At 59.9% G+C, this 44,696-nt stretch carries 32 protein-coding genes and 1 pseudogene; 14 read left to right on the forward strand and 19 right to left on the reverse strand.

Features of this window, described 5'->3' with window-relative positions:
• The first annotated feature begins 685 nt into the window (after positions 1–685).
• The 4 genes from O7A60_RS28010 to O7A60_RS28025 are packed head-to-tail and all read left to right on the forward strand — an operon-like array spanning position 686 to position 5,997.
• Positions 686–1,351, forward strand: a complete 666-nt coding sequence (locus O7A60_RS28010) for a DUF3450 domain-containing protein (RefSeq protein WP_337108958.1) — start codon at positions 686–688, stop codon at positions 1,349–1,351.
• 7 nt (positions 1,352–1,358) lie between these two features.
• Positions 1,359–4,418: an OmpA family protein gene (locus tag O7A60_RS28015; protein ID WP_337108959.1), complete on the forward strand. Its 3,060-nt coding sequence runs from the start codon at positions 1,359–1,361 to the stop codon at positions 4,416–4,418.
• Positions 4,419–4,428: 10 nt separating this feature from the next.
• Complete coding sequence (locus O7A60_RS28020) at positions 4,429–4,923, forward strand: Rab family GTPase (protein WP_337108960.1); 495 nt, start codon at positions 4,429–4,431, stop codon at positions 4,921–4,923.
• 3 nt (positions 4,924–4,926) lie between these two features.
• Positions 4,927–5,997 carry an adenylate/guanylate cyclase domain-containing protein gene (locus O7A60_RS28025; protein WP_337108961.1) on the forward strand — a complete coding sequence of 357 codons (1,071 nt, stop codon included), beginning with the start codon at positions 4,927–4,929 and terminating at the stop codon, positions 5,995–5,997.
• A gap of 118 nt (positions 5,998–6,115) precedes the next feature.
• On the opposite strand, the gene O7A60_RS28030 is transcribed toward O7A60_RS28025, so the two are convergent.
• Both O7A60_RS28030 and O7A60_RS28035 read right to left on the reverse strand, forming a co-directional pair.
• Positions 6,116–6,796, reverse strand: a complete 681-nt coding sequence (locus O7A60_RS28030) for a redoxin domain-containing protein (protein ID WP_337108962.1) — start codon at positions 6,794–6,796, stop codon at positions 6,116–6,118.
• A 19-nt stretch (positions 6,797–6,815) separates the two neighbouring features.
• Entirely contained in the window at positions 6,816–10,115 is a 3,300-nt protein-coding gene (locus O7A60_RS28035) for an ATP-binding protein (RefSeq protein ID WP_337108963.1), read from the reverse strand.
• 239 nt (positions 10,116–10,354) lie between these two features.
• On the opposite strand from O7A60_RS28035, the gene O7A60_RS28040 reads away from it, so the two are divergent.
• A complete protein-coding gene (locus O7A60_RS28040) occupies positions 10,355–12,127 on the forward strand; it encodes an adenylate/guanylate cyclase domain-containing protein (protein ID WP_337108964.1) in 1,773 nt (590 codons plus the stop codon).
• Positions 12,128–12,149: 22 nt separating this feature from the next.
• Here the strand turns inward: O7A60_RS28040 and O7A60_RS28045 are convergent, their stop codons facing one another.
• The 3 genes from O7A60_RS28045 to O7A60_RS28055 form a co-directional block, all read right to left on the reverse strand.
• Positions 12,150–13,529: a hypothetical protein gene (locus O7A60_RS28045; protein ID WP_337108965.1), complete on the reverse strand. Its 1,380-nt coding sequence runs from the start codon at positions 13,527–13,529 to the stop codon at positions 12,150–12,152.
• Complete coding sequence (locus O7A60_RS28050) at positions 13,529–14,050, reverse strand: GNAT family N-acetyltransferase (protein ID WP_337108966.1); 522 nt, start codon at positions 14,048–14,050, stop codon at positions 13,529–13,531. Before O7A60_RS28050 ends, O7A60_RS28045 begins: the two co-directional genes overlap by 1 nt.
• Before the next feature lie 74 nt (positions 14,051–14,124).
• Positions 14,125–14,949, reverse strand: coding sequence for a hypothetical protein (locus O7A60_RS28055; RefSeq protein ID WP_337108967.1), 825 nt, complete (start codon positions 14,947–14,949; stop codon positions 14,125–14,127).
• A 199-nt stretch (positions 14,950–15,148) separates the two neighbouring features.
• On the opposite strand from O7A60_RS28055, the gene O7A60_RS28060 reads away from it, so the two are divergent.
• Complete coding sequence (locus tag O7A60_RS28060) at positions 15,149–16,564, forward strand: adenylate/guanylate cyclase domain-containing protein (protein ID WP_337108968.1); 1,416 nt, start codon at positions 15,149–15,151, stop codon at positions 16,562–16,564.
• A gap of 142 nt (positions 16,565–16,706) precedes the next feature.
• On the opposite strand, the gene O7A60_RS28065 is transcribed toward O7A60_RS28060, so the two are convergent.
• The 8 genes from O7A60_RS28065 to O7A60_RS28100 all read right to left on the reverse strand — a co-directional run bounded on the left by O7A60_RS28065 (position 16,707) and on the right by O7A60_RS28100 (position 27,731).
• Positions 16,707–17,186 carry a class I SAM-dependent methyltransferase gene (locus O7A60_RS28065; protein ID WP_337108969.1) on the reverse strand — a complete coding sequence of 160 codons (480 nt, stop codon included), beginning with the start codon at positions 17,184–17,186 and terminating at the stop codon, positions 16,707–16,709.
• 210 nt (positions 17,187–17,396) lie between these two features.
• On the reverse strand, positions 17,397–18,578 hold the full coding sequence (locus O7A60_RS28070; RefSeq protein WP_337108970.1) for an ABC transporter permease: 1,182 nt from the start codon (positions 18,576–18,578) through the stop codon (positions 17,397–17,399).
• Entirely contained in the window at positions 18,575–19,573 is a 999-nt protein-coding gene (locus tag O7A60_RS28075; protein ID WP_337108971.1) for an ABC transporter permease, read from the reverse strand. The genes O7A60_RS28070 and O7A60_RS28075 overlap by 4 nt, the downstream gene beginning before the upstream one ends.
• 2 nt (positions 19,574–19,575) lie before the next feature.
• Entirely contained in the window at positions 19,576–21,444 is a 1,869-nt protein-coding gene (locus O7A60_RS28080) for an ABC transporter substrate-binding protein (protein ID WP_415926865.1), read from the reverse strand.
• A 26-nt stretch (positions 21,445–21,470) separates the two neighbouring features.
• Positions 21,471–23,366 (reverse strand): ABC transporter ATP-binding protein, encoded by a 1,896-nt coding sequence (locus O7A60_RS28085; RefSeq protein ID WP_337108973.1) that lies wholly within the window; start codon positions 23,364–23,366, stop codon positions 21,471–21,473.
• A 148-nt stretch (positions 23,367–23,514) separates the two neighbouring features.
• On the reverse strand, positions 23,515–24,855 hold the full coding sequence (locus O7A60_RS28090) for an adenylate/guanylate cyclase domain-containing protein (protein WP_337108974.1): 1,341 nt from the start codon (positions 24,853–24,855) through the stop codon (positions 23,515–23,517).
• 257 nt (positions 24,856–25,112) lie between these two features.
• Positions 25,113–26,456 (reverse strand): nucleotide sugar dehydrogenase, encoded by a 1,344-nt coding sequence (locus O7A60_RS28095; RefSeq protein ID WP_337108975.1) that lies wholly within the window; start codon positions 26,454–26,456, stop codon positions 25,113–25,115.
• A 114-nt stretch (positions 26,457–26,570) separates the two neighbouring features.
• A complete protein-coding gene (locus O7A60_RS28100; protein ID WP_337108987.1) occupies positions 26,571–27,731 on the reverse strand; it encodes a DUF3095 domain-containing protein in 1,161 nt (386 codons plus the stop codon).
• 92 nt (positions 27,732–27,823) lie between these two features.
• Between O7A60_RS28100 and O7A60_RS28105 the strand changes: the two genes are divergently transcribed.
• Both O7A60_RS28105 and O7A60_RS28110 read left to right on the forward strand, forming a co-directional pair.
• The gene (locus O7A60_RS28105) at positions 27,824–28,912 is read left to right on the forward strand and encodes a glycosyltransferase family 4 protein (protein ID WP_337108976.1); all 1,089 of its coding nucleotides are present in this window, start codon (positions 27,824–27,826) and stop codon (positions 28,910–28,912) included.
• The gene (locus O7A60_RS28110) at positions 28,909–29,673 is read left to right on the forward strand and encodes a polysaccharide deacetylase family protein (protein ID WP_337108977.1); all 765 of its coding nucleotides are present in this window, start codon (positions 28,909–28,911) and stop codon (positions 29,671–29,673) included. Before O7A60_RS28105 ends, O7A60_RS28110 begins: the two co-directional genes overlap by 4 nt.
• A 1-nt stretch (position 29,674) precedes the next feature.
• Here O7A60_RS28110 and O7A60_RS28115 read toward each other — a convergent pair whose 3' ends face one another.
• From O7A60_RS28115 to O7A60_RS28125, 3 genes are read right to left on the reverse strand one after another with little or no spacing between them, the layout of a single operon-like run.
• Positions 29,675–30,529: an MBL fold metallo-hydrolase gene (locus O7A60_RS28115; RefSeq protein WP_337108978.1), complete on the reverse strand. Its 855-nt coding sequence runs from the start codon at positions 30,527–30,529 to the stop codon at positions 29,675–29,677.
• 19 nt (positions 30,530–30,548) lie between these two features.
• A complete protein-coding gene (locus O7A60_RS28120; RefSeq protein ID WP_337108979.1) occupies positions 30,549–30,995 on the reverse strand; it encodes a cyclic nucleotide-binding domain-containing protein in 447 nt (148 codons plus the stop codon).
• A gap of 34 nt (positions 30,996–31,029) precedes the next feature.
• A complete protein-coding gene (locus tag O7A60_RS28125; RefSeq protein WP_337108980.1) occupies positions 31,030–33,744 on the reverse strand; it encodes an ABC transporter ATP-binding protein in 2,715 nt (904 codons plus the stop codon).
• A 179-nt stretch (positions 33,745–33,923) separates the two neighbouring features.
• Between O7A60_RS28125 and O7A60_RS28130 the strand changes: the two genes are divergently transcribed.
• The gene (locus O7A60_RS28130; protein WP_337108988.1) at positions 33,924–34,595 is read left to right on the forward strand and encodes a class I SAM-dependent methyltransferase; all 672 of its coding nucleotides are present in this window, start codon (positions 33,924–33,926) and stop codon (positions 34,593–34,595) included.
• Positions 34,596–34,735: 140 nt separating this feature from the next.
• On the opposite strand, the gene O7A60_RS28135 is transcribed toward O7A60_RS28130, so the two are convergent.
• From O7A60_RS28135 to O7A60_RS28145, 3 genes are read right to left on the reverse strand one after another with little or no spacing between them, the layout of a single operon-like run.
• Complete coding sequence (locus O7A60_RS28135; RefSeq protein ID WP_337108981.1) at positions 34,736–35,932, reverse strand: glycosyltransferase family protein; 1,197 nt, start codon at positions 35,930–35,932, stop codon at positions 34,736–34,738.
• Positions 35,929–37,173 (reverse strand): glycosyltransferase, encoded by a 1,245-nt coding sequence (locus O7A60_RS28140; protein WP_337108982.1) that lies wholly within the window; start codon positions 37,171–37,173, stop codon positions 35,929–35,931. The genes O7A60_RS28135 and O7A60_RS28140 overlap by 4 nt, the downstream gene beginning before the upstream one ends.
• Before the next feature lies 1 nt (position 37,174).
• Complete coding sequence (locus O7A60_RS28145; protein ID WP_337108983.1) at positions 37,175–38,389, reverse strand: glycosyltransferase family protein; 1,215 nt, start codon at positions 38,387–38,389, stop codon at positions 37,175–37,177.
• Between the two features lie 970 nt (positions 38,390–39,359).
• Between O7A60_RS28145 and O7A60_RS28150 the strand changes: the two are divergent.
• From O7A60_RS28150 to O7A60_RS28170, 5 genes and pseudogenes are all read left to right on the forward strand, one after another.
• Positions 39,360–39,725, forward strand: a pseudogene (locus tag O7A60_RS28150) (transposase); the annotation flags it as partial.
• Positions 39,726–40,134: 409 nt separating this feature from the next.
• Positions 40,135–40,533, forward strand: a complete 399-nt coding sequence (locus O7A60_RS28155) for an autotransporter outer membrane beta-barrel domain-containing protein (protein ID WP_337108989.1) — start codon at positions 40,135–40,137, stop codon at positions 40,531–40,533.
• A gap of 876 nt (positions 40,534–41,409) precedes the next feature.
• On the forward strand, positions 41,410–42,429 hold the full coding sequence (locus O7A60_RS28160) for a sugar ABC transporter substrate-binding protein (protein WP_337108984.1): 1,020 nt from the start codon (positions 41,410–41,412) through the stop codon (positions 42,427–42,429).
• A 72-nt stretch (positions 42,430–42,501) separates the two neighbouring features.
• Positions 42,502–44,022 carry a sugar ABC transporter ATP-binding protein gene (locus O7A60_RS28165; protein WP_337108985.1) on the forward strand — a complete coding sequence of 507 codons (1,521 nt, stop codon included), beginning with the start codon at positions 42,502–42,504 and terminating at the stop codon, positions 44,020–44,022.
• A gap of 12 nt (positions 44,023–44,034) precedes the next feature.
• On the forward strand, positions 44,035–44,696 hold a 662-nt coding region (locus tag O7A60_RS28170), incomplete at its 3' end, for an ABC transporter permease (RefSeq protein WP_337108986.1).

The following is a 44,696-nucleotide window of genomic DNA, read 5'->3' on the forward strand; positions in this document are numbered from 1 at the left end:
GCGCTTGTGTCAGCGTGAGCCCCGCGTTCCGCGCCGGCACCACGATTGAAACCAAGGGATTATCCGCCACGTTGTCTTACCCGCGCCTGGTTCGTAAGAGATAGAACAAGTTGCGTCGATCTTTGTCGGCGCAGGCCGTCACCATTCGACCCATCGTCCAGCACGACTATATCCGATATCTGGTAGGTCTGCCGGCGGATGCCGGCATTGCGCCGATGTTTTGCTCGACATTGAACATCGGTACCACACCGCCTTGCGGTAGCATTATGGATCATCGAGCTTTCGTTTTCTTCGGCAAGAGTCGGCGAATGTCAGAACCGGACAACGGCATCGGATGGCAGCTCTGCCCTGTCAAGATCGGGGCGAATTAGGGGCAAGAAAAAAGACTTGAAGACAGGCTTGAATGGCAAGCGCTCATGCCCGACGCCTTAGAGCTGCGACCATCGGCAAAAAAGATGATCGCGGCGAAGACGAGAGCGCAAGCAGATCCGGCTCGACCCCACTTGGAACCGCGGCCGAATGACGAGCGCTGCAGTTGCTTGATGATGGATCCAAGGCGCTCGAAATTTACGCGCGAACCGGCTTAAGCCGAAAAGATTCCGGCTTGCGAGCCGGGTATTTTGCTGACATCTTTATAAGTTGCTAAATTAGTACGGCGGCTGCTGTTCAAATGAAGGGTATAGGGATGGCCAAGGAATCTTCGAGTACCGCTTCTCCGGCAAATAAAGCGGACGGAAATCTGACAAGTAACGCAGAGGGAAACGGGCTGGCCTTCATGGCGGGCCAGGCTCGCGAGAGCGGGACCCCCGGCGACGCTGTAGGTGTCGACAAGATACGTGATCTGCTGTTCGGCAACCAGATGCAGGACTATGACCGCCGTTTTTCCAAGCTTGAAGAACGGGTCTTGCAGCGCTTCAAGGATGTCGAATCCGAGGCCAAGCGCAATCTTGAAATGTACGAGTCAAATGCGAAAAAGCAGGTCGACTCGCTTGCGGCGCAATTGCGGAACGAAAAAGACGCGCGAGCCGACGCCGACAAGGAGATTGACCGGAATCTTCGCGAGCAAAATCAAGCGCTTGAAAAGCAGGTGCGCGCGTTGTCGGATCAATTGAACGAGCTTGAGCGCGAAATTGCGGACCGGATAAATCGAAACGATCATTTGCTGCGTGAGGAAATCAAGCAAAAGAATGAAGGCATTCAGATGCTGATGGAGAAAATGTTTTCCGATCTCGGCAACGTCAAGACCGACCGAAATCTTTTGGCTGGCCTGTTTGTCGAGGTTGCAAAATGTCTGAATCAGGATCCCGTCGGCAGCAAGAACAACTCGGAGCGTAGCTGGAAAGTGAGTTGATCGGAACTTGACGTCGACCGTCGACCCAATCAGCCTTCCACAAAAAACAGCCTCGAACGATACAGAGATTGATCGCGAGGCTCTGGCCAGTCTTTTGATCGAAATTGCCCGGAACGTTGATCCGGACTACCGTGCGCGTCTCGACGGAGTTCCAACCGCCGATCCTCGCATGGAAACGCTGCGCCAGTTGCTGGTCAGCCGCGAAATTTCGGAGCTTTCACGAGTTACGCATCTGCTCGACGAACCGGAGCAGCTTGCGGCAGCAGTGGGCGACGTGCTTCCCAGTGCGGCCGCACGAGCGCCTCATGCGCAACTCGGCGAGGCCCTTGCGCCAGCTGTCGAAAGGGCTGTGCAACGGTCGATCCAGAAGAGCCCGCGTACGCTGACGGATATATTATACCCGGTGTTTCTGCCAGCAATTCGCAAGTCGATCGGGGAAAAGATCGACCAGACCTTTCAGTCGCTGAATGAAACTTTAAGACACATATTTACCTGGCATGGTCTCAAGTGGAGACTAGAATCTTGGAGGACCGGTGCTAGCTTCTCTGAAGTTGTACTGAAGCATTCTCTTATCTATCGTGTAGAGCACGTCTTTCTCATTAATCGCAATTCAGGTCTTTTGATAGCGCATGTAACTGCGGACAATGCGACGAGCGAAGATCCTCAACTCATTTCTTCGATGCTCAGTGCAATTCAAGATTTTGTGAAAGATTCCTTCAACGAGAAAGAACAGAGCGGCCTGGACACAATTCGTTTTGGCGACCTTCGTCTCTGGTCGGAAGTTGGACCGTCTGCGACCTTGGTTTCGGTGATCCGAGGAAATCCGCCAGAGGAATTGCATGAAATAGTTCGCGATGTATTGCTTCGTATCCATGAGGAATGCTCGCAGGCTTTAGTGGAGTTTGACGGTGACAGTTCGCAGTTGGCCGGCATAGAGGCGCAGTTGCAGACCTGCGTCGAGCTGAGGCAGGAGGAGACAAACGAGGGTTTTCCGTGGCTGGTGGCGGCTCTGGCTCTGCTGCTTTTGAGTCTGGCAGGCGGTTGGTTCTTTCTTTCCTGGCAATCCGGGCAGCGATGGCAGGCCTACGTATCGCGACTGGAGACCCAGCCGGGCATCATCGTTGCCGAACAAGAGATACGCGGCGGCCAATTTTATGTTGCCGGCCTGAGAGACCCGCTTGCCGCCGACCCGCAGTCGCTGTTGTCTGGAACGCAGGTCGATCCCGCCCGCGTTCATTCGCAGTGGCAATTCTATCAGAGCCTTGAACCGGAGTTCGTGTTGAAGCGGCTGACGGCGTCGCTGGCTCCGCCGGATTCAGTACGACTTTCAATCGTCGATAGTCGCATCGTTGCCGAGGGTGAGGCTCCCGACACCTGGATAGATCGGGCGCGCGCCGCGGCCCGACAGCTTTCGGCAGGCGGGCCGGAATTCGACATCTCCAAGGTCCGCGATGTGAGCCCCGAAGCACGCGCGGCAGAGCACTGGCAGGCCTATGTGTCGCGACTGGGGAGCCAGCCGGGCATCATCGTTGCCGAACAAAAGATACGCGATGGCCAATTCTATATTGCCGGCCTGCGAGACCCGCTTGCCGCCGACCCGCAGTCGCTATTGTCCGGAACGCAGGTCGATCCCGTCCGCATTCATTCGCAGTGGCAATTCTATCAGAGCCTTGAGCCGGAGTTCGTGTTGAAGCGACTGACGGCGTCGCTGGCTCCGCCGAATTCAGTGCGGCTTTCAATCGTCAATGATCACATCGTTGCCGAAGGTGAGGCTGCTGCCACGTGGATCGACCGGGCGCAGGCCGCCGCCCGGCAACTCTCAGCAGGCGGGCCGGTATTCGATATCTCCAGGGTCCGTGACCCGGAAGAACGCGAGGCGAAGCGCTGGCAGGCCTATGTGTCGCAACTGGGGACCCAGCCGGGCATCATCGTTGCTGAACAAAAGATACGCGACGGCCAATTCTACATTTCCGGCATGAGAGACCCGCTTGGCGCCGACCCGCAGTCGTTGTTGTCCGGAACGCAGATCGATCCCGCCCGCGTTCATTCGCAGTGGCAATTCTATCAGAGCCTTGAGCCGGAGTTCGTGTTGAAGCGGCTGACGGCGTCGCTGTATCCGCTGAAATCGGTTCGGCTTTCGATCGTCGATAATCGCATCGTTGCCGAGGGTGAGGCTCCCGACACCTGGATAGATCGGGCGCGCGTAGCGGCCCGACAGCTTTCGGCAGGCGGACCGGAATTCGACATCTCCAAGGTTCGTGATGTGAGCCCCGAAGCACGCGAGGCGGAGCACTGGCAGTATTATGTGTCGCGACTTGAGGCCCAATCGGGAATCGTAGTCGCCCAACAAACTGTGAGGGGCGGCCAATTCTACATTTCCGGCCTCAGAGACCCGCTTGCCGCCGACCCGCAAGCTCTGCTGTCCGGAACGCAGGTTGATCCTGCCCGCGTTCATTCGCAGTGGCAATTCTATCAGAGCCTGGATCCGAAGTTCGTGGTGAAGCGGCTGACGGCGTCGCTGTCCCCGCCGAAATCGGTTCAGCTTTCGATCGTCCAGGGTCGCATCCTTGTCGTGGGTGAGGCTCCTGCCGGCTGGATCAACCGGGCGCAGGCCGCCGCCGAACAACTTTCGGCGGACGGAGTGGTTCTGGATGTCTCGCAGCTGCGTGAGCTGGACCTTGCAGACCTTAATTATTTGAGAGAAGCCATCCAGGCGACCGATATTTTCTTCTCTTCCGGCAAAGTTGTGCCGGGACCGGAGCAGTTGCCGGTTCTCGACAGGTTAGCGGATCAAATAAAGGAATTTGCCCAAGATGCCCGCAAGTCAGGCGTAACAGCACGGTTCATGTTGACCGGGCATTCGGACACCACGGGCCGTGAGACGGCCAACGCGTCGATCAGTGCAGCCCGCGCCGAGACAGTTCGTGCGCTTCTCAACAAACGCGGTGTCGCTCCGGAACTGCTGCTGGTTCGGGGCGCGGGCACTTTTGAGCCGCTGGTGCCAGAAAGTAGTCAAACTGGGAGCTCCACCAATCGCCGGGTTTCGATTACGGTAAACCTGGACTAGTGAGCCAAAGATGTTGCAAAAAAAGATCTGCATGCTGGGCGGGTTCTCTGTCGGGAAGACGAGTCTGGTTCGCCGGTATGTGCAGAGTATCTTTTCAGAAACTTACTTGACTACGGTGGGAGTGAAAATCGACAAGAAGAGTGTCGCGCTCCCGGACAAAACCGTCGATCTGATTTTGTGGGATTTAGCCGGTGAAGACGACATCGGCTCATTCCGCGTCAGCTATGTGCGAGGTGCAACCGGGCTTGTGCTTGTCGTCGATGGAACGCGCGCCGCCACTCTTGCCGTGGCGCTCACGCTACGCGAACGGGTCGAGGCCGAATTCGGCGCCATGCCGTTTGTATTGCTGTTCAACAAATACGATCTGACCGATCGGTGGACAATATCGGATAGTGAGATTAACGAACTGAGGCAGCGTGGATGGCAAATCTATCTAACGAGTGCGCTCTCGGGTGAGAATGTTGATGATGCGTTTCGTCAACTTGCTTTAATGGTAACCAAGTAGACCATGCATGGATTGCCAAAAGAAGTTGGGAGTTGGATTTTCAATTTCTTCTACAACGGGCATTCTGTCGCATATCTGAAAATCGACAGTCGGCTTTGCGTAGCTGCGAAGGGCGGTAATGTTGAGCATTACGGGCTCTCATCGCTTCGCATTGGCGAGCCTGTTGCCGAGCAGCTTGAATTCATGGAAGGTTTGCTGCCTTGCCCGGAGCTTCCGTTTCACATTGCCATGGTCGAGCTGCCCAGCGGGCGTGTCGCGGACCTTCATTTTTTTTCTGACAATGCCTGCGTGTGGCTGCTCTTTCTTGATGCCACTGCCGAACGCGACAATAGGCAGCGGCTTCAACAAAAGGCTTATGAAATGACACTCCTGCAAGAGAGGGAGCGTCAACTCAACGAGAAATTACAATCGACGAACGAGGCGTTGAGGAAGAGCCAGGAGGGATTGGCGCGTGAATACCAGCGCGCCGAAACGCTGCTCCTCAACATTCTTCCGGCGTCGATCGCGGAGCGGTTAAAAGCGCACAAAAAAATTGCTGACAACCACGCAGAAGTGAGTGTGCTTTTTGCCGACATAGTCGGTTTTACGGAGCGAGCGCGGAGCGTCGGAGCCGTGACGACGCTCGCTATTTTAAATTACTTCTTCAAGGCGGCGGATCGGCTCTCGGAACGATACGGCTGCGAAAAGATCAAGACAATCGGCGATTGTGTGATGGTGGTCGCTGGCCTGCCCACCGCGCGATCCGATCATGCAAAGGCCCTCGCGCGCTATGCACTTGAGCTGCGCAAGGCGGTCAAGCGCGAACGCTTCGCAGGAGAACCGCTGAGACTCAGAATTGGAATTCACTCAGGCCCAATCGTCGCGGGCGTCATAGGCAAGAGGCGGTTCGCCTATGACCTGTGGGGCGAGACGGTTAATCTCGCCTCGCGCATTCAAACGTCCGCGGAGCCCGATGAAATCCGTATTTCGGATGCAACTCGCCAAATGCTTGGACCAAATTTTGCTTGCGACCCACTCGAGGAAACGGAATTGCGTGGTACAGGTCGTGTGCGAATGTGGCGGCTCCCGGCCTGATTTGCCGCACGGCAGTGCCGACCCTGGAGCCCACGCATCTCAAGCCATAAGCTGTAACGCGAAGTTTTGACCTTCGTTGTCCGCATTGCAAATGGCAGCAATGCAGTCTTCCGACGCTCTATTGGGCGACTTGGGACACGGCTGACATCAGTTCCTGCGGGTTTGGCGCCCCAAACATGTATCGCCCACCTTCTGGAACCTCCGTGAAGCTCCAGCGAACGATCCCCTGCCGGTCCAACAGGAACTGACCGATCAGTTGTCCGTGTCCCGTCGCCATCATCTGCTCGTCGGCTTCGGTCACTTCGTAATTGTCCTTCTTGTCGAGGAATTCGCTGGCCGCAAAAGGATCCATGGGACCGGGCAACTCGCTCGGCATGACGACCCGCATATCCTTTGCCGCTGCGATCGAGACCTTGTACGGCCAGTTCGTCTCGTTTTGGGTGAATTCGAGATTGGGCAGTCCAAAAGCACGATGTGAAGCGCGTTCAGGGTCTGAGGCCGCAAGCAGATTTGGCATCGGGTGGTAGCGGAAATAGAGACGCGCCCGTTCGATCGGCGTGTTGACCACCGTCAGGCTCTCCACGCCCTTTTCGCGCAGCTCCGGATCAAGCCGGGCCTGAGCGGCGATATGGCGCCGGCAAAACGCACAATGCAGACCTCGAAACAGACCAACCAGCACCGGTTTTTGTCCGCGAAAGTCGTCAAGCGCGATCTTGCCTTCCTGGGTAATTGCATCGAGTACCAAGTTCGGCGCACGATCGCCCGGTTGAAGCGGTACCAAGTCACTACGCGCGGACATTTCGGACCTCCAATCCCGGCTAATCGAGAAAGGGCAGCACCACAAGCGCTTCCGGGTCGAGCCCGTGCTGGGCGCATATACCCTGCGCCAGGGAAAAGTAACGTTCGGCCTCGGCAAGATTGTCGAGGTCGAGATTAAGCGTTGCGAGGCCATCATAGCACGGAAACAGCAGTTGGGGTTCGCCCGTTTCGCGGGCTACGTCCAGTGCTTCCTGGAACAAGCCAACGGCCAGTTCCGGACGGCCGTTGCACTGGTGGATCTGCCCAAGCACAATCAACGGCACCGGCAGGTGCTCTCGCTGGTCGAGTGCCCGGTCGATCTCGATGGCTTTCTCGGCAGCAGGTACGCCCTCTGTTGGACAGCGATCCGTGAAAGTACAACAAGCGACCGCCAGATTGGCGAGAAGGCGCGCCTGGAAGCCCAAATCACCAATATGGCGCGCGACTTCAAGACCGCGCCGACAGACCTCCATCGCCCGTGCTGGATCGATGGTCGTGTAAAGCACGCCGAGATTGGTGTAGCCGCGGCAGGCCGCGCCCAGCAGACCGGCGGCTTCGGCCAATTCAATGCTGTGCTCGACTTGACCCACGGCTTCACGGTTTCGCCCAAGGCGAGCCAGCGCGACAGCCTTGGTATTGAGTGCCTCGGCGGTCACAAGAGTGGCATCACGCCCTACCTCGGAGACATGCTCCGTTGTCAGGGTGCGTACGCAATCCAACGCCGCGTCTGCCCATTTTGCCGCGAGAGCGTGATCTCCGCTACGGAACGCCTGTCGGCCGCGTTCTTCCCAGAGATGCGCCTGCTCGATCGGAGCATCCGCTCCATCGAGGAGCGCTGCCGCTTCAGCGTAGCGGGATTCTGCTTTGTCCCGCTTGCCGACGTCCCAGAGCAGCCGACCGATCTTACGCAAAACTCGCGCCGACGCTACGCGATCGGCCGACTCGCGGTATGCCTGCAACACCGCCTCGTAGTGGCGGTGCGCGATCTCGCGGCGGCCCGCCGGGCCGCTCAAATCGGCGATGCGCTCGGCAATTGTCAGTTTGAGCGGTGTTTGCCCGGTCGCCTCCAACGCAGTCAGTGCTCGCTCGTAGAAACGAAGGGCGTCGTCGTTGGCGTATATCATGCGAGCGCGATCGCCGGCCGCCTGCAGGTAATGCGCGCCCTTCTCCCGCTCGGCGCTCTGTGCGAACTGATGACCGAGCACGGTCAAATCCTCGAGCCGTTCCGGATTATCGCCGCACAGTTGCTCCAAGGCAGCACCTATCCGCCCGTGGATTTCGGTCCGGCGTTGCAGGAGCAGATTCTGGTAGATCACGTCCTGCAGCAATGTTTGCGTAAAGCGGTAGCTTTGCGACGAGACAGAGCCTGATCCGGCAACTTCCTCGATGATTTCCGCATCGCAAAGCAGTTCGCAGCCGGCTTCTAGCCGGGCGGGGTCGGCTGTCACGGTCTTCAGAAGCGTGGCATCGAAGCGCGGGCCGATTACCGCGGCTTCCTGGGCCAATCGGCGCACCTCTTGCGGCAGCCGGTCGACGCGAGCAAGCAACATTGCCTGGATAGTGGCGGGAATGTCGGTTGCGACTTCGCCTGCCACAGTCCGCCATCGCTGGCCCTCGCGCATCAGTACACCGCGATCGATAAGGCCGCGAACGATCTCCTCTACAAAAAGAGGGTTACCGCCCGCTCGCTCGAGGATCTGATCGACGAGCCGTCCTGCGGAGCTTACCCAGCTCTCGCCGAAAAGCGCCGCCAGCAGGCTGCGTCCTTCATCGCTGTTGAGCGGCGAAAGCCTGAGCGCCGTGTGACTGACCCGACTTGAATCGAGCTGGCCGCTGTCCGGCGCCGAGCGATGCGTGACCAGCACCATCAATCGCGTGCGATCCAACCTGTCCATCACGAAACGCAGTGCCTCGAGCGAAACGGCGTCGGCCCAGTGCAGGTCTTCGACGACGATCAACAGCGGCGACAACGCAAGCCGCCGTTCGATGATGGTGCGGACCGCGTAGAGAATTTGCCGCCGTAGCTGCTCGGGTTCGACATGCTGCAAGGTGGCATCGGGGTCGCCAAGGCCAAGCACATGGTAGAGCAAAGGCATCAGCCGCTTCGGTTCCTCGCCCTGCAGGCCGAGATCGGCAAGCAAGCCTGCGAGCTTCCCCCGCATTTCGTCCCCATTGTCGTTTTGCATCATCCCGGCAGCGCTGCGCACCACTGCACCCAAGGCGCCAAATGATTGTTCGCCCAGGGGTGAGCATGTGGCCTGTCGCACGGCGACGTTGCGAAAACGGTCCTCGTCGCCGACACGGGCGACGAACTCCTTCACCAGCCGCGATTTCCCGATACCGGCTTCTCCGACGAGGCGGACAAGTTGGGCCGAGCCGCCGCACGCCTGGTCAAGGCTCGCCAGCATTCTATTGAGCTCCGCAGCACGACCTATCATCGGCGCGCTGAGGCCGAGCGCCTCGAGCCCACGCGCTGCACGCGGCGCCGCAAGGGGTGCATCCAGCCGATGGACGAGCACACTGCCAGCCTTGCCGCGAAGCACGACATCACCCATCGACTCGTAAGAGAAGGCATGCCGGGTCAGCCTGTGAGTGAGTTCGCCTACCAGCACTTCACCCGGTGCGGCCAGCGATTGCAGGCGTTGCGCTGTATTCACCGTGTCGCCGGTCACCGAATAGGATTTGGCGGTGCCGATGCCTAATCGTCCAGCAACGACCGGACCAGTGTTTATGCCGATATGGAGTAATAGAGGCGAGCCGGAGTGGGGAGCGCTTTCGCCGAGCCGCGCCGTCCGGGCGATCATGTCGAGAGCGGCGCGAAGCGCACGTTCCGGATCGTCCTCATGCGCGACCGGCGCACCGAACAAAGCGAGCAATGCATCGCCGATGAATTTGTCGACGAAACCACCAAAGTTTCGCACGGCCGCCGTCAATTCCTTGAACAGTTCGTTCTGCAGCGTTTGCATGACCTCGGGGTCGAGCTGCTCGCTGAGTGTCGTGAAACCGCAAAGGTCGGCAAAGAGGACGGTTACCGTTCGGCGATCGGCGTCAGAGATGGGATGCAGCCCTTCGTCGCTATCGATGTTCGGAAGCAGCGACGGAGTTCGAGAAGGCTGCACAATGGTTCGGCTTGGTGTCGGAGCAGGCCGTTCGACGGCTTTTGCGGGCGCACCGACGCTTGCCCCACATTTCGGACAGAACTCGAAATCAGGTGCGCAGGGATAGCCGCAACTGGCGCATGGCACGGGCTGGCGCTTGCCACACTTCGGACAGAAAGCGTAACCGCCCTCAACCTTGAAACCGCAGCCTGCGCAGTCCATCGAACCAGACCTCACTAGGGGCCGTGACGGCGTGATCTCCTTACGCACTTCACGGCCAGGGTATTCACAAGCATGAACCGATAGCCGTCGACCGGCAAGCGGCAGCGCAAATGGGCATCGGGCGATCGGGTGGGGCCTGTGGCAGCGCGCAGCCAATTCGGGTTTCTGCGTGGCTGTCGGTACGAAAGTTTCCTCTTGGTTCGGTCTTCCTGCTATCGTGGAGATGAGGAGGCGGACCCTTGAGCGAGAATCGTAAGCTAGCCGCAATCCTAGCTGCGGATGTGGTCGGATATAGCCGGCTCGCGAGCGCGGACGAAGATCGTACTTTGGCGAGGTTGCGGGCACTGCGCAGCGACCTGATCGATCCGATCATCGCAGTGCACCACGGCCGGGTGATCAAGCGCACCGGCGATGGGGCGCTGGTTGAGTTCCGCAGTGTGGTGGATGCCGTGCGCTGCGCCATAGAAGTTCAGAATGGTATGGTTGAGCGCAATGCCGGCGTGCCGCAGGACCGCCGTATCGAATTCAGGATCGGCATCCATCTGGGAGATGTGGTCGAAGAAAGCGACGGCGACCTGATGGGCGACGGCGTCAACATCGCCTCGCGTTTGGAGGGACTCTCGGCGCCCGGCGCCATCTGCCTGTCCGAGGATGCCTATCGCCAGGTCAAGGCGAGGCTCGACCTCTCGGTCAGCGATCTCGGCAGCACACAGCTCAAGAACATCGCCGAGCCTATCCGGGTCTATTCGCTGCAAGTAGGCAGCGCCGGGACCAAGGCGGCCGCGACCTCGGAAACCGCGACGAGCCGGCCGGCCACGGCAGTGCCGCCGAAGCTGTCGATCGCCGTGCTGCCGTTCGCCAACATGAGCGGTGACGCCGAACAGGACTACTTCGCCGACGGCATCTCCGAAGACATCATCACGGCCCTGTCCAAACTGTCGCAGCTCTTCGTCATCGCACGCAATTCGTCGTTCACCTTCAAGGGCCAGAACGTTCATGTGCAGGAGGTGGGCACGAAGCTCGGCGTGCGGCATGTCCTTGAGGGCAGCGTACGCAAGTCGGGGAACAGGGTGCGCATCACCGCGCAGCTCATCGACGCAACTTCGGGCGGCCATCTTTGGGCGGAGCGGTTCGATCGCGACCTGACCGACATATTCGCCGTGCAGGACGACGTGACGCAACAGATCGTTGGCGCGCTGGCGCTCAATCTGACTGAGGATGACCGTCAGCGGCTGGCGCCCGAGTACCCGCGCAACACGGAGGCGTATGACTATTTCCTGCGGGGTAGGGAGTTGTGGCACCGGCTGACGAGGGAGACGAACGTCGCGGCCCGCGACCTCTTGCAACGTGCCATCGAACTGGACCCGAAGTTTGCCTCTGCCCACGCATTCCTGGCCCTCACGCACGGACTCGATTACCTGAACCGGTGGAGTGCGTCGCCGCCGGAATCGATGGCGCAAGCGGAAGAAGCCGCAACGCGAGCGGTAACGCTGGATGGCAGCGATCCCTGGGCGCACTGGGCGCTTGCTATTGCCAAGCTGTACACACGACGGCACGATGGGGCCATCGACGAGGCCGAGCGCGCGCTAGTCCTCAATCCGAACTTCGCCGAAGCGCACGTCGCCCTCGGCGAGGCGCTGTATTATTCGGGCAGATCCGAGGAGGCCCTCGAGAGTTTCGCCCGAGGAAAGACCTTGAATCCATATTTTCCGGATGTGCTTCTGCACTTCCAGGCTTTGGCCTTGTTTCAACTGGGAAGGTACGAAGAGGCCGTTGACCTCTTGATGCAACGGCTGGCTCGCAATGCTGTCACCGACGTCTCGCGGGCGCTTCTGGCCGCCAGCTACGGCCATCTGGGCCGTTTCGCCGAGGCCCGGGCGGCATGGCAGGAGGTGCTTCGCGTCAATCCCGACTACTCGCTGGAATACCGTCGCAAAGTCCTGCCCTACAAGAACCCTGCCGATTTCGAACTCGTGGTGGAGGGGCTCCGCAAGGCCGGTATAGTGCAATGACTGGTGAGGCCATGCGGCCGGATCAGACGCTGTAGGCTTGGCCGATCTTGCGCCATCGCGCGTTTTCGCTAACCAGTTTCAGGTTGTCGGTGGTCTCGGCAAATGTCCGCGACCGGTATTGCCGGAGCAGGTCCGCGAAGAGCGCCCCTTCCGGCAGGCCGGCAAGCTGCTCGCGGACCGAGATTTTTTCATCGATGACACGCATGCCCCAGGCATTTTCCCGAACCTGCAGCTCCGCAGCCAAATCACGCTCTTCCGGCGCGCTTTCATCCAGCGCAGCCAGCACGATCGAGTGGAAAAGCGCTACATAGCCAATCTGTCTCAGGCCGCCCACAACCCGCACGCGCGGCAATATGGCAAGGACGAGAAACGTCAGGAACAAGTCCGGCAGCAGCACGCCCTCCAGCAACGCCTGCTGGAGATGCGGCCGCTCGAACGGGATGGAAAGGCCATGCGGCCTGTCAGGCTCAATCAGGTGTCCGTTCTCGAGGACGAGTTTGCGCACGCGCTGCTCGCGGATGCCCCAGAAATAGGCGGTGGCATTGGGCAGGAATCTGCCAAATGGACCCGACGCGGCCTCTTGCAAGGCATGGTCGAGACGCTGGCGCCTTGCGAGGTCAAGAAGCAGCCTGGAAAGAAGATTGCCGTCATATTGTAGATGTCGCGCCATGGCAGCCGCGGCGAGCCGATCATCGATGAAAACCGGCAGGGCCATGCCGGAACGATCCCAATTGGCGACCAGATCCTCGTTGAGGGCTGTCATGGCATCGGCGGCGGTTCCAAAGACCTTATTCTGACTGGCAAGCAGTGTACCTAGCCAGCGGCTGGCATCCGTTTCATCGCCCACCGCTTCGAGCGCGCGCTTGTTGAGGGAGACGGGACCGGCCACGCAGGCGCTTTTGCGGCACAGTTTGTGGCGCCCCATGCCAAACAGGTTGACCTTGTCGTCTCCGACATTGAGCCATCCGGGCCCCTCCCGGCCAATTGTCTCCATCGTCATCGTCGTTCCCATGAAGCCGACGAAGGCTGACAGCTCGTTTTCGACCGCGCCGAGCCAGGCAAACAGGAGGGCATCGAAGGTGATCCGGTCCATCAGAAGCAGGCAGTGCAGACCGGACTGAATCACCGGTCTGTGCTCGAACTCTTCGAGGGCCTTGCCGATCTCCTCAGGCTGCATAATTACACCGAGGCGCTGATGCAGGACTTCGCGCAGGATCGAGCGGGCAGCGATCGCCGGGCCCGATGCAGGCCTTGCCACCGGCCGCCACAGATGGCGGGCGTAGTCGGAAACCGGAGCATTCCAGTTCTGCTCGATGTCACGCACGACTTCCGGGCAGAGCAGCGACAGCACAGCCAGAATTTCCACAGGGGGGGCAGGGGCTGGGGCGAAGACGGCGGTCATCAGAACCGCAACCGGGCCATGCTTAGGAGGTCGTGATACTGCCCGTTGGTAAAACCGGCCTTCACATGCCGGCCTTCAACCTCGAAGCCGTGGCTGGTGTAGAGACGGATGGCCGGTTCGTTGTCGGCATAGACGCTCAATTCGACCCGCTTCAGGGCGCGCCAGTTGTCGGCCACGTCAAGCAGCGCGCCAAGGATGGCAGAGCCGATACCTTTGCCGACAAAGCCATCGTCTAGGCCGATATTGATCTCGCCGATATGGGAACGGCGCGGCGAGCTTTGCACGACCAGGCTGCCATGGCCGACGACCTTGCCGTCCAATTCGGCGACGATCCAGGTGGTTTCCTGGCCGGACTTGGCGATGCGCCGCTCCACCTGATCCACCGTCTCGAAGGGCATCCTGAGCGTGCCCCAGCGGAAGCCCGGCATGTTGAACATAGCGCAAAGCGCCTCCGCATCGTTTGGCCGGACGGCCCGGAGCTGCGGCTGGATTTTCTCGGATGGCGAGGTCGTGCTGGTCATGGCTTTCCCGGCGAAGGCAATCGGCCCGGCACGATGCACCGGACGTCACCTGAAAATCCAGCCGTCTCTGCAGCCTATGCTGCCGATTGCGAACCAAAATACCGGTAGGCGGTGTAGAGTTTGAAGGCGCCGCTGATGCCGATCCAGCCGAAAAGGGCGAGCCACCCCAATGTAGCGGCCGCCGTCCAGTCGATCCGGTGCACCGCCGCGTCGGTGATAACGAGGCCAAGGATGGAAAGCAGGCCGACCAGAAACTGCGCCAGGGCTAGCACCAGCAATTCTTCGCGCGGCGCGCTTTTCCAGACGAGATAGGTGCCGCCAGCGCCGGCGAGGAAGATGGCGCTGTAGACCTGGGCGTGGAAGGGATCGACCGGCCATGGCCAGGTGCTGCTGACCATCAGGGGAAACAGCAACATGCCGAAGCCATAGAGCCCAAGGATCACCGCTTCCGCCAACATGTAGCCGCGCCATGCGGGGCTTGAGGTCACGCCTTTTGCTGACGGACGGGCCCTTGCCCGCCACAGGAACAACCCGGATACCGCGACCGAACCAAAATAGACCAGAAACCAGAGCCAGGTCGCTTTGCGCCCAAAGTTGAAATAGCCGAGATTGATCAACGAAACCGCCGACACGATGACGGTGAAGATGAAGGCCATGACCAGCACGAGCCTGCCCGGCGACCAGCGATTCCAGAAAAAGAGCGCCGCCATCACTGCCATTTCGGCGGTGTAGAAGCCGCCGAGAAAGCGGGCACTGAATGGCGTGACGGGCCAGGGCCAGCGCGGCTTGACCAACGCAGGCGCGAAAAACAGACCGGCGCCGACGATCAGGACGATAATGACTCCTGCCGAGAAAAGCCGCAGCGCCGAGGGAAATGGCGGGTTGTCGGATGTCGGCACGAGAAAAAGCCCCAAAGATGAATGCAACCATCATAGTGCCGCTTGCGGCCGGTGAAAATCCGCCGAATGCAAATTGAGCTGTCATCAGATCTATCCATTCGAATGGCCGTTCGATCCCTTTCGACGTAAGATGGAGTGCGTGGACCGAAGACCGGTCCGGCCAACACGCCTGGGAGGCGCATTTTCCGGAGCCTGCACGATGACCGAAGCTCAGGATCTGTTCTCGCTTCTGCGGCAATCGACCGATGTCGATCCGCAGGCAATCGACGCGATCCGGCGAACCATCGCCGAGGGCAAGGACCACGAACTTTGCCGCATCAATGCGCTGGCCTTCGCCAGCAAGAATGGCCTCGACGAGGAACGCACCATCAGCGCCTTTCTCCATGCGGCGCGGGTGGGCATCTTCGACATCTCCTGGAATGTTCTGTGCCCCGGTTGCGGCGGCGTGCTCGACACCAACGCCACGCTGAAAACCATGCAGAAGGACGAATATACCTGCGCGCTGTGCTCCCAGGGCTATTCGCCGACCCTCGACGAGATGGTCGAGGTGACATTCACCGTCAGTCCCCGCATACGCAGGATTGCCGCCCACAATCCGCACGAACTGCCGTTGATAGAATACTTCCGCCAGATCTACTGGGCGTCCGGCGCCGATCTGCCGGAAGAGGATTTCGCGGAGAAGGTCGAAGCGTTCTCGCTGGAGGATATCGAGCTTGCGCCCGGTGAAAAGGCGGTTCTGCCCATACAGCTTCCGTCCGAATTCGTGATCGTCTTCGAGCCGGTCACGCATTCAGCGCAGTTCATCGACGCCAAGGGCGAACCAACAAAGGAGCGTCGAAGCCTCTCCTTGGTTTTCGACCGCGACCATGTCCAGAACCAGACGTTGGAGATGCAACCAGGCCCTTTGCGCATTTCGCTGGAAAACAGGACCGACACCCGCGTGCTGCCGACTGTCTTCATCGCCGGCCACGCATTGCATGATTTCCTGGGCAAGCGCCGGCCCTTCGTGACCGCCAAGCGCCTGCTAACCAACCAGACGTTCCGCGATCTCTATCGCACGGATACGCTCGACATCAACCAGCGGCTGAAGATCACCAGCCTGACCTTCCTGTTCACCGACCTGCGCGGATCGACCGAGCTTTACGAGCGGGTTGGCGATCTTTCAGCCTTCGATCTCGTGCGCGAGCATTTCCAAGTGCTGCACGAGATCGTCGCGGCGGAGGCGGGCGCGGTGGTGAAGACGATCGGTGATGCGGTGATGGCGACCTTCGCGACGCCTGATCGTGCGATTGCCGCGGCCCTCAGGATGCGCGATGCCATGCGTGCGCTCAATGAAAAAAGCGGGCGCGCGGATCTGCTGCTCAAGATCGGAGTCCATGCCGGCCCTTGCATCGCCGTGTCCATGAACGAGCGGCAGGACTATTTTGGCCAGACGGTCAACATTGCTTCACGGGTTCAGAACCTGGCCAACGCACAGGCGATCTTCGCCACCCGTTCGGTGGTCGACGACAATCTCACCGCCGATCTGTTGCGCAGGAACGCGCTGACGCCCGTGCCTCACGAAGTCTCGCTGCGCGGCATTGAGCGGGAGATCGCGGTGTATACAATCCCCTGAGGAATTCCCGGAAGAGCGTGAAACGGCTTTCCCGGGAAAAGTGTGAAACGGTTTTCCCGGGAGAAGCGCGTAACGCTTTCTCTTGGCAATTGCGTTAAAACAAAGAGCTGGGGCAGCGTTTCCGTGAAGCGCTCTCGGCCGCTCACACGCGCTTGCAGAGGAAATAACGATCGGCGGGCTCCGACGTCGGCGCCGGGAGGCGTTTAAGCAGCGGGTGATCGAGCGGCGTGCCACTGACCGCGAAGCCGCCGACGCGAAGCAGGCTCGCAATCAGATCGGGAAGCCAGGTAGCGGTCACTGCATCGCGATCATCATAGCCTGTGCCGATGTCGGCATGAACAAGGGCGGCTTCGATGCCAATGAACTTGCGGGCCGTCTCGCGTATTTCGCCGAGCACGAGGTTTTCAGCTTCGGGAATTGAGCTGGTGTGTGCGCCGACTTCGCGGTCGAACACCACGATCCGACGCCCGGGCAGGCGCTCGCGCAGATGGTGGAACGTCCGGCCATTGCCGAGGCCGAGCTCGAGCACAAGCCCCTCCATCTTGGCCACCTCGGCGCAGACGTGATCGAGAATGTCACGCTGTGCGGTCATTCTGCTGATGAAATTCTCGAGACGACTCATATGCTTTTGTGTGTCCTGAACCAGATCAAGAGATCGGCAATGCCCGCGACAAGAACTGTTCACGAGTGCATCCCGAAGGCGGCGCGCTAAGCTCGATTGCGTGTCGGCACGTATAGGGGCGGATGATGAACACTGCAACAACCGAACTGGCTGCCGGCAGGGATCATACCGGGTGGAACAGGCGGCCCGGCGTGCCGCGGAATAGCGATCTCACTTGTAGGGGTCTGCGGCGTCCCGCAAGCCGTCGCCGAGGAAGTTGAATGCCAAGATGACGAGAACGACGGGGAGCATCGGCAAAAGCAGCCATGGATAGAACGCGATCACGCTGACGCTGCGCGCCTCGGTTAGCAGGATGCCCCAGCTGGTTGTCGGTGGTCTCAGGCCCAGCCCAAGGAAGCTCAGCGCCGTCTCGCCCAGGATCATGCCGGGTATGGAGATCGTCGCCGTCGCGATCAGATGCGACATGAAACCGGGGATGAGGTGCCGCCGAATAATGCGGCTACTGGTGGCGCCCATCAATTGCGCGGCCAGAACGTAATCCTCCTCGCGCAAGGCCAGAAGCTTTGAACGCACGGCCCGCGCCAGTCCGGTCCAGTGGAGCAGCCCGAGGATGACGGTGATGCCGAAATAGATCAGGATTGGACTCCAGGTTATCGGCATGATTGCCGCCAGAGCCAGCCATAGCGGAATGCTGGGGATCGATTGCAGAACTTCGATTATCCGTTGAACGATCAGGTCGAAGATACCTCCGTGATAGCCAGCCAGTCCGCCTATGACAATGCCGAGCAGGAAGCTGAAACTGATGCCGACAAGGCCGATTGTCAGTGAAATGCGTGCGCCATAGATGATACGCGAGAGCACATCGCGCCCCAGCCTGTCGGTGCCGGCCAGAAAGAGCTGGCCGTTTTTGGCAGGACAGACAAAATGTCTGTCACCTTCGACCAGGCCCCAGAACCGGTAACTGTCGCCCTTGCAGAAGAAACGAATCCGCTGAACATCATCCTGTTTGTCAATGTAGTTCCGCTTGAGTGTGTCCATGTCCAGCGTCATCTGGCGACCATAGACGAACGGCCCGACAAGCTGGCCGTTGTGGAACAGGTGTACCCGCTGCGGCGGCGAATAGATGTAGTCCATGTTGCGCGTGTGCAGATTGTAGGGCGCCAGGAACTCGCAGATCAGTATCCCTAAATAGAGCGCTGCCAGAAATATGCCGGATACAAGGGCAAGCCGGTGCCGTCGGAATTTCCACCACATCAGCCGCAACTGCGACGCCTGAAAGACCTTCGACTGCTCCGCCGTCATCGCCTCGACTGATTGCAGGTCAAAGGGCGCGATGGAAACGTAGTGTTGCAGTGGGGCACCCGGAGCGGGCAGGGGTGATTGCTTGTTCATTTGGTGCTGCCGCCCTGCAAACGAATTCGTGGATCAAGCAGCGCCAGCGCCAGGTCGGAAATCAGCACGCCGATAACCGTCAGGAAGGCGAGAAACATCAGGAACGAACCCGCCAGATACATATCCTGGCTCTGCAGCGCCTTGATCAGCATCGGTCCGGTCGTTTCCAAGGATAACACGATCGCCGTGATTTCGGCACCGGAGATGATGGCCGGCAGGATCGAGCCGATATCGGAAATGAAGAAATTGAGCGCCATGCGCAGCGGATATTTGACCAATGCCTTGAACGGATGAAGGCCTTTGGCGCGTGCTGTCACGACGTATTGCTTGTGCAACTCATCGAGCAGATTGGCGCGCAGCCGCCGGATCATGCTTGCCGTGCCGCCGGTGCCGATGATCAAGACCGGGATCCAGAGATGGGCGAGGATCGACTTCGCCTTAGCCCAGCTCATCGGCTCACTGAGATATTGCGGGTCCATGAGATGGCCGATGGAGGTGCCGAACCAGATATTGGCGAAATACATCAGGATCAGCGCCAGCATGAAATTCGGAATGGCAAGGCCGAGAAGGCCGAAGAGAGTAAGGCCGTAGTCGCCCCAACTGTATTGATGTGTGGCGGAGTACATGCCGATGGGAAAGGCGATGAGCCAAGTGAAGATGATCGTGACGAAGGAAACCAGCACGGTCAGCCACATTCGGTCCCCGACGACTTCGCGAACCGGCAGCTCATACTCGAAGGAATAGCCGAAATCGCCGTGCAGCATCCCGCCGACCCAGTAGAAGTACCGAATGACGGGCGGCTGGTCGAAACCATATTCCTTCCGCATCATTTGGATGCGATCGGAATCTACCGCTTCGCCCTGGGCCCGAAGCTCGGCGACATAGCTGTCGAAATAGTCACCCGGTGGAAGTTCGATGATCGTGAACACCAGCGCCGATATGACCAGCAGCGTTGGAACCATCACAGCGATGCGCCAGACAATATATCGAAGCACGCTCAGGAGCCTCCAAGCCAGAATGTATCCGGCATGTAGACACCGAAATAGGCGGTCGGATCATAGCCGAAGAGTGCCTTGTCAGGCAGATTGCGCAGACGCGAGGACACCAGAATCGGCTGAAGTGTTTCGTTCACCGTACCGATCGAGAACACCTGATCGGTGTAGATCGACAGCATTGAATTCCAGATTTCGGCGCGCTCCGTGGCTTTGGTCGATGCGTTCCAGCGCTTGAGCAAAGCCATCAACTCGACCACTTCAGGAAGATCGGGCGCCTCACCCATCTTGCCATGGGACAGATAGTAAGCGCCCCAGAGCGGCCATTGCAGTTGGTCGTCGATGGTGGGGGCCAGCTGGTATGGGTTCATGTCTGCGGTTGGCACGCCATTGTCGATGCCCGACGACATCGACATCAGGATCTGGCCGCCAAGCGCGCGGCTGCGGAAGATGTCGCGCTGCGAAGTCCGGATGAACAGGGCGATGCCGATCTTGCGCCAGTGATCGGTGATGAGTTCGAGCGCGTCGGTTTCCAGCGTGCTTTCGCCGGCCGTTTCCACGATGATCTGCGCGGGGCGCCCATCGGGAAGTAACCGCAGGCCGTCATCGTCACGTGCCTGAAGCCCGACCTCGTCAAGCAGGGCATTGGCCTGGTCGGGATCATGGGCAACCCAGGCCTTCGCGAATTCCGGCCGGTAGAGCGGGCTCTCCGGCAGGATCGTATCGGCGCTTTCCTGCGCCAATCCGTAGAACACGGCCATATTGATCTCGCGCCGGTCCACAGCGAGCGAAAGTGCGCGGCGCACGCGCACGTCACGCAAAAGGCCACGCCACACCGGGTCGGCACAATTCAGATTGGGCAGCAGCGCCAGCCGCGAACCCTGTGTGCGTTTCCACAGATGCATCTTCACCGGATAGCGCTTCTCCGCGTCCCTCAGGAAGGAGTAATCGCTGAAGTCAATTCCCATGCATTGCAGATCGCTCTCGCCCGCACCGGTCTTGGCGGAGATGATCGCCGACGAGCTGACATTCATGATGATCCGGTCGACATAGGGCAGTTGCCGGCCATTCTCGTCTGTTCGATGAAAGAATGGGTTGCGCTCGAAGATGAACTGCTCAGCCGGCGGCTTGGTACGGTTCTGCCAGGGATCGAGCGTCGGCAGCTCCGGGTTCTCGGGGCGATACTGCCTCGACATGCGGATATGCAGGAGCGTCCATTTCGCGGCCCGGTTCTCCTTCATCAGGCCGGCGAGCCGGAATGGATCCTGGTATTTCTTGTGGAACTGCTTGAGATAGGCAGCCGGCAAAACAAGCGGTGTCGGCGAAGCAGCGGCAAGCTTGGGCAGGAAGTCGGGATTGGGCGCATCCCAACTATAGCGGACAGTCAACGGATCGACGATCTCGAAACGTGGCGGCTTGCCGTCCGCCAACAGGGCAGGGGCGAGCCCGCCTTGCGAAAGCTCATCATTCAGCCAGACATCTTCCCAGCAATAACGAAAATCCTCCGGCGTCAGCAGGCTGCCGTCGGACCATTTATGCCCTTCCCGAATCTTGAACGTGAAGACGCGATCATCCGCTACGTCGAAGCTTTCGAGAATGTCGGCTTGCAAGCTAAGCTTTTCGTCATAGCCGACCAGGCGGGCATATCCGTAGATCGTCATCATCCGGATATCTTTCTGGCTGCCGATGATGGTACGCAGCGTGCCGCCATACTGGCCGGGTTGCCGGCCCATCGCAGCGAGGTTCAACCCGCGCGGGCTCTTGGGCAGGCGCTCTTTGAGTGCCGGCAAAGCCCTGGCTTTCAACTGCGGCTGAAGAAAATCCGGCTCCAGATCGCCAGCGCGCGACGTGCCCGGCAGAAGTGCCGAAGCCATGAGTCCAAGGAGGGTGCGACGGCTGATCAAGGGCGTAGCTCGCTGGCATCGGCCGAACGTCGGGCCAGCACGAGGTGGCCGCCGCCAAGATCGATCGGCGACAGCGTATCCTCTTCGCCCTCGTCGTGGAATTGCGGTCCCCATGCGCTGGCGTCGGAAGCGCCGCCGAGCTTCAGCGTCTTGAAATCCATCGGCCGGTCGAGATCGGGGAAAGGGACCGCGGCGACCAGTGAGCGCGTGTAGGGGTGGACCGGTTTCCTGAGCAGAATTTCGCGCGGCGCAAGCTCGACGATACGCCCGCCGCACATCACCGCGATGCGGTCCGCCATGTAGTCCACCACCGCCAGATTGTGGGATATGAACAGGTAGGTCAGGCCCAGTTCCTTCTGCAGGTCCTTCAGGAGGTTCAGGATCTGCGCCTGGACAGAGACATCGAGCGCCGAAACCGGCTCGTCGCAGATCAGGAGTTCAGGCCCCAGGGCCAACGCGCGCGCGATGCCGATACGCTGACGCTGCCCGCCGGAGAAACTGTGCGGATAGCGCTTGATGAAGCGCGGATCGAGCCCGATTGCCTGCATCAGGCTTTTGACGGTGGCTAGTCGGGACGCGGCATTGCCACGTCGATGGATTTCGAGCGGCTCGCTCAAGATATTTTCGACCGTCATGCGAGGTGAAAGCGACGAGACCGGATCCTGGAAGACCATCTGGATTTTCGCGCGCAGCGTGCGCAGGGCGTCTCCCTCAGCTTCCAGGACGTCGATTGGTCCTTCGCGGCCGTTAAAGACCACCGAGCCGCCGGAAGGGGTGATAGCCCGCATCAGGATCTTGCTGACGGTGGTTTTGCCGCAACCGCTTTCGCCGACCAGGCCCAGGCACTCGCCCCGCCTGATATCGAAGCTCACGCCGTCCACGGCGCGAACAGAGGTTTGACGATCCCCGCCGAACCATCCGGACTTGCGGATGGCAAAAACCTTTGTCAGATCCCTGACCGACAACAGGATGTCGTCCGGCCCCTTGGATGCCGGCGCCGTCTGCTTGCCCAGCAGGGTGCCGACGTTCACCGGCACCTCGCGGAGCGCCTTTAGCCTCTCGCCCGGCTTCAGGTCGAAATGCGGAACAGCTGCCATCAAGCCCTTCAGGTAAGGGTGACCTGGCCGGCGGAATATCGCCTCGACAGGTCCCGCCTCCATGATCTCGCCATGGTACATGACCACCACCTCGTCGGCGACATTGGCGACAACGCCGAGGTCGTGCGTGATCAGCAGCATCGCCATGTTCAGCTTGGTCTGAAGCCCGCGCAGCAATTGCAGGATCTGCGCCTGGATGGTGACATCCAACGCCGTCGTCGGCTCGTCGGCAATCAACAGGGCGGGCCGGCAGATAAGCGCCATGGCGATCATGGCGCGCTGACGCAATCCTCCCGAAAGTTCAAACGGATACATGTCATAGGCGCGCTTGGGATTGGGAAAGCCGACAAGGCTGAGCATTTCCTCGGTCCGCGCCTTGCGCTCTGCCCGAGCCATGGGCGTATGAATCTGCAGGGATTCGCTGACCTGGTTGCCGATCGTGTGCAGCGGCGAAAGCGATATCATCGGCTCCTGAAAGATCTTGCCGATGCGGCTGCCCCTCAACGCCCGGATGTCGGGTCCATCACGCGGCATCTGCAGGATATCCTGTGTCGTGCCGGGCTTTTCAGGATCGGAAAATAGGATACGGCCACGAACATGGGCTGTGTTCGGCAAAATGCCCATCACTGCCTGGCTAAGAACCGATTTTCCGGAACCGGACTCGCCCACAAGCGCGGTAACCTTGCCGGGAAGAACGCGAAGATTTGCACGCCTGACGGCGTGCAACGGTCCCCCGATAATGGCAAAAGAGATGCCAAGATCTTCGATCCGCAGTAGATCAACGCCCGAATTCATTCTCACACCAGCCCCACTCTGGCAACGTCCAGAAAGCGAGAGACTAGCGCATTGCCAGTCTAGAGCAACTTGGATTCGACACGGTCGCCAGCGGCGGAACCGGCGGCCGGACTGCCTACCAACGGCGTTCGGATCAGATTGGGGTGGGCTACTGGAGCTTCTTCGAGTCGCCCGCCGACAGCCGTGCGGCATCGCGATGAAGCAGCATGACCTGCTCGGCCTCCGATCTCCGGTCGTAAATCGGCTCCAGCGCCCCGTCTTCATCGAGTGCGAGAGCGCCCGACAGATCGGGTGAAAGCACCGTCAGCTTCTGCTTGATCCCCGCCAACTCCTCGCTGCCGAGCGTCAGCCAACTGTTGGCGCCGCAATAGCTGGCGAAGTCTTTGCTGGCGAGAACGCGGTGCGGATATTTCTTGGTCAGGGTCTGGAGGCGCTGGACCTCGTTTACAGCCGAGCCGAAGACAGAGAATGTGAGCCGGTCGGTAAGCCCCACATTGCCGAACATCACGTTGCCGACATGCAGGCCGATTCCAAATTTTATGTCGGACAGCCCCTTTTTCTTCCTGCTCAGGTTGAGATCCATCATGCGCGCAGTGGCCTTGTGCGCCGCCGCCAGAGCAGACTGGCAGGCGGTCTCGGAATGCGAGCGATGCCTTTCGCAAGGGTAGACGGCAATGAAGCCATCACCTATGAAACTCATGATCTGCCCGCCTTTGCGATTGAAAGGTGTAGCAATGGCATCGAAAAACTGGTTCAGCGTGTCGATGTAGATTTCGCGGCCGGAAGTTTCGGCAAGCCTTGTCGACCCGCGCATATCGGCCATGACCAGTGCGGCACGGATTGTGTCGCCCTCGCCGCGCTTGATCTGGCCATCCAGCACGCGTCTGCCGGCGTCGCCGCCGAGATAAGTGGTCATCATGTTGTCGGCCAACTTGGTGAGTACCGCCATTTTGGTTGCGATGGCGAGATGGTTTTGGATACGCAGCAGCGCCGAAATCATGCTGTCACTGAAACCTGAAGCACTGTCGGTGGACCAGGACCCGATCATGCCCTGACTGGTATTGCCGTTGAAGGGATGAACGAAAGCCATGTAATCGGTCACGCCCATAAGCCTGAGTTCATCGAAAACAGGAAATTCCGACGGGACCGACGGGTCGAGCCGACGCCGCAGATGGTCGAGCTTGTTGCTGAGCAGATGGTAGTATGGGCTGGTCAGGAACCTGTCAGAATGAACGCCGTCCTTTTTGCGGAAGCCTTCCACTTCCATGCCTTGGCCGCGAATCCAGGTGAAGCCAAGCGCGTCATAAAGCGGATGAAGCATCGAAAAGCTCAAATGCACCCGCTTCAGCGGCAGGCCGGCAGCAGCCAGCCGTTCGCAAAACCCCTTTACCAATGTTTCCAGCTCGTTGCCCGCCAGCGCCGACTGAGTCAGCCAGTCGGCAACGTTATCCATGAGAATTGTGGAAATTTCTGCTTGCGCCGTGCTCATACCACCTCGAAACCCGTCGAAGACGGAGCCATTATCCTTCAATCCGCCATAACACAGTCCGCCAGCGACCCAAAGATACCCCAAAGTCAGATCGGCTTCGGCGGCAGAACGGCGAAGGAATTTCCCGAGTGACTGTCCTTACAACCAAGGAACAGGCTTAACTGCATTCATGTCTTGTGGCGTTATGTGGCGAAGCCGCGGCCGGAGTGCAATCACGATCCTGACATAGGGCAAAAAATTTGCCGGGCGGGACGCCGTCAGGCCTTCACCACCGTCTCTCGGAGCAGCCCGAGACGGCCAAAAACATTGCGTGTGTCGACGATCAGAAGGGCGTGATCAGCGATTGCCTGATAGTCGATTGCGTCATGGTCGGTTGCAACGACGACGGCATCGAATTCCTTCAAGGCCGCCTCGGTCAATTCGACCGAGCGGCGCCCCTTGATCGCCATATGCTCTCGTGTGGTCGGGATCTCGGGAACATGCGGATCGTGGAATTCCGCCTTGCCGCCCCATTCCTCGATGAGTTCAATGAGCCGCAATGAGGGGCTTTCGCGGATGTCGGGCACATTCTTCTTGTAGGCGAGCCCGATGATGAGAATGCGCGAGCGGCTGAGCGCCTTGCCGCAGCGCCGGTCCAGCGCTTTCGCCAGTTCGTCGACTACATGACGCGGCATAGCAGTGTTGATCTCTGCCGCCAGCTCGATGAAGCGGGTCGGCAGTTCATATTCGCGCGCCTTCCACGTCAGGTAGAAGGGATCGATCGGCACGCAGTGGCCGCCCAATCCGGGGCCAGGATAGAAAGGCATATAGCCGAAGGGCTTGCTCTTGGCCGCCTCGATCACCTCCCAGATGTCGATGCCCATCGCACCGAGCACGACCTTCAATTCATTGACGAGGGCTATGTTGACCGAACGGAAGATGTTTTCCGTCAGCTTGACTGCCTCGGCGGTCGCGGTGCTGGAAACCGGAACGACGGTTTTGACCACGCCTTGGTAGAAAGCCTGCACGAGCGTCGCCGCTTCAATGCCGTCACCTGCCACGACCTTGGGGATCGTCGCGACTTCAAAGTTGCGGTTGCCGGGATCCTCGCGTTCAGGTGAGAAGCCGACGAAGAAGTCTATCTTCGACTGCAAGCCGGTTTCTTCCAGTATGGGCTTGATCACGTCGTCGGTGGTGCCGGGGTAGGTGGTGGATTCCAGCACGATGAGGTGGCCGAGACGCAGATGCTTTGCGATGACGCCAGTCGTGTTCCTGACAAAGGAGAGGTCCGGCTCACGGTTTTTCGTCAGCGGTGTCGGAACGCAGATGATGATGATATCGCAGACGGACAGTTCGGCAAAATCCGCTGTGGCGCGGAACCGTCCACTCGCCACGTGGCCGGCAAGGGCTGTCGACGTCACCGCCTCAATGTAGGATTGGCCGTTGTTCAGGCTCTCGACCTTCTGGGCTTCGATGTCGAAGCCGAAAACCGGGAAGCCGGCGCGTGCGACCGCAATTGCCAGCGGCAACCCGACATAGCCCAATCCGATCACACCGACCTGCGCGGCGTGCGTCGAGATACGGTTCAGCAGACGGTCATATGCCGATCGTGAAGCGTCCAAAAATCTGCTTTCCCGTTAATTCGGATAGGCTGGCCGCTGCCAGGCGCGGCTTACCATGGTCCCAGGAACCATGCCCGAGGCATATTGCGGAAAATGGATTCTCGCAAGCCGCCATCAGACCGGCAACTTTGCCTTCAAGCTTGCGGCAGCCATCGCATAGCCGCCGGCGGCACCATCTATGAAATGAACGTGATCGCGCTGCAGCGGCGAGGCGACGAGGCATGTCATCAAGGCCGATTTCTGGCGGTGCAGGCCATAGTTGCAGATGCCCGCCTGTTCCGCCTGTTTCAGCCGGTTCTCGATCCGTTGCAAGACATCAGCGTCAACGTCGATGGTCATCTTCAAGCCGTCGTCGAACTTCCGGAAATCCGAATTGCTGGCCACGTCGCGTTTGTAGATCTTCGGATCGAAACTGCCGATCGTCCAGCCGTATCTATCGGTGACGGCCGTAAGCGTCATCAGGCACACTATCCACAGCTTCGACAGCCACCGCCGTCCTGTCGGCGCCGTGGCCCGCGCCTCAATATCGAGGCCGGCGGGCAGCAAGCTGTAACCCGGCCCGTTCACCGGCACCGGGTGGCCATCGCGTTCCTGTCTGCCGGCAAGGGCGATGATGTCGGATGCCAGAAACTGAAAACCGCGCAGGTCGCGCGACGCCCCCGGGACGGCTATGATCGAGACGATTTCGCCATGCCGGGTTTCGATAGGGTTCCAGCGGCAGGAGAGGCCGGTCAGATCCGGCCGTGCGCCGGCCGGCGCAGGATCGATGCGGTAGCGTCCCGCTTTCATCTCGGCTTCCGCCCAACTGCCGCCACCGCCGGCGAACATGGCATAGAAGACCGCATCGGATGCCTGGAACCTTGCCACGCGAACGTCGAGGCCTTGCGCTCGAATATCCTTTATCGGCACGATTGCGGCGCGCAGGGTTAGGTCCAGTTCGTCCGCCACCCATCTCTGGACAGCCGCCAGCGCGTTGCGGGTGGTCTCCACCGCCGAGCCGGGAAATGCGACGAGCGCCCCGTCGCCGCCGAAGACAAAGGGGAGATCTTGCCGACCCAGCGCATTGAGCAGGGCCGAAATGACACTGGCGCCGGCCATATTGACTGTTTTATAGCGTCCAGTCTCGATCGCCTTGGTCGAGCCGACAATGTCGGCGGTGGCCAGCGCCCAGCCATCGGGGAGAGGCCGGTAGTTGTCGATATCGGCAACGCTTTCGAACTTTGCGAAGACCGGCAGAGAAGCGATGAACGGGTCCGACGCGGCAGCTGTTTCCATGAGCATCAGATAGCACATTCCCCTGCTTGAAGGTGAAGTCGATGATGCTTCGAAATTGACTTGCGCATGCTTTCCGATGATAGGGTCGCGCAATGCGAATTGCCTTCTACGCGCCGCTGAAGTCACCCAATCATTCCGTTGCCTCCGGCGACCGCCAGATGGCACGCACGCTAGTCAAGGCGCTGGAACATGGAGGACACAGCGTCGAACTGGCATCCGAATTGCGCTTCTATCTACGCGAACCGGAGCCGAAAAGTTTCGATGCGCTCAAGCTAGAGGCCCGAGAGGAAGCCGCGCGGCTGACCAGGCTTTGGGATCGTGACGGCAAGCCCGATCTATGGTTCTGCTATCATCCCTATTACAAAGCGCCCGACCTGATTGGGCCCGAACTGGCGTCGACCTTTGCTGTCCCATATGTGACAGCGGAAGCTTCCTATTCGAGGCGGCGCAATACCGGTTTGTGGGCCGATGCGCAGGCGTTGGTGGTGCGAGCCGTCGAACAGGCGGCGCTGAACATCTGCTTCACGCAAAGGGATCGTCAGGGACTGGCAGATGCGATACCCGGGGTCGCTCTTGATATGCTGTCGCCCTTTATCGACACATCGGTATTCCAGGAAATGCCGGCACGAGGTTGTCCGACGCGCCTCGTTGCCGTTGCCATGATGCGCCCGGGCGACAAAGTCGAAAGCTATCGCATGCTGGCGCAAGCGCTCGGTCTGATCGGCCACCTGCCCTGGACCATGTCGGTCGTCGGCGACGGGCCTGCCCGTGACGAGGTCAAGGCGCAATTCGCCGGCTTTGCCGCCGACCGTATCGAATGGCTTGGCGCGATTGAGCCAGCCGCCGTGCCGGATGTCCTCTATGGTGGAGGAATTTACGTCTGGCCGGGTTACGGCGAGGCCTATGGCGTTGCCTATCTTGAAGCACAGGCCGCCGGCCTTCCGGTGGTGGCTCAGGACATCGCCGGCGTGCCGGAAGTCGTGCGAGATGGCCAGACCGGGTTTCTCACCCCGCCGCGCGATGTGGCGGCGTTCGCTTCTGCCATTGAAAGGCTTCTGGCCCGTAACGACGAAAGAACCACCATGGCCGCAGAAGCCAGACGTTTCATCCTTGAAGAACGTTCCCTCGGCGTTGCAGCGGCGCATCTGGCCGAACTTCTTCCGAAGGTCCCGGTTTCATGACATCGTCCGATCGGATCTGGCAGCCCTTGATGGAAGAACTGGCGGGCCGGCAACGGGCCGGTCGTAAGGCAGAGTTCTGGCTGCGCGACGATGATGCCGTGGATCCGACGCCTGCGCTTGATCGGCTGCTCGATCTCACCGGTGAATTCGCGGTTCCGGTCACGCTGGCCGTCATTCCGTTCCTCACTGATGAGAAGCTTGTCGCCCGGCTTGACGAGGCGCCGCATGCCACCGTCGCCATCCATGGCTGGGAGCACCGAAATCACGCGCCCGAGGACCAGAAAAAGCAGGAGCTCGGTCCGCATCGGCCACGCGAGGCGGTGCTCGATGATCTGGCTCGCGGGCTGGCGCACGTAACCGGCCTGCACGGCGCACGTGCCGTTCCGATGCTGGTGCCACCCTGGAACAGGATCGACGCCGGCCTGGTATCCGATCTTGGATCGATAGGATTTGCGGCATTGTCGGCCTATGGGCCGCCGAAGCCGGCTTCACTGGCGGTCATCAACAGCAATGTCGACATCATAGATTGGCATGGCACGCGCGGCTGCCGCGATCACGGCCTATTGGTCCAGGCAATCATCGCGCACTTGCAGCATGCATTCGACGACGAACCGGTCGGCCTGCTCACCCACCATCTCGTACATGATGAATCGGCGTGGCTTTTCCTCGAACGGCTGTTCACAGTCACCGCACAGACTGCCCTCTGCTCATGGGTTCCAATCAGGACATTGATCGGGCGCTGCGCAGGTAGAGGAAAATAGCTCAGCGCTTTTTTTGCAACGAGACTGGAAATACGAGGGTCTGGCCATCCCGCGCGGCAAACGCGCCGGCAAACCTGTCCTTGGCCAGTTTCTCCATCTCGTCCAGTTGCTCGTCGGTGCGTGCTGGATCGTGGTGAAACAGCGCGAGCCCCCGCGCACCGGCTGCCTCACAGAGCTTGACGCCCTGTTGCCATGTCGAGTGGCCGTTACCGCGGCGGCGTTCCATTTCCTTCTCGGTGTAGGTGCAATCGTAAATGACGAGGTCGGCATCTTCGATCAGGCCGAGCACCGACTGATCGAGTTTGCCCGTCTCGTGCTCGGTGTCCGTGATCACCGCCACGACGCGGCCGCCCCATTCAATCCGGTAGCCTATGCAGCCGCCCGGATGGGTAAGGCTGCCGGTCCGAACCACCACCCCTTCGCGCGGCCGAAGCACGTCTCCGGACACGAAATCGCGGCAGTCGAGCTTTGCCTTGCAGACGTCCATTTTCACCGGAAACCACGGCGGCCGTATGAAATCGTCGATCATCTGCCGGGTCGTCATGCGTCCTGCAAGATGGCCGGACCAAAGGGTAAGCTTGACGCTCGGGTCAAAGATCGGCGCAAAAGCCGGTAGCCCGATGATGTGATCGTAATGGCAATGGGTGAAAAGCAGGTCGAAATCGGTCACATCCGCCGCCTGAAACGCCCTGCCGGCAGGCCGCAGGCCAGAGCCCGCGTCGAACAGAAGCGTATGCTTGCCGCATCGCATCTCAATGCAGCTTGTGTTGCCGCCATAGCGAACGAATTCTGGCCCGGATACCGCAATGCTGCCGCGCACGCCCCAAAACCTGACCAGGAAAAAATCGTCGTCCATACTTTCGCCCATCGTGGCTCTAGGCGGTTCGTGCGTCGATCAGATCCGCGGTCGTATGGCTTAGCCGATCGGCAAGAACCCGCAATATCTCGATCGTCATTTCCGGGAACTCCTTCATAAGCCTCAGGAAATGATCCTTGCGGATTCTCAAAACCTCCAGATCACTTGCCGCTCTGACGGTGGCAGTGCGGGAGCTGTTGCACAATATGGCGATCTCGCCGACGATCGAATTTGGCAACAGTTCGGCAACTTTTATCGGGCCGCTGTCGGAATCTACCAGAATATCCGCCCTGCCTGAAAGGATGACATAGGCGGCATCCGCCTCGTCGCCCTGCCGGAAAAGAATCTGGCTGGCGCTGTAGTTCACGCGATCGGATGTGAACGCGAGCAGCTTGAGCTTTGCCGGCTCAATGCCAGAGAACAAGGGAACGCGTTGCAGCATTCCAACTTCATCCTTGAGCAGCATTGTCGCAAACCTTCCTAAATTCGCGTCTGCCAGACTATGACAGAAGTTCCTTGAAGATACCGTTCCCTGCCAAAAGTGCCTCGTGTGTACCGTCTTCCACCAATTGGCCCGAGTCAAAGACGACAACGCGATCGAACCCTACCGCCATTGCCGGACTCGTCACGACCCACACAATTGCCGGCGAATGGCCGTCGCGTCTGGCTTCCTCGAGCACGTTTCGCAGCACCTTGTCCTGAATGCGCTGGTCGAGCGCCGACAACGGCCGGTTGAGAATGAGAAAATCGGGGCGCTTGAGCAGGGCGCGGGCAACATCGAGCTTCTGTCGCTGTCCACCGGTCAGCCGCCTGCCGCCTGCGCCGACGTTGAAATCCAGGCCGACATTCAGAAGCTCGGCATAAAGCCCCAGCTCGTCAAGAATTTCATAGACGATGGAGCGTATGCGGTCCGGCGCGTCGGGATGGTTGTTGCCCACGCGCCCGAACAGGACATTGTCCATGACGGTGGCCGAGGCGATGTATTTGGCAGGATCATACCGTTCGATCGCGTTTTGCAGCTCGGGCGGCAGGTTTTCATAGAACTGGTTGCGGGCAGCGACGATCTTGCTCATCAGCTCGTCGGTCAGCAGGCCGAAGCGGTGCCGGGGCTCGATATAGGCAAAGCTCAAGGTGATGATCATGGCGCGGTCGGCCTCCGAAACCGCCTCGTAGGGACGGTTCTTGAGCCGCTGCAGCAAGGTCTCGTAGGTGGGGATCTCCTCGGCGCTCATGAAGGCGAGCTGCTGGAAGAACTGGTGATCGGGCGGCAGGTCGGCAAACAGCTCGATCGCCTGTTCAGCGATCTCCATGCCCGTTTCGTAGAGCGTGCGGTCGAGGCCGGCTTGCTTCAGCACGGAAGCAAAATAGGGATTGGCCGCCAGAGCCTTGTCGGCCAGTTCGGGGCCGGCGGCAGCGCCGAAAAGCAGGTTCTGGCCGATCGTCGCTTCCGTGTTGTAAGCGCCCGGCTCGAAAGGAACCACGAGTTCGCGCAGCCCTTCCTGTTCCAGCCGGGTTCGCAGCGCCGCACGCAGTTCGACGATCCGACCGGCAAGCTTCGTGTGACGCGTGAGGTCGGCCGAAGAGCGCAAGCCAAGATCCAGAATGTCGCGCGACAGAAGAACCGCGTCGAGCACCCGGCGCACGGCTTCAAAGAGGTCGTGCGGTCCGGTAGCCCCGGCGGAAGCATAGTTGATCCAGTCGCTGTGGATGTCGAGATCCGGATTGCCCGACCGACGCGCCTCGTCGATGTTCCAGCGGTGCTGGTCTGCCGCGGCACCGTCATAAGTCACCTGTGTCAGCGGCGCATGTTTCAACCCGTAGAGCAGGTTATCGCGGAGGCTTGCCTGGAACAGGAAAACATCCGACGAGGCGTAGGACATGCGCCGGCCGGTCACTGCTTCCGGGAGTTCAAGCAGGTCGTCGGCGCCCGAAGTGATCTTTCCACCGTCCGGCCAGTTCAGCCGCGCGAAGGCTTCTGCTAGCGCCTCCGCTCCACCGGTTGGGGTGCTGACCAGCGCCACCGTCTCAGCCGGCTTGACCTGCATGGAGATACGATTGAGGAGCATCGCACCGCCATCGTCGGCCATGGACAGACCGACCGCCGACAGCGGGTTTGTCATCGGACCGGGATCGTCGATCGTCAGTGCTCCGATTCCCGGCGCGATGATATCGTCGACGGTGAACTGTTCAACGACCTGCTGATATTTGACCTGGACATCCTGCCGATCCTGATCCCAGTCGATCAGTTCCTTCATCGGTCCGGGCAAGTCCTTGTAGGCGCCGATCACGGCGACGAGTTGGCCGACGTCCAGCCGGCCCCCGATGACCAGATAACCGCCGATCATGTAGAACAGAAAGGGCGTGAGCTGCGCGAGAAAATTGTTGAGGAACTTTACCATGAATTTCCATTGGTAAAGATCGAAGCGGATCTTGAAGATGAGCCCGAGCCGGGCAGCTATGTCGGCGCGCTCGTAGTTTGACGTATCGTGGACGTGAACCGCGCCGATGCCGTCGACGATTTCGCCAACCCGGCCCGAAAGCGCGCGCGCCGTCAATTGCCGTTGGCGCCCGAGCACGAGTAGCCGCCGCCGCATTCGCGGGATGAGCACGATCTGGATCACCACGATCACGACCGCTATCATTCCGAGCCAGACGTTCTGGACCATGATGAACAGCATGGCCGTCAGAGCCTGGCCGCCGAGCAGCACCGGCTGCAGGAAGGCATCGCCGATGAAGCCGCCCAAGGGCTCCACCTCGTCCTTCACCATTGTCGCCACTTCGGCGGACTTCACCCGCTTGAAGTAAATCGGCGGAAACCGCAGCACACGATCGACCAGATCGAAGCGGATACGCCGCAGCATGCGTTCGCCGAGACGGCCCTTGTAGGTGTTGATGTAGAGCTTGAACAGGCCATTGATGACGACCAGCAAGAGGAACACAATGCTCAGGGCGAGCAGCGTCGCCTTGCGGCCGAGCTGAAAACCGGAGAACAACAGGACCTCGCCAATAAACGGCAGGTCATAGTGCAACCTCATGAATGGCAGGGTCGCGCCGGGTTGCTCGAAGCCGCGGCCTTGGATCGGGCCGTTGACGATCAGCTTCGGCAGGTTGAAGGACATGAAATACGGGATCATCGAGAGCACGACGATCAGCAATATCCAGACCTGCTGCTTCTTGGTGTGCGTCCAGATATAGCGGGCTAGGCTGGGTTCCATGTGCGACTGCGGACCTCAGTTCGAAGGATGCGGGATGAAGAAGCGGCTGCCGGCGCATGACGTATCGTCAATTTCTTCGTCACCAATGACAAGCTCGAAGCTGCAGTGCACGAAGGTAGTGCTGCGCTCAGCAAGATTGCGTTGTGTCGCCCGAAATCCCAACATACAAGGCGAATATGATGGATGTCACGCAACCGCGCAATGCCGGCATGGACGGGCACGAGCAAGCCTTGGACCTCACCCGAGGAATTGCGGCCTATGTCAAAAGCCCTCTCGTGGCAGGGCTGGCGCGCGTCATCGCCAAGCATCCGAACGCCGATATAGGCAACGCCTTCAATCACAAACAGGTCGCCTGCAAGATGTGGGCGCTCGATAGGCTGTTCGAAAGCTGCGGCGGCCGGTTCGGGCGCATATGGGTTCTGGGTGGTTGGTATGGCGTGTTGCCGGCAATGCTTTTCAACGATGCCCGCTTCGACATCGCGGCGGTGGATAGCATCGACATCGATCCCGAGGTCGCGCCCGTCGCCCTGACCCTCAATCGGGAAGCCGGCGACCGGTTCCGGGCGCTGACGGCAGATATGTACGCGCTCGACTATGCGGCCGAGCGGCCCGACCTGACGGTCAATACGAGCTGCGAACACATAGCCGATCTGCGCGCCTGGCTTGCTCTGCTTCCGAGGGGCTCGAATGTACTGCTGCAATCCAACGATTATTTCAGCGAGCCGACGCACGTCAACTGCGTGGCTTCGCTGGCAGCCTTCGAAGCAATGGCGGCGCTACGGGAGGTGCGGTTCTCCGGCGAACTGCCGACAAAAAATTATACGCGCTTCATGCTGATTGGAACTGTTTAATGCATTTCGTCCAACAGTGCGTGACGCTTTTGGGACTACGACATGGATACTCCAGGAAAGGCGTGAACGGTTTTCTGTCCGGAATTGCGTCAAAACAAGCGATAGAGCGGTTCTGCGTTTCCGTGAGACGACCAACCGTTCTAGGATCCATCATCCGTTTGATCATGTACTTTTCCGAAATCCGGTCCCCCTTTTAGGGGCCATGTTCGATATCGCTCGCGCAGGATTTGCGCCGAGTGGCGCGCGCCTTCCAGATCGAGACGGTGCGCGGATGGCGCTGGTCCGACAAGCGCCTGTTCGATCGCTTGCGCCAAACCTTCAGGCGTTAGGTCCTTTTCCATCAGCACCGTTGCAAGACCGAGTTCTTCGAGCATCAGGGCGCGAACCGTTTGTTCGCTTTCCCCGCCGGCTGCAAATGGAACGAGCAGGGAGCGACAACCCGCACGCAGTACATCGCAGACCGTGTTGTAACCCGCCTGCGAGACTGACAGGCGGGTGCCGGTCAGCAGGCTGGCGAAATCCTCGCGGAACCGGAAGATGGACAGGCCCGGCGTGGCATCGCGTGCGATCGCGTCAAACTCGTATTTTGGCAGGTTTGGGCCGGTGATCAAACACCAGTTCCAAACGTTGTTGGCATTCCGCGCCGCTGCGATGGTGGAACTGACAAGGCTCTTTCCGGCAGCCCCGCCGCCAACCGACACCAGAACGTCGAAGCGCTCGGAGGCCGCGGGCGGTGGCGGCGCGGCAACGAGCCCTGTGTAGGTGACCTCGGCGCTGATCGCCCCAGCCAGGGGAAATGTCTTGTCGATGGTTGCGAAAGCCGGATCGCCGTGGACCATAACGAGGTCGAAATGCCTGTTGATGAGATCGATCGTTTCCTCGTTTCGGCCCGGCTTGACACGCTCCTGAAGGATATCACGGACAGACGTCACCAGCAGCGGTCTGGGCGACGTCGCGTCGATGGCCTCGATCAGCGGCAAGAGTTCGAAACGCATCTGCCGGCGTCCAAAGGGAAACGCCTCGACAATGACGATATCAGGCCTGCAATCCCGGAATGCCTGCAGCAGCATCTCCGAACGGCGTTTCTTGAAATCATCGTCGATGGGTACGCCCTGCAGGTCGACAAGTCCGGAAAATCCTTCATCACCGGAGGTGACAGGTGGCAGGGTTACAGATTTTGCCCCCAGTCCCGGAAACCCGGTGACCGGCGCTCCACCGGTCACGACGGTTACGTCAAACCCGTCATCGACCAGAGCCGCCGCGACGCGGCTGGTGCGTGCGAGATGGCCGATACCGAGCAGGTGCTGGACATAGAGGAAGGCACGCAGCTGCATCAATCCGCGGCCCGCCACTCGCGCTCGAACAGTTCCTTGAGCTGTCCAATGCTCGCCATATGATCGAAATTGCCGCGCACGTGCCGCTCTGCGGCGTCGCCGAGGCGGGCGCGCAGCACGGGATCACGGATCAGTCGCTCCAGCGCCTGTGCCAGGGCAATTGGGCTATCGGTCGGTACCAGCAGCCCGGTTTCATCCGGAGATATAAGCTCCGGCACACCAGAAACATCGGTGGACACGCAGGCAAGCCGTTGGCTAGCTGCCTCCACAAGAACATTTGGCAGACCGTCCCGGTCGCCATTTGCCGTGATCCTGCAGGCCAGGGCGAAGATGTCGGCGCAGCGGTAGTGCTCAAGCACCTGCTCCTGCGCAAGCGCGCCTTTCCAAGAGACGCGATCATCCAGTCCGAGCTTTTGCGCCAGCGCCTTGAGCCGTTCCAGTTCCTCGCCGTCACCGATATGCTCGAAACGCCAGGCCAAATCGCCAGGCAAGAGGGCAAGGGCCTCCAGCAAGGTATCGTAACCTTTCTTTTCGACGGCGCGCCCGACACTCAGAACGACAACCGGTCCGCCCGGCTCCGAGCCGTCATGCTGTTTTCGCGCCTCGCCGAAACTGCCGAAGCGATGAAGGTCGAGCCCATGATAGCTCAGATGCACAGACGAGTTGCCGTTAGCGAGTTTGTTCAGGCGATCGAAGCCGGTCTTAGTGCAGGTGACTGTCCAGCGCGCCGAGGAAAGTTTCCCAGCCAAATCCCAGTCCGCCGAAGTCCAGATGTCCTTGGCATGGGCTGAGCAGCTCCAGGGCAGGCTACGAAGCTGGCTGGCATAGCGCGTCACCGATGCCGGCGTGTGCACGAAATGTGCATGCAGCCATCCCGCGTCTTCCGGCCATTCGGCCGCCAGCACGAGCGCTTGCCCGAAGCGGCGTGCGCGATTGCGCGTAAAGTCGCGGGGGATATCGGCGGCCAACGATCCAAGCGCGCGCCAGAAGCCCGGCCGCGGCAAATAAGCAAACAGCGAGCGAAGCACGCGCAGCGGCTCGTCGTGCAGATATTCCGGCAGGTAGTGGACGGGCGCTTTGATCTCGTCATGCACGGGGTGGCGTTTTGCGTCGGTGGGCCGCCTGAGCGCGACGAGTATCAAGTCGAACCCCGCGCGTTCCAGACCGAGCAGTTCCTGCGCGATAAAAGTTTCCGACAGCCGCGGATAGCCCTTCAGAACCACGACGATCTTGCGATGTTGCAAGTCAGTGGGTTCCTTCAATGACCGAAAGGTGATGGCCGGCCCGCCGGTCGAGCAGTTCCGCGACAATCTCGGAAATATGAGGCAGCCCTTCCAGCGTCAGATGCGGATTACTCTGTGAGGGGCGGGACCGGTCCGGCAGCGCCACCAGTGCATCGGCAAACCGCTGGGAGTCCTTGGCTTCCTCCGGCAAGAGCATCTCGATGAGGCCGAGTTCGGCTGCGCGCCGAGCGCGGATCAGTTGTTCCTGGCGGGGCTCGATGCGTGGCACGATCAGCGCCGGCTTGTCGAAAGATAATATCTCGCAATAAGTGTTGTAACCGCCCATCGCCACTACCCCCTTGGCGCCGGCAATCAGGTCTTCCATGCGGTTGTCGAACTCGATGATCTTGATATAGGGGATCTTGGAGCCCTTCCTGAGCAGCTTGTTGCGCTTGCGCGCCGGCATGTAAGGCCCAAGCACGATCAGCGCCCTGTGCTGCAGTCGCGGATCCTGCTGATAGGCATCGATGACATCGTGGATCAATTCGGCACCGTCGCCGCCGCCACCGGTGGTAACGAGGATATAGTCGCCTTCGGGCCGGTGGCCGGGCAACTCGTTCCGCTGCAGGCTCCGCTGCAGGAAACCGACGAAACTCATCTTTGCCCTGACAGCCGGCGGCACATCCAAGCCGGTCAGCGGATCGTAGAAGTCCGGCGGGCCATAGGCCCAGACTTTGTCGTAGAACAGGCCTATCTTGCGCATCACATCCCTGCGCGCCCACTCTGCTTCGAGCAGGTGTGGCGCATCCATCACCTCACGCAGGCCAAGCACCAGCGTGGTTCCCCGCGTCTTGAGGTAGGACAGCGTATCCTCAATCTCACCGCGCAGGCCGAGCGGTTCCTTGTCGACGATGAAGATATCCGGCCGGAAGGTCTCGGCTGTGTGGCGGATGATCGACTGGCGCAGCCTCAGGGTGTCATGCAGATCAATATCCTTTTCCAGCGAGGTGTATTCGCCGTTGCGCAACTTGATGACGCTGGGGATCTTCACGAAGTCGACTCGGGCGCGGTAGTCGAAGGCGCCAGCGATAGTCGCACCCGAAATGATAAGCACCTGAAGTCCGCGGAAATCCTCGACCAGCGAATGCGCGATCGTCCGGCAGCGCTGCAAGTGGCCGAGCCCGAACGTGTCGTGGCTGTACATGAGAATTCGAGCGTTTTCTGCGTGCTGGGTCATTGTTGAACGTCTCTTAGAATTCTCGCCTTGAGGACCGTTAGCGACGCGCCGGCTTCGAAACCATCCTGGTTTTGAAAAATGAGGCCGCCATTTTCAGTATGTATTATTTCTGTGGATGCCTGTCAGACAGGGTTTCTGATTATCTGAGTCCGAAACTTGATAATTTGGCGAATATCGCCTCGGTGGGAGCGGGCCGAGACTCCTTGTTGTCGTTTTGAGAAGGATCGAAGGGGAATGTGGTATCCAAAAGATCGGCAGAAATCATCCCTCTTAAGTCCAAAAAGTTGCGGTGTCTCCGAACTCCATTGGTTCGGAGCGGTGAAGGCGAATTCCGGTATCGTGCCCATATAGCCAGTCGATTGGTCGCCGGCGCCGCACAGCCCACGTTTGTTGTGGAACTCACTTCGCGCGCCATTGCCCTCGGTCTTGGGGGACCAAAGGTGCTGCCCATCAATTCCTTGACGGGCGGTCTGATTGTGATTCACCGACCACAACTGAGCCATCTGTCGCCCAAGCTAGCCGTAATTCCAGCAAGAATCGAGTGGATGCCGCGCTCACAACGCACCGCCCGCAGGACGGCGTGTGCAAGACCAGTTGCTAGACGATCGCAATGGCCTTCTAGTTGGGCCGGCAGATCGAATATGGTGCTGAAAGCAGTCCTCTGCCCCGCCGACGAAGAAGCGGATGGGGACATCCTTGCACCACTGGGCGCCGAGCGCCTGCCGGCGGTGTAGAGATGGGAGCGCCGTGGTGGCCGCCAGCCAGCAACTGTTATCAACGCGGTCACAACCAGCGCGCATCATGGCCTAAGGCTATAAGCCCGTGCCCGTGCCCGTGCCCGCGGCTGGGCCGCGGCGAATCGCGGCCTATATGAAGTGTCCGGAAATGCGAAGTTTCGCTAGCAGGAATGCGATGCCGCGGTACGCGGCATGCTACGGCTTCTCGGATCCTTACGTCGCGCCGCGAGCACAATGCCGACCGCAACTCGGCGCTCTACACCGACCAATCCAAGCTCTATACCGTGACCGGCGAGCAATACGCCTCGCGCAAGACGACCAACCATTCCGGTGGCGAATACGTCCGCTATGAGAACGGCGCATCGCTCCATTCAAACACGATTGAGAACGTGCTCTCAGTCTTCAAGCGCGGCATGACCAGCGTGTACAAGCATTGCGGCGAAGCCTATCTTCACCGCTACTTGGCCGAGTTCGATTTCCGCTACAATCGACGCGCGGCGCTGAAAGTCTCGGATGCAGAACACGCTGAAGACTTGCTTCGCAAGGCCCGCGACAGGCGCCTGACCTATCAGCGGATGGGTGAAGCCGGCCTCGCCTAAGCAAAAAGCGCGAAACTGCTTCTGTCGCTCGAAGAAAAAACGCCTGTGCTAGCTGGGTTTCTAAGTGTCCGAATGCAAACGGCGGTGATTCCCGAATCACCGCCGTTGATGCACCAAGCCACAGGGAAGCACGGCCAGGCACATGAGAACGATCACCAAACTAAACCTACCGGTGAGTCCGTCAAGTCGTCCCGTGGCCACACACAGGAAAAATACCAATGGCCGGAACACTCCAGTCAATTGTCACAAACCCGATAACCACGACCCCGACCGCCGCATTCAAGGCTTGGGCGGGAAAGAGAGTAGTCAGTGGTATCGAACCATTGACCAGCTAGTATGACAGCGATTCCGGTCGGTTACGCTCGGCCCACTGGCCGATGGCAACAACGGCTTCGTCTATGCCCTCAGCATCGAAAGCGGCCAGAAGATCGCGCTGTCCAGCAAGTGGTCGCTGACACCGCAGGCGCAGCTTGCTTACTCCGACTTCCGCTTCGACATGTTCGCCGACAAGTTCGTCACCGTCGTCTCACCCGGCAGCGGCGACAGTCTTGTCGGCCGATTCGGCGTGTCCGCGGATTGTGAGGATCAATGGGCGGGTGCTGCGGGCCAGGTCAGCCGCACACCTCTACGGCATCGCCAATCTCTATCACGACTTCTTCGACGGAACCGTTGTCGACGTGTCGGGCGTGAAGCTGGCAAATCTCCGTCGAGTAAAAAAGTTAGTCATTCCGGAAAGCCAGCCTTGCGAAGGCCTTCGAGGTACATGTCTCGCAAGGAGGCTGAAGGATCTCTCGACGCCGAGATTTGAGTGTAGCCAAGGTACCCACCTCGTCGCGCTCCGCGAGGCGACTATAGCCAACCACGTCGATGGCCAGAATGGCAGCAAGGCGGCGTTGAACGCGTTCTTCGGACATCGCAGGGATGCTCTCACTGGGGCAAATTGTATTTGCATCCCGAGGAGGAGACTATTCGCCCTGCCAGTCCGTGAGGACGTCAGGTCTCCGGGAATAGACCCCGCCAGCTGCGGCGCATAACCTTCTCGCGTTGAACGCTATCGAGGAGCGCCGGAAGCATTCGAGTCCTTGGCTGAAGGGCTCGCACGTATATTCGATCAAGCTTCAGAGCAACGTTGGTCGGAGAACCTGCGCGAGGAGCTCAGCTATCATCACAGGCTGGCCAAATCAGCGGCCCGGTTGCATCGGGGGGACTAGCTTCTTCGGGGAAGTGCAACCGGGCCATGCCGGGTTCCTCCCGGCAATCCAACCATGATGGCGAAGCGGGATGAATACAAGCCATCTATACAAGAGTTGCGGTGCCGACCTGGCATGCCCACCATTCGGCGGCGGAGCTATCCGGAAGACTTACTTGCATTCCCGTCGAGCCCGGGGAAATCCTGAGATTGTGCAGTCTCCTGACCCCGGAGCACCGCTTTATCTGAGCCCGTGTTTCAAGAAGGAAGAGGCTCGCTCCGTGTAGCGTACTGGAGCGGGTCTTTGCGTCCTCGATCATTGCTTGGTCGGTCTTAAAGAATAGTCGGTCCCTGAACGCGCCAGGGCTGTAATACCCCTAACCTTGGATTCCGTGAGGAGGTCGAGCGACGTTGTCTCGGAAGCTTGACCGCAACATCGGCGGGGCCATAATGCCTTCACGGGTCGCATTTCCATGACCCGTGCTGGGAGGAATTATGAAAAACACAATAGACGACGACCGACGTATTTTTCTGACAGCAGCGGCTGTTGGCGGCGCCGCTGCTCTTCTAGGCGGCTTCGGGATCAGCCAGGCCCGCGCCGCCGCCGCTGCCTCAGGCCGTTCCGAAAAGTCGCTCAAGGCAGCGTTCTCGAACGCCGGACTTCAGGCGACTTGGTGCGCCCAGGGCAAGGCGGCGGCGGAATACTGGGGCAAATTGTTCAACGTTGAGGTGACTTGGTTCGACGGCGAACTCGATGCGGTAAAGCAGCGCGCGGCGATCGACAACATGGCTTCCCAGAAATGGGACTTCGTGGCGATCCAGGCGTTTGGCATCGGCACGCTGGTGCAGCCGGTGCAAAAGATGATCGACGCCGGGATCCCGGTCATCGACATGGACACGCTGATTGCGCCACTCGACAAGATCAATGTGCACAGCTTCCTCGCGCCTGACAATGAATTCATGGGATCATCGGTGACACAGGCGCTCATCACCGCCATTGGCGGCAAGGGCAAGGTCATCACCACGCAGGGCGCGCTCGGCCACACGGGCGCCCAAGGGCGAAACCGGGGCTTCGAATCCATCGTCAAACAGCATCCCGATATCGAGGTTCTGGAAAACCAGCCGGCCGACTGGGACGTCACCAAGGTGGCGCGGCTATGGGAGACCTATCTTACGAAATATCCGCAGATTGACGCGGCTTATTTCCACAATGACGACATGGCGCTTGCAGCATACAACGTCATGAAGGCCCATAACCGTACCAACATCAAGATCGGCGGTTGCGACGCCATGCCCCCTGCAATAGCCGCCGTTGCCGAAGGTCGCATGCACGCCACCGTGCGCAATCCATCCTGCCGTATTCATGGCGGCGCCATTGTCGCCGGCGTCGCCGCCGTGACAGGTGGCGAGAAGTCAGGCGAAGGAATCCCAAAAAGCGTTGTAACCGACGGTCCCGTGGTTACCAAGGAAAATGCCGGCGGCATGCAATGGATGGAAGACCATTTCCTGATCTGATCTTCGTCCCGAATGGCTGGCGGATCATCCGCCAGCCATTCGCGCAGCCACTGGAATCGCCACGCGGACAAAATGAACACTCAAGCTGAAGCCCCCTTGCGAGCGGTAGCGCCGCGCCTTCGCATGGAGGGGATATCAAAATCCTTTGGCGGCGTGGTGGCGCTGCACGATGTGGATTTCGTGTTGCGCGCCGGCGAGATCCATGGGCTCGTTGGGGAAAACGGCGCCGGCAAATCGACCCTGATGAAGATCATCGCCGGTGTGCACGCCGAATATCACGGCCGCATGTTCATCGACGGAGAGCAGGTCCATTTCCGCTCGGCCCGTGATGCGCTTGCGGCTGGCATCGGCATGGTGCATCAGGAACTGAGCGTCGTTCCAGATCTCACAGTTGCCGAAAATGTCTTTCTCGGAAAGCAGCCGACGAAGGCAGGATTGATTGATTGGTCCGGCATGGTGGCCGCAGCGCGGGAACAACTCGCCAATCTTGGCATCGAGGTCGATCCTCGCGCGTCTATGGGATCATTGTCGATCGGCCTCCAGCAACTGGTCGAACTCGCCCGCGTGCTTTTCTCGGGAGCGCGGATCATCATACTAGACGAGCCTACCTCGGCGCTGTCGCCCCCAGAGGTGCATCGCCTGTTCGAGGTGCTTCGCGGTGTTCGCGCGAGCGGCCGCAGCATCGTGTTCATTTCCCATTTCCTCGACGACATCCTATCAGTTTCCGACAGGGTGACCATCTTCCGCAACGGGCGCCGTGTTGTCACCGAAGCCGCGGCCTTGATCGACAAAGGCTGGGTTATCGAACGTATGATCGGCAGTGGTCACGAGGAGCTGGAGGAAAGTTATACCGGCGCGATCGCTCTCAATAGCAAGTCCGCGGCGCCCGTAATCCTCTCGGCGCGAGGTCTTGCGGTGGGGCGCGCCTTCGCCGATGTGTCGCTTGACGCGCGGGCCGGCGAGATTCTCGGCATCTACGGTTTTATGGGCTGCGGCCAGGTCGAGCTGGCGCGGACATTGTTCGGCAAGCTCAAGCCGAGCACCGGGACGTTGGCCATTGAGGGCGCGGCGAAACGTTTTCGCAACACGGCGCACGCTCGCCGGGCGGGAATCGCCTTCGTGCCGGAGAGCCGCCGTTCCATGCTGTTCTACCAGGAACCGGTCTATAAAAATGTCTCGATCAGCGTGCTTGGCCGCATCTCACGCCTCTGGTTGAAGCCGGCAGCCGAGCGCGAGATCGCCAGCCGCCATGTCGAACTGCTGAATATCCGTCCGTCGAATGTGATGGCGCTGCTCGCCAGTCTTTCCGGCGGCAACCAGCAGAAGGTCGCGCTGGCGAAATGGCTGACATACATCCCTAAGGTGCTGATCTTGAGCGAGCCGACCCGAGGCATGGATGTTGGCGCCAAAGACGATGTTGTGAAGATCGTACGTGCTCTGCGCAACCAGGGCCTTGCTGTCATTGTTGTCTCGGCCGAGCCCGAAACCGTCTTGTCGCTCGCCGACCGTGTCATCGTCATGAAGAAAGGCCGCATCGTGCACGAGTTCGCCGGCGAAACGATCAGCAAGGACCGGCTGCTCGACGCCGCTTGAGGGAGAACGCAAATGATAATGCCGGTTCAGGAAGCCGTAAAAGGGTCCCCGTCGCGGGCTGGCGCCTTCCTGCGCAACCGGATGCGCAACATTGCGCCTTTCGCGACGCTGATCATCTTGCTCGCGTTCTTCAGCATCGCCAGCCCATCTTTCCTCAGCGTCGACAACGGGGTCAACGTGCTGACGCAGATTTCCGTCACGGGCGTCATCGCCGTGGGGCTCACTTTTGTCATCCTCTGTGCCGAGATAGATCTTTCGGTAGCGGCTATCGCCAATGCTACCGGCATTGCCGTTGCCTATTTCACCATGCAGGAATCCTACGTCAACATTCCCAACATCCCGCTGCCAGGCTATGCAGCGATCGGGTTGGCGCTGCTCATCTGCGCCTTCCTGGGCCTGGTCAACGCCTTCGGCACGACGCTGATAGGAATTCCCTCGTTCATCATGACACTTGCCATGATGCAGATCGGCGCTGGCATTTGCGCGCTTCTGGTGCGCGGCCAGATCGCCTATGCCGTTCCCGATCTGGTTACGACTCTGGGTTCCGGCACGATAGCCGGCTTTCCGTGGATCATCATCGTACTGGGTGTATTCCTGCTGGCGGGTCATATCGTTTTGACCTACACGCGCTTCGGCCGATACGTCTACATGGTCGGCGGCAACCGCGAAGCGGC

The sequence above is a fragment of the Mesorhizobium salmacidum (SeqCode) genome, from assembly GCF_037179605.1.
Lineage (GTDB): Bacteria > Pseudomonadota > Alphaproteobacteria > Rhizobiales > Rhizobiaceae > Mesorhizobium > Mesorhizobium salmacidum.

What these genes read in the sequence shown, in the direction of transcription:
- O7A60_RS28110 (WP_337108977.1), top strand. Translation starts at nt 28,909, where the DNA reads ATGACATCGTCCGATCGGATCTGGCAGCCCTTGATGGAAGAACTGGCG.
- O7A60_RS28080 (WP_415926865.1), bottom strand. Translation starts at nt 21,444, where the DNA reads ATGGCTTCGGCACTTCTGCCGGGCACGTCGCGCGCTGGCGATCTGGAG.
- O7A60_RS28165 (WP_337108985.1), top strand. Translation starts at nt 42,502, where the DNA reads ATGAACACTCAAGCTGAAGCCCCCTTGCGAGCGGTAGCGCCGCGCCTT.
- O7A60_RS28085 (WP_337108973.1), bottom strand. Translation starts at nt 23,366, where the DNA reads ATGAATTCGGGCGTTGATCTACTGCGGATCGAAGATCTTGGCATCTCT.
- O7A60_RS28020 (WP_337108960.1), top strand. Translation starts at nt 4,429, where the DNA reads ATGTTGCAAAAAAAGATCTGCATGCTGGGCGGGTTCTCTGTCGGGAAG.
- O7A60_RS28130 (WP_337108988.1), top strand. Translation starts at nt 33,924, where the DNA reads ATGGATGTCACGCAACCGCGCAATGCCGGCATGGACGGGCACGAGCAA.
- O7A60_RS28035 (WP_337108963.1), bottom strand. Translation starts at nt 10,115, where the DNA reads ATGGACTGCGCAGGCTGCGGTTTCAAGGTTGAGGGCGGTTACGCTTTC.
- O7A60_RS28125 (WP_337108980.1), bottom strand. Translation starts at nt 33,744, where the DNA reads ATGGAACCCAGCCTAGCCCGCTATATCTGGACGCACACCAAGAAGCAG.
- O7A60_RS28050 (WP_337108966.1), bottom strand. Translation starts at nt 14,050, where the DNA reads ATGACCAGCACGACCTCGCCATCCGAGAAAATCCAGCCGCAGCTCCGG.
- O7A60_RS28120 (WP_337108979.1), bottom strand. Translation starts at nt 30,995, where the DNA reads ATGCTGCTCAAGGATGAAGTTGGAATGCTGCAACGCGTTCCCTTGTTC.
- O7A60_RS28090 (WP_337108974.1), bottom strand. Translation starts at nt 24,855, where the DNA reads ATGAGCACGGCGCAAGCAGAAATTTCCACAATTCTCATGGATAACGTT.
- O7A60_RS28065 (WP_337108969.1), bottom strand. Translation starts at nt 17,186, where the DNA reads ATGAGTCGTCTCGAGAATTTCATCAGCAGAATGACCGCACAGCGTGAC.
- O7A60_RS28010 (WP_337108958.1), top strand. Translation starts at nt 686, where the DNA reads ATGGCCAAGGAATCTTCGAGTACCGCTTCTCCGGCAAATAAAGCGGAC.
- O7A60_RS28060 (WP_337108968.1), top strand. Translation starts at nt 15,149, where the DNA reads ATGACCGAAGCTCAGGATCTGTTCTCGCTTCTGCGGCAATCGACCGAT.
- O7A60_RS28025 (WP_337108961.1), top strand. Translation starts at nt 4,927, where the DNA reads ATGCATGGATTGCCAAAAGAAGTTGGGAGTTGGATTTTCAATTTCTTC.
- O7A60_RS28100 (WP_337108987.1), bottom strand. Translation starts at nt 27,731, where the DNA reads ATGGAAACAGCTGCCGCGTCGGACCCGTTCATCGCTTCTCTGCCGGTC.
- O7A60_RS28145 (WP_337108983.1), bottom strand. Translation starts at nt 38,389, where the DNA reads ATGACCCAGCACGCAGAAAACGCTCGAATTCTCATGTACAGCCACGAC.
- O7A60_RS28160 (WP_337108984.1), top strand. Translation starts at nt 41,410, where the DNA reads ATGAAAAACACAATAGACGACGACCGACGTATTTTTCTGACAGCAGCG.
- O7A60_RS28070 (WP_337108970.1), bottom strand. Translation starts at nt 18,578, where the DNA reads ATGAACAAGCAATCACCCCTGCCCGCTCCGGGTGCCCCACTGCAACAC.
- O7A60_RS28030 (WP_337108962.1), bottom strand. Translation starts at nt 6,796, where the DNA reads ATGTCCGCGCGTAGTGACTTGGTACCGCTTCAACCGGGCGATCGTGCG.
- O7A60_RS28105 (WP_337108976.1), top strand. Translation starts at nt 27,824, where the DNA reads ATGCGAATTGCCTTCTACGCGCCGCTGAAGTCACCCAATCATTCCGTT.
- O7A60_RS28115 (WP_337108978.1), bottom strand. Translation starts at nt 30,529, where the DNA reads ATGGACGACGATTTTTTCCTGGTCAGGTTTTGGGGCGTGCGCGGCAGC.
- O7A60_RS28045 (WP_337108965.1), bottom strand. Translation starts at nt 13,529, where the DNA reads ATGACCGCCGTCTTCGCCCCAGCCCCTGCCCCCCCTGTGGAAATTCTG.